Below are 45,690 nucleotides of genomic sequence, written 5' to 3'. Positions count from 1 at the left end.
ACAATGGATAATGACCTCTCCTTAAAAGAAGAGGATTGAAATTAAGGAAAATTTTTTTTAATTTCTTCGTAAACGAAGAGGTCTTAGACCCAATTAATCAATTGTCAATTATCAATTATTAATTATCCATTGATAAAGGGGGTGGCTAACGCGGATTTGGTATTAGATGATTTTTAACGGGTGCATCTAATTTAAAATTTAGATTTTGGATTTTCTAATACGGATTGGGTCAAAATTACTTATACGGGAATAAAACCTCTCGAAACGTAAGCGAAACTCTCCGACTTCTGACTAATTCTTGACCTTGATACTTATCCTTTTTGCGAGGAGGAATGCCATGTTGCCACTGATAGCGGGCAACGCCTTGTAAAATAATTAAACTTCCAGGTAATAAAAGAAAAGGAATCTGGGTTTTTGTTGGCGCATGGGTTAAGTTCATCACACAAATACTCCCCAAACTTAGGGAGATAATGGTATTACCAAAACAGGGAATGCAGTCAACATGAGTGGTAATTCCTTGACCGGGTAAATACTCATTGACAATCAGTTGATCGGGAAGAATGGGGGTTACGCGATCGCGAACCAGTCGTTGTGCCAGTTGATCTGCCCAATCTGGCAATTCTCCTAAGTAGCTGGCTGCTGCTAATGTCCGTTTTTGATATTCATAGCGATACCCATAATGTTGCACTCGGCGTTTTAATTGGGTTGACCATTCCTGTTGGTCGATAATCTCCAGTAATTGATTTTGCTCCTGGGTATTGATATAATCGGGAATGTAGTTTAGTCCAGGTATATCTGGCACAATAGATTCTGAGTTATTGTCTACATCGAAGTTGATAGATTTTGACGATGGTATCATTTTCTATAAAAATTTAGTCTATAATCCGATTAAGTAGCCCATGTAATTTTAACATATCAAAAATATTAACTATAGTTTAACGCTATGCTAGAACATTGGTGTTATCCGTTATGCCCATAAGATGACTTTAATTCTCACCAATGATGATGGAATAGATGCTCCAGGGATTCAAGCACTCCAGCACGCCGTCAAGGGTAAAGGCGTCATCGTCGCGCCTCAAACCCATTTATCCGGTTGTAGTCATCAAGTTACGACGCATAAGCCTATCCATGTCCAACAGCGCTCAGAATTTACCTACGCGGTAGCCGGTACCCCCGTCGATTGCACCCGTCTCGCCCTGAGTCAACTGGTGCAAAATCCCCAATGGGTACTCTCTGGGATTAATGCAGGCGGTAATCTGGGGGTAGATATCCATATTTCCGGTACAGTCGCGGCGGTAAGGGAAGCTGCAATTTTGGGAATTCCGGGAATTGCCATTTCCCACTGGATTAAACGCCCCTTGGTAATTGATTGGCAAGTGGCTAGTCGTTGGACAACCAGGGTGTTAGGGGAGTTATTTCAACATCCCACTCCTCCAGGTACGTTTTGGAATGTCAATTTACCTCACCTAGAACCCGGTTCTCCAGAACCCGATATCGTATTCTGTAAACCGAGTACCCAGCCTTTACCCGTTAACTATGTTGTAGAGGGTGATCGCTATTACTATAAAGGAGAATATGCCAAACGCGATCGCGCCCCTGGTACAGATGTTGATATTTGTTTTAGGGGTAGTATCGCCGTGACTCAACTTTCTCTTTGAATTCCCAATTTTCACGGGGAATCTAGAAACCTGCGTCGGGGCGGGTTTAGTTATATCTGGATGTAACCGAAACGATAGTAGTAAAACCCGCCCCTACACCGTCAATAATGGAGCAGCTTGTAATAGGGTTTGGGTATAAGAATGCTGGGGATTGGTAAACAAAGTTTCCGTTTTTGCCATTTCTACAATCTGACCCCGATTCATCACCGCGATCGCGTCACAGAAAAACCGCGCTACCCAGAGATCATGGGTAATAAATAAATAGGTTAACTCAAATTCTTCTTTTAGCGATCGCATTAATTCTAGTACCTGCGTCTGCACAGTTGCATCCAACATACTCACGGGTTCATCACAGATAATCAAACTGGGGCGAGTAATCAACGCCCGCGCGATCGCAACTCGTTGCTGCTGTCCCCCGGATAAGTCCCTGGGATAGCGGTGGTAATAGTCGGCTGGGGGTGTTAAGCCCACCCGTTCTAGCATTTCCATCACCTGATGTTTCGCTTCTGTAGGTGTCGCCAAGTTGTGGATAAACAAGGGATCAGCAATACTATCACCCACTGTCATTAAAGGATTCAGACAAGCCAACGGATCTTGAAAAATCATTTGGATATGTCGCCGCATCTCCCGTAGAGATTTCCGGTTCAGTTGGGTTAAATTTATGCCTTGAAATTCAACAGTACCAGAGGTGGGCGGAATGAGTTGCAAAATGGTGCGCGATAGTGTACTTTTTCCACAGCCCGATTCTCCCACAAGTCCCAAAACTTGACCCGGATACAGGTCAAAGCTAACCTCATCCACTGCTTTGATAACTTGAGGTTCGCCCGAAAACAATTGGGCAATAAAATTTTGTTCTAAGGTGAAATATTGCTTTAAATTTTGCACTTGGAGAATGGGTGTCGGGAGAATGTTATCCCCCGGTGTAGAGACGTTGCATGCAACGTCTCTACATTGTTCGTGATCATTCACCGTTTGCATAAGCAGCGCGGCTTGCAGGAGCGATCGCGTATACTCATCCTCAGGGTGGTGTAAAATATCCCCAACTGCCCCCATTTCTACCAGTTTGCCCTCATACATCACCGCTACGCGATCGCAATATTCCCCCACCATTGCCAAGTCATGAGAAATTAACAACAGCGCCATATCCCGTTCTTGGCAAAGTCGCGTCAGTTCCTGTAAGATCTGAGCTGAGACGGTGACATCTAGACTTGTGGTTGGCTCATCAGCGACAATCATTTTAGGATTGAGTAGAAGGGCGAGTGCGATCGCGACTCGTTGCCGCATTCCCCCACTAAATTCATGGGGATACTGTGACCAACGGTTAGCGGGTATCTTCACCGCTTCTAGGGTTTCAATTGCCTTTTGCTTACTTTCAGAACGCGATAAGTGAGGTTGATGGGCTTGTAAGGTTTCCAGACAATGATCCCCAATCGTCATCAACGGATCAAGGCGTGTCATCGGATCTTGAAATACCAGCGCCACCACTTCCCCGCGAAACTGGCGCAGTTGAGTTGGGTTCAATTCAAAAACAGACTGTCCTTTAAATCTAATTTGCCCTTCAATTTTTGTTGCTTTTGGTAATAACCGCATCGCGGCGCGTCCCAAAGTGGATTTGCCACACCCCGACTCTCCCACCAATCCCAATCGTTCTCCGGGATTTAGGGTAAATGAGACATCATTCACCGCCCAATAGTCAGGATTACTCGGATAGGCAATGTGTAAATTATCAATACAAAATAAACTCATAAGTCAATTGTAGGAGCGGGTTTAGGCACTCAAAACCTAGCTTTCACGTTCTGCACCGCCAGGGCGTATGATAGCGTCGATCAAATAGCCTATTTCGGATTGTGTCGTTGCCAATTTCCGCCGACGCGCCGCATCAGGTAAGCGACACCAAAATCCCCATTGGGATGTTCCGCTAATTTTTCCCCCAACTCAATCACCTGCGCCGCTAACTCACTCCCTAATTTGTCAACCGTGGCTTGGCGTTCTTTTTGCCAAAGGTGCTGTTCTCGTGCTTTACTCTGCCATTCGTTGGTAAAGAGTTGCTCAATTACGGTATGGAGTCCCAAACTTTCTAGAATGTCCCACTCCCCATAATCGCACCAAATCCCGCGACAGTGAGAACACCGTTCCACATAAAAGGGCGTCTTGAGATTAACTTTAGCGCGAGAGAGATAGCGCTGGCACTCTGGACATAATGCGGCTTTGGTATCGAAAGGTGACTTGACAAAATTCACATTTAATGAATTTGGGGTAAGCTCAGGCATTCTCTGAGCAGACGGTTGATGGGCTTGCCATGCTTCATACTCTTTGGCAGGAATCCAAGTGCCTTTACACTCTTGGCAATACTTCACGGCAAACTGATGCTCTAAATAGCCGTCTAAGAGTGGGACTTTTCTACATTTGGGACATTGCACCGATTTTCTTCCTCAAAGCACCTGTCCTTATTAAAACTCAAAACTCAGACTTAGCATTCTATGTCTCTACAGGGTTGGGGCGGGTTTAATTACATCTGGGTGGCAAGAAACGATAATGGTAAAACCCGCCCCAACACATTCAAAACTCAAAACGCCCCCCTCGACAGGACTGGACGAGAGCGCTACAGTTGAAGCATGACACCACAGTATTGGATCAGGGTGTTCAAGCGATCGCGGATGATAGCCACCCTAGACTGAACAGTTGCAGAATGTCGCGCCGTCCGCAACATTAGTATATCGGTTTCTAGCAGTCGCATTTGTCTATGGATTTCGGTTTGCCTAGACTGCCATGCTGAGACTTGTTCCTCATTGACCTCATCGGGACTGAGCGTGATAATTCGCCCTTGAAAGAGCTGTTTCACCGCCTGGAAACGCTCCTGGATCTCGGTTTTGTCTAACTCTTGACTCTGGGTGCTCTTGTGCAGAGTCTCTATGACTTGTTGAAAGTCCTGATAGGATTGCCGTTGGGAGGGGACTAACATTATGAGACAGGTTGGTCTAGAATAAACGTAAAGAATCTTGTATTTTTGTTTATAAATGCAAGAATTTGCTACCAAGCTGAGGATCAGGTTTGAGTCTGAAAGTCAGCTAGTATTCTCATTGCAGAGCAACCAACGTGAGGAGGAGCCGTAATGGTGGTGTGGTACTGCCAAAAGGGATTTCCTCTAAAACAGTTGCTGTTTGCTACTTGCTGTCTTAGCAACCCGCTATTGACAACCATCCGCAAAAAACCTAGGGTGTTGGCTTCAACCAAGTCCTTTGGTTATTCAAGATTTCCCTGGAGATAAAGTCCGTGACAGAAGCGACGTGTTGCTTCTGTACCGAATCCGAAGGATAGATATTTGGTAGTTCATGTTACTATTTCTCATCTAGGTCTAATTACTATACGGATAGTCTAGGGAATTTTGACCCGTTTCTGGAATTCACAAAAGCCAATAAATATACCACTAAATAGAGATCTTACTGCCATTACCGTTCAACCATCCTTATTATTGATAGATCTATCAGGGAAAAAATTATGAGTGCAACTGTCCTAACCACCACCTATAACCTAGACGTTCCCGACTGGTTGCAGGAATGTTTATCAACAGCCTCTGCCACCTCTGACCCATCAGCGCCGGATGAGGCGGCGTTAGTGGTGCGGGCGTTTGAATTTGCCTATCAACTTCATTCACAACAGTATCGAGCCTCTGGAGAACCCTATATAGCTCATCCTGTGGCGGTTGCTGGCTTATTAAGAGACTTAGGCGGCAACAGTACCATGATAGCGGCGGGCTTACTCCATGATGTGGTCGAAGACACGGATGTCACTCTCGAGGAGATTGAGTCAATATTTGGTGCAGAGGTACGCCATTTAGTCGAAGGAGTCACCAAACTCTCTAAATTTAACTTCTCCAGTAAAACCGAACGCCAAGCCGAGAACTTCCGCCGTATGTTCCTCGCCATGGCGAAGGATATCCGGGTGATAGTGGTGAAGTTGGCAGACCGCTTGCATAATATGCGGACACTAGAACATCTTAAGCCAGAAAAACAGCGTGCGATCGCCCAGGAAACCCGCGAGATTTTCGCCCCCTTAGCCAATCGCTTGGGGATTGGGCGGTTTAAATGGGAGTTAGAAGACTTATCCTTCAAGTATCTTGAACCTCATGCTTATCGCAAAGTACAGGAACTGGTTGCTGAACGGCGTCAAGACCGGGAGGAACGATTAGCCCAAGTTTCGCAGATTTTGCGAGAGCGCCTTACGGAGATGGGCATTCAATGTGTGGACTTGAGTAGTCGTCCTAAGCATCTTTATGGAATTTATCAGAAGATGCAGCGCCGCAACAAGGAGTTTCACGAAATTTATGATTTAGCCGCGATGCGGATCATCGTTAAGAGCAACGAAGAGTGCTATCGCGCATTAGCTGTCGTCCATGATGCCTTTCGACCGATTCCAGGTCGGTTTAAAGATTATATTGGCTTACCGAAACCCAATCGTTATCAGTCCCTACATACAGGGGTAATTGGCTTCCATGGGCGTCCCATCGAAGTGCAAATTCGCACCCTGGAAATGCATCGAATTGCCGAATATGGGATTGCTGCACATTGGAAGTATAAAGAAACCGGGAGTTCTGATCCGACCCAGATTGGTGACGACGATGATAAGTTTACCTGGTTGCGGCAGTTGCTGGAATGGCAGAATGACCTGAAAGACGCCCATGAATATATTGAAAGTGTCAAGGATAATTTATTTGACGATGATGTCTACGTCTTTACCCCCGATGGAGATGTGGTATCCCTGAGTCGGGGCGCAACCCCCATAGACTTTGCCTATCGGATTCACACCGAGATTGGCAATCACTGTGCTGGGGTGAGAATTAATGGTCAGTGGCGAGTCCTGGATACGCCGTTGAAAAATGGGGATATTGTAGAAATTATCACCCAGAAAAATAGTCACCCCAGTTTAGATTGGTTAAACTTTGTCGTCACCCCCAGTGCTAGAAACCGGATTCGCCAATGGTACAAGCGATCGCACCGGGATGAAAATGTGGCGCGAGGTCGAGAATTGCTGGAGAAGGAACTGGGTAAAAATGGATTTGAATCCTTGCTCAAATCTGAACCCATGCAATCCGTCGCCGAACGCTGTAACTATCAGAATTCTGAAGATTTAATGGCGGCGTTGGGGTATGGAGAAGTCACCCTGAATTTAGTGGTCAATCGGTTGCGCGATGCGGTGAAAGCTTCACAACCTCTGGAAATTGAACCCGCAGAAATAGAAAATTTAGTTCCACCGCTACCGACAGCGAAAGCGGCAAGTGATCAGTGGACGGTTAAAGGCGAACCCATTGCGGGCGTCGAGGGATTAATGCATCGGATTGCTGGGTGTTGTAACCCGGTTCCCGGCGAACCCATTATTGGTACAGTCACCCGATTGCGGGGAATTTCGATTCATCGTCAAGGGTGTCCCAATGTCGAAAATATTGAGGGAGATCGATTAGTTCCAGTGAGTTGGAATCCGACGGATCACGAGAGTGGGCGTCCCCAAACCTATCCGATTAATATTCAAATTGAAGTGTTGGATCGAGTCGGAGTTTTGAAGGATATTCTCTCCCGCTTAAGTGACCATCATATCAATGTGCGGAAAGCTCAGGTGAAAACTCAAGACGGTAAACCCGCGCTGATTGATTTGTGTATCGATATTCGGGATTACGGACAATTGCAGCAGAGTTTCGCTCAAATTAAAAAGATGAGCGATATTTTGAATCTGCGGCGGATCAGCGATATTAATGAATGAACAGGTTAAAATTTTAGAGACGCTTCTTGCATTGCGTCCGTAGGGGCGGGTTTTACGACTATCGTTTTTTACCTCACCCACATGCAACTAAAACAGCCCCTACCAATGTGTAGGGGCTCTTTTCACGACTATCGTTTCTGAGTGACATACTCCAGACAGCGATACAAGTATACGCTGCTGGCTTCTCCCACCTACTACATCTATAACGATCTCTATTTCTAGAGCGTAGGATTCGAGCTTTTTATAGTGAGTAAGATGCCCAGACCCACTTTTTAATACTTTTTTCTTAACTGTGAGAACTTGTTTTTAAGCTTTCGTTTTTTGCGTTTCCAGAAAACGTATTCCAGCTATGGGTGTCTACTCTGTGCATTGCCCGAAACAAAGGCGTAGAACGGCCCATCTATTTATTTTACGTTTGCCACGTTTCTAGTATATATTCGACCCATGAAATTTGACAACTCCGCTTCGCGTCATTGTCAGGCTATCCTTCCCGACGCTCTCCCGAAGGGGAGCGCTCTGCTGTCGCCTATAGCTCAGAATTAAAGCTCGACTCGTTAGGACAAAGAGTTGGGATCAATTCCCAACTCTTGCAATTTTGCCATTAACGCCTGATTGCGTTGCCGTTCTTCCTCTAGGTTGTTCGTCATCGCGTCAGCGCGTTGGCGTTCCTGTTCGGCGCGTTGACATTCCTGTTCAGCGCGTTGACGTTCTTGTTCAGCGCGTTGGCGTTCTTGTTCGGCGCGTTGGCGTTCCTGTTCGGCGCGTTGACGTTCCTGTTCGGCTTGTTCCGCACTCCACAGCAACAGGTTCCCAGACTCATCCCACCAGCGTAACCAATGGGTTGTTGAGCCTAATCGAGTGCCATACCAGATACCTAAAAATAGTCCTAATTCAGGAATCCAGTAGCGTCCTTCCGCTGTGGGTTGTTGCAATAGGTATCGATTATCTTGTAACCGACGGACTTCTAGGATTAGTTCTAGGGGATTAAAGATGACATAGGTGGGAACTTGCAGAATTTGCTCATAGAAGTACAACTTCCCATAGGGAAACGTTGGTCGTACTGAGTATTCTCCTGTTTCAGTTTCTGACAAAAACTCCATGACTATCCCAACTGGACTTCCTTCGCGATTGGGGGTATAGCTGCGACGAATTACGCCTTCTGCAACCGGTAATACCTGGGGTACATACAGCCAATCTGGTGCTTTGACCACAATTCTCCGATTTACCGTCGCCACAAGCCCAAAATTAGAAGCGATTAACATTTGCGAATTCAGGCGATTGGCTGCACCTAAGGCGTCTGTCACTGCGGCGGCGAGGGGTGGTTGTTGAATGTTTTCCACGGGATCATCAGGCAGGATAAAATCGTCGGGAAGCTTTTCCCAGGTAACTAGGGGTTCTTGGCGTTTGGCGGAGGTTGGAGTTTGCAGAACCATCTGAGATTGTTTAACCTTGGCGGTTGTTATATCTTCTTGTAGTGCGCTAAAGCGCCGACTACGAACGAACGGAACGGTGCTCGCAGTATTCCTATAAACTGAATCTTACCTCTTGTACACCCGATACAATCAACAATGAATGATGAACCATAGACCATCTAAATTATGTACCCATTTCGGCTTTGTGCGATCGCGCTCTCTCATCTTTCCCGGTTGACTCAGACAATTGTGGGACTTTTGCTCCTTTGTATTACCTTACTCGGCTCTTCTCTACCCGTTCAAGCCGCTAACCCAGTTAGTCCCCAATTTGAAGAACAAGTGTTGCAAGTTATTCGCGAACACCCAGAAGTAATTCTAGAATCCGTTCAGGCGTATCAGCAGCTTGTCCAACAGCAACTCCAACAAGCCCAGCAAGCGTTTGTTAAGGAACTCAAAATGAATCCTCAAGCCGTTATTGGGGAGTCACCCACCACGGGGGCGTCTCAGTCCAAGATTGTCATGGTGGAGTTTTCCGATTTTCAATGTCCCTATTGTGCCAGGGCGCATAACACGGTGCAACGGTTTATGGCAAAGCATCAGGATGAGGTAACGTTGACCTATAAGCATTACCCTTTAGCCTCAATTCATCCCCAAGCTATCTCAGCAGCGAAAGCAGCATGGGCGGCGTTTCAACAGGGGAAGTTTTGGGAGTATCACGATGTGCTGTTTACTCAGCAGGAAAAACTGGGGGAATCATTTTATATTGAAACAGCCAAGGGTTTGAAATTAAATGTAGACCAATTTAACCGCGATCGCAATAGCCAAGGGGCACAAACGGCAATAAATCAGGATATTCAGTTAGCTGAGAGTTTGGGAATTACTGGAACTCCCTTTTTTGTTATGAATGGGGATGTTTTCACCGGAGCAATAGAACTAGAGGAGATGGAGAAACGTTTCACTCGGGTTAAAAAGTCTCTTTGACACTCCCCGCCCATACAGCGATTTCCAGTCTAATGCGGTACATCGATAAGGGCGCAAGCCTTGCGCCCCTACATTCCGGTGTACCTCACCTGCATGAGAACCGCTATAGCTAGGTTATGGACGAGGATACCTTCTTGTGTGACTTACCGTTTAGCCAAATCATACCAAGTTGCATTCAAAGATATAACTTTCTCTCCCCCTGCTTCCCCTGCTTCCCCTGCTTCCCCTGCTTCCCCTGCCTCCCCTGCTTTTCCTATCTACTATGTTTGAGCGCAACTCGGTATCAGTATCCCCATTTTACTCGGCTCTCTTGTGAACCATCGGGGGTGAGAACCTTCTTTCTCCTTCGCCCATTCTCCATCTGCCAGGTGCGTCTCTACCTGATTTTGGGCTTTAAAGAAACTTTGACGAACTTAAGGCGTAACCTCTTGTAGTTGGTTTCCGGGATTAAGTTCTGATGTTTTTTCATTCGTTTCGGTAGAGATGAACGGTTCTGTAGAAAAAGGTTCAGACGATTCTTCTTGCTCCTCTGACGCCCGCTTCGCCAGTTTAACGGTTCTCTCGACTTCTTCCTTAAAATGCTGCTTTTGCGAATATTCAGCCATCTTGATTTGAGCCGTCTCGTAGACAGATGTACCTGGTGGAATCTGCGACAGATAGTTCAACGCGCCTTTAAAATCTCGTTTGGCGGCTTGGTTATAGGCTTGTTGTAAAAGATATTCTGCTTTAATGCGTTGTTTTTCTTCATACTCAGCTAACTTCGGTTGAATTGTAGCCGCCGTTGTTGTCTCTGGGGGAATTTGTTTGAGCAAGTTCAAAGCTTCGGTAAAATCCTTTTTTTGGGCTTTGGCGTAAGCTTGATCTAGTAATTGTTTCGCTTCAGCTTCTAACTCAGGTTTGGCTTGTTCAACCAGTGACTCAACTTTACGCCGCCAGAAGTGCACCCCATCCATTTGGCGAGCGGCTTCCAAAACATCTCGCCATCGCTTCTCCTTGAGAGCTTGTTCAGCGGCTTGGTATTGAGCAGCTGCTGTGTACCATTCCCGCCGCCACCGTTTGAGGCTGGTGATAGAATCCTGGTATAAAGCACTCTCACGAGGAATCGATTTAGCTAGTGAGATCGCCTTTTGAAAATTTCCCGCATCATATTCTGCCCTCGCCCGTTCTAATCGGTCAAGGGCAGGGTTGGATGGAACAGCATTCAACAGAGAATAAAGCCCAAATGAGATCACCACAGTATTACAGGCGGCTAGACTCACTCCCACACCCTTTAACATAGGGGGTAGCTGGAAAAACCAACGGAAATCAAATAGCGTCGATTCGGTTTGGGGTTCTAATACGACTCCATCCGATGGTTTTGTGTTACTCACTGTAGACTGCTGCTCCATACAACCTATCCAAAACACTTATCTTTGTTGCATTTCGGTGTTTACTTCCTGCTGCTTCGGGGACTCCTGATTGCTTACCGGTGATCAAGTCACCCTCATTTTCCATATTTCTATAGATGAACAATTTTTCCGGAATCCCAGGTACTGGAATTAATCGCCGCCAAGATTGACGAACTCGCATTTGGTGCCGTTATCGAAACAGGTGTGGTAACCATGGTGGAAATTTTTCATAAAGTAACCGTCAACTTTAATTCTGTCCGACTAGGTATAACATACTATGGTATTATCAGTTAGCAAAAATCTATAATTCGGTAGCAGATCACCCCTATCACAATCATGGTTGCAGTCGCGATTTTAGCAGCAGGGCGCGGGACACGAATGAAATCCAATTTGCCCAAGGTATGTCACAATTTGGGTTCCTTGTCAATGGTGGAACGAGTTCTCAAGAGTTGTCTTGGTGTCAATCCGTTGCGGTGTCTTGTGATTGTCGGTTATCAAGCAGAACTTGTGAAAAATTCTCTCGCCCAGTTCCAGGATATCGAATTTGTTGAGCAGACTGCACAATTGGGAACCGGTCATGCTGTACAACAACTCCTACCCTACTTAGAGGGATTTACTGAGGATTTGTTAGTCTTGAATGGCGATGTTCCCCTATTGCGCCCCCAAACGCTGCAACAATTATTAGAAGCCCATAAAACCCATCAAAATGCCGCTACCCTCTTAACCGCGCAACTCCCCAATCCTCAAGGATATGGGCGAGTTTTTTGTGATGGTCAAAATCTGGTCACCCAGATTGTGGAAGATCGAGACTGCACCACAGCACAAAAGCAGAACCGTCGGATTAATGGGGGAGTCTATTGTTTCAATTGGCAGAAATTGGCGAAAATACTGCCAAATCTACAAACGAATAATGACCAGCAAGAATATTATTTAACTGATGCGATTCATGAACTAGAACCCGTAATGGCGGTTGATGTGGAGGACTACCAGGAAATTTTAGGGATCAACAACCGCAACCAGTTAGCCCAAGCTTACGAAATTTTACAGGAGCGGGTGAAGGAAGGGTGGATGAGTGCAGGAGTAACGTTAATTAATCCCGATAGTATTACCATTGATGACACGGTAGAATTAGAACCGGATGTAATTATTGAACCCCAAACCCATCTGCGGGGGAAAACAGTGATTGGTTCCGGGAGTCGGATTGGACCCGGAAGTCTGATTGAAAATAGTCGATTAGGGAAAAATGTAACGGCGATGTATTCGGTGGTGAGTGATTCTGTGGTGCAAGAGAATAGCCGAATCGGACCTTATACCCATCTTAGAGGTCATGTAACCCTCGGGGAGTCCTGTCGGGTGGGGAATTTTGTGGAACTGAAAAACACTCAAATTGGCGATCGCACGAATATCGCCCACCTCTCTTATCTGGGGGATGCGACATTGGGGAATCAGGTGAACATCGGTGCGGGAACGATTACCGCCAACTACGATGGGGTACAAAAGCATCGCACCCAAATCGGCGATCGCACGAAGACGGGTTCCAATAGTGTCCTTGTTGCACCCGTAACTTTGGGTCAAGATGTCACAGTAGCGGCGGGTTCAGTCGTAACCGAAAATACACCCGATGATTGTCTGGTGATTTCGCGATCGCGTCAAGTCGTCAAACCCGGTTGGCGTCTCAATGTTCCAACCCCCTAGGGGCGCACGCTCCGTGCATTGGTGTCAACTTAAGCGCTAAAAGCAGGGGGAGCCGGGGGAGCAGGGGGAGCAAGAAACACGATCAGTTTGTGTCGAACTGCTCGAAACAATAATTGGCAAGGGTTGTGGCTTAAGTTGACACGGATGACGGATGGTGCGCCCTAATTATTCCCAGGTTTCCATGAATTCGACTCAAAATCACCCATTTTCGAGTAACCAACTTGATAACTCTTCTAAATTGTTGAAATCAAAAACATCATTGCTTAGACGTTCCAACTGTTCAACCGATAACTTTTGAATCCGCTGACTAATTTCTGGCGGAATTGACCCCAACTGTCGCTCCAGAAAACGGAATATCCATCGGATTCCTTGCTCTAACCCTTCTTGCCGTCCCTCCTGCTTTGCCTTAACAATCGATCCCCGTTGGTCTTCCAGGAACATTTCTTGCTTACGCAATTTTTCCACTTCCTCTACACTCAAATTCGCTTGATTGGCGATATTCATCGCTTTATCTAATTCTGGAAGTTGGCTAAATGTGGGGGGAATCACTTCCAAGCTGGGAGCCTCTTTAATAAAATAAATCCATTTATCCGTTAAACTCTCTAATTCATCCAGTGTTTTCGGGAATTTCGGCAATTCTACAAAAATTAACTCGACTTCTGGATCAGGATAGTCAAATAACTCCTGTTTTTCTTTCAAGCTAAACCGGGTCAGATACCGTTGCGTCTGATTAAACATGGGAAAGTCGGTAATCGTTAAGGCAATGACTGGTTTCAGGTACGAGTATCCTTCACCATATTTTAATTGATTCGCATAAGTTTTGGTCAGGTTATAAATGACTCGCTTCTCAAAGAAGGCTAGGTTGAGGACTTGCATTTCAATTAGCACAGTTGAGCCATTATCCAGTAAGGCTTTGACATCCAGATAGCTATCTTTTAGGTCAACCACATCCCTAGGATTATAGGGGTCAATGATTTCTAAATCCTGAATCACGGGGTTGGCTTCATAAATCAAGGCATTTAAAAAGCTAATTAGGATATCTTTACTATCTTTTGAGCCAAATATTTTTTTAAAAGCAAAGTCAGTTTTCGGGCTGATAAATCTGAGAGTCATAGCTTTTTAATGTTTAAGCCGCGATCGCCAAAATCGTACCAGATTTACTTGTGATTCTGTTCTAATGGCAAAAGTAACCGGATCAAATAGTCATGGACTTGAGTTTGGTAAAAGAGGAGATCGCCCCCCCAACTTCGCAAAATCTGTTGACAAATTTTCATACTTAAGCTAGGCAAGGATTTTTTTGGTGAAGCGGTGAGAGCCTGCTGACACTCCTCCAGAGAACTATTTTCACAAATCAGTAACTCTAATAAAGGATAAGGTGAACTTGAGCGCACAGTGGGCTTGACATCCGCACGCAAGGGACAGCACCACAGATGAATCCAAAGTCCGGCAGGGGAATGTAAGCCAATGGTGAGCAATAACTCTAACAAAATGCATTCTAGCTTAAGGCGATCGCCATAAATGGTAAACTGACTCACATTATGCATATTCAGCACCAGTTGACGCTGATGATAAAATGGTTCAACCTGTCGCAGCGATCGCTTCAACAAGGTTGCCAACTGTATGGGACGTAGGTTAGTCGTGAGTTGCCATTGTTCTTGCTTGAGGATCGGATTCAATCCCGCCAGAACGTCTTCTAACTGATGCAACAGTTGCTGACGACGCATCTTTTGTAAAGCAGAATTAGTAACATACTGCGTCGCCTCAGCCGGATAGGTGTTTTGAGAATCCAATGCCAGTAACCCATTGCTCATCTCTTGCACAGACTGATACAATTTCTCTAAGCATCGGTGTTTGTACCAGTTTAGAGCTTGCAAATCTTCCCGATCTTGGGTTTGCCGAATCAAACGATAGCGATACTCACGCAAGCTAGTAAACTGTTGGCTTAGGGTTTCGAGTACCGATAACATATCCTCAGACCACATCCGTTCCTCGCGATCGGCAATTAGTACCAATCCCGTGGCGGAGGTTTTACCCTGATGCAACGCAATCACCAAGATTTGACCAATATCGGGACTATTAAACCATTGACGGATCGAATCAGGCAGATCCCTCACCAAACAGCAGCAGAAATGCGGCGTAGCTAGAGCCTCTTGAATCAAGGGGTTGGTTGCTACTGGAATCGTTAAATCTGGGGGGAGAGCCAAACTGGGATCAGCAACAACAGCAGTCGTTACCGTTGCCCAAGGAATTTGGGGAGTCCAGGTTAGCAGCGCCACTAGAGGACATTCCAACAGCTTTGCCACATAATTAACCCAAGCCTTTTCAAAGCGCACCGGATCTTTAGAGGCACAGTTGAGCAGGGATAATCCCGACTGGAGGGTTTGGCGAGCCAAAAATGAACGTTTGGCGTTATCCAACTCACCCGAAAGAGTCAGCAGCAGATGGATGAGTTGGGCAATGGTTTTGGCAAAATCCCGTTCATTACGGTTCCATGTCCGGGGACTGTCATGACCAATAATTAACACGAAGCTGGGTGAGTTGGGGGAATGTTCTGGAACAGACAAAAACTCCAGCAGCAGAGAACGCACATTAAGTTCAGTGAAACTGTCCCGCCAGGATATCAGTAGCCCATCTGCCTCTACATCTTCAATCGCCACCATTTTGTTTTGTTCACTCAACCACCCCTGCTCCTCTGGCTCAAGAGGCGGTAGGGGTGATGGGCAAGGACGGCGATTCGACGGTTGTTTGCCAAATACGAGGTTGAACTGACCCGAGGGATCAGGTTGTAGGATTAAAAAGCGATCGGCTCTTAGATGCTGGCAAATCAGCTTTCCACAATCATTGAGGGCAGTTTCAGTCGTGGGGCTAGAAGCGATTGTCTGAGCAATCGTTGCCACCAACTGGCTATCCTTTAGGCTTAACTGAACTTGAGATTCTAGTTCCTCACAACTCACCACCAGCGCCACTAATTGAGCGGTTGCTAGTATAGAGTTCCGTTCTGCCCGCTCCCAAATCCGAGGAGCATCATCTTCTACCGACACAAAACCCAAGAGTTCCCCCTGGCTTTGAATCGGGGCTGCCATCAATGAACGAGTCCGCAGCCGATTTAGGATATGTTTTGTGGTTTCTGGCTGGAGTTGGCTTCTACTGGTTCCAATTGTCACTAACTGACCCCTAGCCAGCGCCTGATAAAAGTCAGTGGCTTCAGCAACAGTAAGACCTGCTGTCGAGCCTCGTGACCCCACCACACTGCGGAGAGATTGGCGATTGCCCACCCGATGCCAGAAATAGCGTTGCTGAGGATTATACCAATAAATACTGGTGCGTGTGGGCGTGATAAAATCTTGGGTCATCGACACCAATTTATCCAGACGCTGAACCACCTTGGGCAATTTGATCAGCTCATCGAGGGCTTGAAAGAGGGGTTTATCGGGGCGTTTAATTGCTGATTGTTGCCAATTTACTTCTATTTCATGTAACGCCGTCGCTAATCCCCCCAAAACCATGGATAAATGGGCTTTGTCTTCAGGTTGGGGAGAGATACCCCACTGATTTGAACCCAACAAGGTTATACCAAAACATCGATCCTTGGCTCGCAAGGGCAACAGCAGTGCTCCCTGAATACCTAAGTTTTCGGCAATTCGGCGCCATTCTCCAGCTCGGCTTTCTTTCTGAATATCTGGAAGGGTAATCGGGCGCTGCTGGATTACTACCTGTTCTAAAAGATCCCCCGGTTGCAGGTTGTATCGCTGCTTCAAAAAATCGGTATCTGCCGTCTGAGCGATACCCCCTTTCCCAAATAAGCGATGCTCTAAGCGATCATAAAGCCCAATCCAGATTAGGTGGTAATCAAACTCCGTTTGCAGGTAATTTAGAGTAGTCTCGATCAACACGCCAGCATTTTCCTCTTCCCGCAATGTCTCCAACACTCGTCCTAGGGCAAGAAATGGATGATCGTTTTGGGGTGGTAGATTTTGCTGACCCATAATCAATTATCAGGGAACAGGGAACAGGGAATAGGGATGAATGACGAGTGACAAAGGACAAATGACAAAGGACAAATGACCAATGACTGATATTTATCAATCTGCCATTCGCCCCATTCTATTTTCGCTCTTTAAAGCAGACCCGGAGTGGGCGCACGAACAAACGATAAACTTATTAGGTTGGCTAGATCGTACTAATGAATCCTCCTCAACTCCTTGGCTTTCCTCTCAATTGCACCAAGCCTTTTGCCTAAGTGATGCTCGCTTAGAACAAACACTGTGGGGCTTGAAATTCCCCAATCCTCTAGGTTTAGCCGCCGGATTTGATAAGGATGGGGTAGCGGCTCGAATTTGGCGGATCTTTGGTTTTGGCTTTGCTGAACTAGGAACCGTTACCTTTGAAGCCCAACCCGGAAATCCACAACCCCGGTTGTTTCGATTGCTCCAAGATAGAGCCGTTCTCAACCGCATGGGGTTTAATAATCGAGGGGCAAAAGCATTGGCTCAACGATTAGGAGCGATCGCGCATCAGCCTTTTGAGCCGATCCCCTTGGGGATCAATCTGGGTAAGTCTAAGGTAACACCTCTAGAAGATGCGGCAACGGACTATTTAGCTAGTTTCCGCCTGCTTAAGCCCTGGGGCGATTATTTTGTGGTTAACGTTAGTTCACCCAATACACCCGGATTGCGATCGCTGCAAGATGCTGAGCAACTGCAAATCATTTTGGAGACGTTGCAACAGGATAATCAGGGGCAAAAGCCGCTTTTAGTCAAGATTGCACCGGATTTGGAGTGGGACGCGATCGCAGATGTTGTTCATTTAGCTCAAACTTACCAGCTTGCGGGGATTGTGGCTACCAATACAACCATTAACCGGGATAGGCTGAAAACTCAACTTATCGCCGCAACAGGTAAACCCGTGACTGAAGAAGCCGGCGGAATTAGTGGTGCGCCTTTGCGGGAGCGTTCGACAGAGGTGATTCGCTTTATTCACCAGCAAACCCAGGGGAAACTACCGATTATCGGTGTTGGTGGGATTTTTACCGCCGAGGATGCTTGGGAAAAACTCACCGCCGGTGCCAGTTTGATTCAAGTGTACACAGGGCTAGTCTATGAGGGACCCTGGATGGTGCGGCGAATCATGCAGGGATTGTTAAGAAAGTTGGAACAAAAAGGATTGAGTTCGATTAGTGAGGTGGTGGAGCAGCCACCATCCTCTACGGAGTGAAGCTTAGTCCTCGTAAAGTTTTGCCTAGGGCGGATAACACGGCACGAATCATCAGGTTATCCCCATCCACATATTTTTTTTGATACTACTATACTATATAATGTACACCACTCTAGAGATATATGTTTGGGATGTCATCCTGTGATGGTCAACAGACGGCAGCTAATTTAGTACGTAAGTATTAGTTATGCTGATACAGATAAACTTTATCAGTTAACGTCAATCGGACAAAGCAATTTAAACTCCTAAAAGTTAGCATAAAGAGTAGCTTAGTCTTCTGTTGGTGTGAAAGTGCTTTAGGGAAGGACATCCTATCTGCAGTGGTGGGAAAGAAGATACAGCTTAGGTTTGGTGAGTTTCCTTTATTGAGGAGTCACTCATCAGCAAATTGATTGTCAAGCTATTGAGGTTTTGTATGTGGGAAACAGTTTTTATCGGATTAGTCGCATTTTACCTGGTCATGCTACCGCTCTTATTCAGCCGATGGTTAGATTTCATGCAACATGATGACAGCTTATCCTCAAAGGATAAGTTTTTATCTTGGGTGATTTTGGTCATTGCTACCATTATGTGGCCCATAGTGGTGCCAATCTCTTATCTAGAACTGTTGGACACCCGAAGAACGTTTAATCATTACTAGAGCATAAGTTCCAGAGTTAAGAAGGCGGTAGAGATTGAGTCGGTAATAGAGACAACTCACCTCTTCTGTCAAGAGATAAAGACTTGACAAAACGACGACTAAATTTCACTGACTACCATTGGCTAATCGGTTTTTCCTTAGCCGCCCTTTTCCTGGGAGGTATGTCTGTCGGGAATGTACCGCTACGAGATTGGGATGAGGGGACTCGCGCCCTAATTGCCAGAGAGATTTATCGTACAGGGAATTGGCTTCATCCGACGCTTGGGGGGGAACCCTATCTGCTCAAACCCCCGTTAATGGATTGGTTAATTGCTCTGTCGTATAAATTATGGGGGATTGGAGAATTCACCACCCGCCTACCGGGAGCGTTTTTGTCCGCTTGTGGGGTTCCGCTACTGTATTTGTTGGGGCGAGAACTTTTTGCCCAACGTCTACCTGCTGTATTGGCGGCTAGCGTTTACTTAACGTTGCTACCTGTGGTGCGTCATGGGCGTCTGGCGATGCTGGATGGTACGGTGGTGTTGTTTTTTGTGCTATTGCTATTGTGCTTGCTGAAAGCGCGTCACGATAAGCGTTGGGCAATAGGGATTGGGATTAGCCTGGGATTGATTACGTTAACTAAAGGGATTTTGGTGATCCTGTTGGGTGCGATCGCGTTTGGGTTTCTCTTAGCCGATAGACAATTAGCGCAATTGAAACATCCCTATTTTTGGCTGGGTATTCTCTTGGGGAGTACGCCTGCGATCGCGTGGTATATTGCACAGTGGCAGTATTATGGCGAAACCTTTTTGCAGGTGCATTTTCAGGCGCAGGGGTTGAACCGCATTTCGGAATCGGTGGAGGGAAACCAAGGTGCGCCTTGGTATTATTTGCTCGAATTACTCAAATACAGTTTTCCCTGGCTACTGTTTTGGTTTGGCGGATTGGGCTTAGCTTGGCATCATCGTCAAAGGAGTTGGGGCAAACTGGTACTGATTGGTACGATTGGCTATCTGGGGACGATTTCCCTAATGGGAACCAAGTTACCTTGGTACATTATGCCGTTATACCCTTTTTTTGCTCTAGCTGTCGGCGTATTTTTAGCACATTTATGGCAAAAAAGCAAGCATTATCCCCAAGTTTTAGTCTGGCTTTTAGGGTTGATGGCAGTTGCTGGGGTGGGGGGATGTGTTTATTTTATCCTGGCAGATCCGCAGCCTGTGTTAATTATTATGGGCGTGGTTGTGGCGTTAACAATGGGTTTAGCGGCTTGGCACGTTTACCAGGATAATCGCCAATTTATCCCGATTTTATTGGGTGGAACTTACGTGGCGTTGTTGTTATTAATGATGTCTACATCCTGGGTTTGGGAATTAAATGAAGCCTTTGCAGTGAAACCAGTTGCCGAGTTGATTCAGGAAAATACTCCCCCAGAAACTGTAGTTTATACGTCGTTTGGTTATCGGCGTCCCAGTTTAGATTTTTATAGCGATCGCCAAGTGATTCCGGCGGATACAACTAGGTTGAAACAGTTGGCGTCAACGTCGGCGTATTTACTGGTGGATGAGTCAACTTTGGCAGTATTACCGATTCGCGATCGCGTCATTCTTGGTAGTAGCGAAGGCTTCACCCTAATTGCACCACCTTAAAGATGAATGACACTGAAAATTTGCATTGTTGGAGCGCCGCAACCCTTGATATAGCGTAGGGTGGGCAATGCCCACCAGCATGGTAAGTCAATTCTAGCCGCCAGTCTCAAATCACCATAAGAAGCGGCGGGGGCTTTAATCGCTGGGGCGGATCATCTGACGCTACCGTTAGAGATGTTGAATGCGATGGCAACTCACAATTTATCCGAGCAAACCATTGATGAATTTGCCCAAAAAGGGCGGGGATTGATGTAGCAGGGGTGCTCTTGAAGCTGAGGGAGCTCTTGATGCTGGGAAAAGTTATGACAGTTGTAGGGGCGGGTTTTACTACTATCTTTTCTGAGCTCACCATGATGTGCCTAAACCCGCCCTGACTCATCGCTCTATCAAAGGTTTTGGCGATCTCACAAGGCAAATTTTCAGTGCCATTCGTCCTAACATCCTTGGCGGTTGCTATAAAGGGGAAAAAGAATAACAGAATTCCTTTCCCCTTTTTCCCTTAGGAAGGCTTATTGTAACCTTTTGTGTCTCGGACGGAGAATGTTGGCTTGTCGATTTCAGGTAATTCAGGTGTTTCTGGCTTAACGTCAATCGGTTTCACTTCTGTTTCTGCGACGTTCTTGTCCACAACAGTGACAGGTTTTGCCGCGATTACCGTTGAAGTTGGTTCAACAATAATCCGTTCTTGTTCTTCGACTACCTCACCATCTAGATTTCTCGATGGCTTAGCCTTCTCGGCTTGATCTTGAACTTTATCGGCTGCACCAATTGCAGCACTTTTCGCTTTATCAGCTTGACTTTCAATAGAAGGTTTAGCCTTCTCGGCTGCATCTTGAATCTTGTCGGCTGTCTTGACAGCAGCACTTTTAGCTTGGTTCGCGGCGTTTTCAATAGCTGGCTTAGCTTGTTCAGCCGCATCTTGCACTTTATTGGCTGCCTGTTCAGCAGCTCTTTTGAGTTTATCAGGTGCATCCTCAGGAGTGGCTTTAGCGGTCAAACCACCAGCTACGGCGCCTGTGACAGCACCCACTACAGCACCTCGTTTGCCAGCAACTTGACCACCGACTACAGCACCAATCACTGCACCAACTACCCCAGCGCCGACTACACCCTTACCTTCATCGTTAGAAGATTCATCGGGTTTATTGGCAGTGGGTTCAAGAGGTTGATTATCTTTATCCAAAAATTGCTTATTACTATCCATGTAGAGTTGTTCTCCTTTACTGATATTGAATGTTCCCTTAAGAGATTTAAGGCTCTTTTCTATCTTTTATCACCTTAACAATCAACCGTTATCGCTGACGCCAAGCTAAAGGAGGATATTACGGCAGGTTGAGTCAGTCGATAGATATATTTCTAGTTTGACCAAGCTTGAGCTAATTTTTCAATCTATTCAAAAACTTGCTCTAACAGAAACTGAGTAAGAGGATCTCATTTTTAACCTCAGTTAGTGGTCAAAAAAAGGGAATCAGCGTCTCCAGAGTTTTATGGGTTGCAGGATTTTGGCAATCCAACGGAGGGTTCCGGGTTCGGTTAAAATTCCCTGGGTGGGACTGAATAGAAATGCCAGAATAAAGAAACTAAAGACAACCAGGACAATCGCCGAACCCGATGGTAAATCTAGGTAATAGCTTAAATACATGCCACTGACACCAGCAATTACACCGATTATTGCCCCCAATCCCATCATCTGATGCAATTCTTTGACCAAAAGATAGGCAGTAATGGCAGGACCGACGAGGAGGGAAATAACCAGAAGCACTCCAACGGTTTGCATACTGGCGACAATCGTTAAGGTAATGGCACAAATGAAGCCGAAATACATAGTGGTAACGGGTAAACCACTGGCTTGAGCGCCGAGGGGATCAAAGGTGTAGAAAAGGAGTTCTTTGTAAAAAAGTTTGGTCAACAGTAAAATGACGACTGTAATCATTAGCGTGTGCCAGACATCGCTGGTTCTGACGCCTAAAATATCGCCAAAGAGAATAGAACTGAGGTCGAATTGATTGGTTTCTAACAGGGAAATCAAGATAACTCCCAAGCCCAAAAAACTGGTTAACGTTAACGCCATTGCCGCATCCACCTTGACTCGCGATCGCTGATGAATGCCAGCCACCACTAACGCGCTCAATGTCCCAGCTATAAACGCCCCCAGAGACAGAAATTGCTCCTCCACAAAAAAGGCAATGGATAGTCCAGGTAAAACAGCATGGGCGATCACATGACCAATCATGACCATCTGTTGCACAATCAAATAACTACCCACAACCGCCCCTAAAATTCCCAGCAGCACCGCAATGGCTATAGCTTCACGCATATATCCCCACTGGAGAGGTTCAATTAACCCATGCCACATCACATCCACCTCACTTATTCTTGGTTTCCTGTTTGCTATTAATATCCCATTAAAACCCGTGATTAAATCGGGATGAACATTATGCAACAATAAGACTCATGATTTTTCCATAGGCTTTTTTGATATTTTCAGTTGTCAATACTTCTGACCTTGAACCCACAGCAATTAATTCTTTATTTAACAGCAACATTTGGTCATATTGCTCTAATGTTTCTCCCAAGTCATGACTTATAACTAATAAAATTTTATTTTGAAATTTTAATTCTTGAAAAATCTCAAAAATAATCTCTTCAGTCTTTTGATCAATACCAGCAAACGGCTCATCAAAAAAAAACAACTCCGCCTGTTGCGCCAGCGCCCTTGCCAAAAATACTCGTTGTTGTTGTCCACCAGAGAGTTCGCCAATTTGACGATGACGATACTCAAATAAGCCCACCCGTTGCAGTGCATCCTGAACAATCTCGTGAGATTGACGAGACGGCTCTCTAAACCAGCCTGTGTGAACCGTGCGTCCCATCATCACTACATTCCATACTGTAACCGGATAATTCCAATCAATTTGGGTGCGCTGCGGTACATAGGCTAATCGTTTCCGTTGGCTTTTCAGGGGTTTGGCGTGAAAGGTTGCTTCTCCTCTGGTGAGGGGAATGAGTCCCAGAATTGCCTTAATAATCGTACTTTTGCCAGCACCGTTAGGTCCCAAAAGCACCGTTAACTGTCCGGGTTGGATAGAAAAAGAAATACCGGAGATTGCCCAGGTATTTCGGTAGTTGACCGCCAAATCATGAACTTCGAGCATTATGACCTGTCTGTGAGAATGACTACCATTAACAAGTTCTGCTTTTAGCTTATCGGATAATGATTCCCGTGATTTCACACCAAGCGCATTGGGTAGGGATAGGGAAGTAGGGGCGAAGCATTCGCGCCCAGATCTATCGGTTTTCTACTCAAATTCCAACGCGAATGCTTCGCCCAATCCTAGGGGGTGGAGGTGATCCAAGAGTATTAGAATGATTATCATTATAATGATCTCTCGGTTAAAGGAGCTTGACTATGCTAAAGTGTCTATCGAGCAAAACCCTTAACGGCTGGAATAGTACAGTTCTGGTATTCGCGATCGCACTGACAGGGTGTGTTCAAACCAACCAGACAGCCGTTTCGCCAACGCCAACAGGTGAAGGGACGGTATCAGGTGATAAACCCAGTGTGGTAGCGTCTCATCGCGTTCTTTGCGATTTAACCAAAGAAATTGCCCAGGACACCATTCAACTCAATTGTTTATTAGACCCGAACCAAGATCCTCATACCTACCGAGCAACCCCATCCCACCGCAAAGCCGTTGAAACCGCACAACTGATCCTTTATGGTGGCTATGATGCAGAAGCCGGTGTTGAGGGATTAATTGAAGCCAGCAATACATCCGCCCCTATCGTTGCTGTCTTTGAGGAAGCTGTCCCCAATCCCCTAACGGGAGAAGCACATCACCATGATCATGGGGAAAAGGAACAAGGTGAACACTCAGATCATGAAGAAAACCATGCCGCCGATAAGGGGGAAAAGGTTCCTGACCCCCATGTTTGGCATGATGTGCAAAACGGTATGGCGATGGTTGATGTGATTCGCAACCAACTGACACAGATTAATCCAGATCAGGCTGAACTTTATGCGGAAAATGCCCAACAGTTAACCAGCCAACTTGACCAGTTAGATACCTGGGTAAACGCGCAAGTGGCAACGATTCCCCCAGGAAAACGCACAATTGTCACCACTCATGACGCCTTGGCTTATTATGTCAACGCTTATGGATTTGAAGCGGCGGAATCGCTGCAAGGACTCAGTACCGAAGAAACACCCTCAGCCGCACGGGTAAAGGAATTGGTGGAAACCATTGAACAAGCCAATGTTCCTACAATTTTTGTGGAAACGACAACCAATTCCACCGCGATTGAGACTGTTGCGAGGGAAGCAGATGTCAAGGTTTCTGAACAAAAATTGATTGTTGGTAGTCTGGGTGCCCAAAATAGTGACACAGGAACCTATATAGGAATGATCACCCATAATACCTGCGCGATCGCGAAAGGTTTGGGCGGAACCTGTACTCCTTTCAAAATGATGACAGGTGATAATCAGCCTTAAGAGGAAGGGTAAAGCGTCGGTTTGGTTAAGGCGGGTACGATGCGATCGCTCGCCATTTTACCACCGTAAAGGTTCCGTGCCACAGGTCCTATCTGTAGGGCGGCTAAACCTCCCATCACAAATAACTCACAACCCGACCAACGCAAATGCTCGTCTAAAACAGGCAGACCCTTGACAAGAGGTACAGGATATGCATCAATAACATCCTTAAGTAACGGGTCAACGGTGGCATCAAAGCCAGTTCCAGTCGCATACCAAATACGTTGACATTTATAAACTTGACCCTGATCACAGTCAACCTGCCACTGGTTATCCTGCCACCGAGCCTCAACCACCTGGCATTCTGGATAAAACCTCAGCATACCTTGCCTTTCCAGGCGGCGTAACTGAAACATCATTTTCGGCGTCATTGATCCCCCATTTCGCGCCCCCTGAATCATCTCCCACCGCTTCTGCCAATCCGGTTCAGCCCAAAAGTCCTTGAGATACTTGGGTCCCAACCAACCCGGTTCAGCATCAAACCATTTTTCCTGGAGTCGGCGCCGTGACATTAACATCACCTTCGCTCCCCGTGCTGCTGCACCCACGGCTAAATGTCCACTCGTCAACCCACCCCCAATAATTAACACCTGCTCACCGGCTATCTGCACGTTCCCTAAATCGACGCTTTGAGCATGGCATAATCGGTAAGTTGGATAAGCCGATACAATTTTATCTACCCAATCGGGTACAATCTTTCTCCCCGCACCCGTCGCCAGAACCACCCGACGAGCGATGACTGATTGCCCATTTGATAACTCTAGGCGAAATCGAGGGCGTTTGAAAACCGTGGTTGGTTTAAGACTACTCACATCAGCCCTAACCAGCTTATCCGGCAATCCCCACTGATGGATAACATCCTGACAAAACTCCTGAAATAGCTGCGTTCCGGGAAGATCATAAGGCGGGAAAAATTCCGACTCCCGGTTTTCGGCAAAAGAGCGCAGCGCATAAGGGTTGGGGTGGGGATGGTGTACCGCAGGGGATCTCAGATGAGGGATTTCTAAGGCAGCAAATTGATGGAACCACCGATTCATCCATCTACCACTGCCATCAAAAACCCAAAACCTATCCTTCATTGTCTTACGTTTTTGTAGCAGGTGAGTGACTAGGGTTAGAGCCTGGGGACCTGCGCCAATAACGGCAATGTCAATGTTCGCGGGTAAGGATGCCGAATGGTAAGTCATGGAAAATCAGACCCTGGATTTACAATAACGATAATCGTTCTTATGATAATGATTATCATAATTTTGACACCGAGTCACCGATAGGTGATCGGGCAAGACCTTGAACTGAATAGGGTGTGAGGAGTTACTATGGCAAAAACATGGTGGAATACTTTAATCGTTAACCCAGTGGTATTGGGTACTTGGGCAGTCTGTGCAGCCCCAAATGCTTTGGCACAGATTGAGGGGTACAACCCCATCAGTCAGGCGAACGCTCTTGAGCAAGTCACCAGTGTCTCTCAGTTACGAGATGTTTCCCCTGGCGATTGGGCGTATGAAGCCCTACGCAGTTTGGTGGAACGCTATGGCTGTATCGCTGGCTATCCCGATGGCACCTATCGCGGGAATCGAGCCTTAACCCGATTTGAGTTTGCCGCCGGTTTGAATGCGTGCTTGCAGCAAATTGAGCGTTTACTCCCTAATGGCGAACTGGAGGGGAGTGATTTGGCAACCTTACGACGGTTGGTGCAAGAATTTGAGGCGGAATTGGCGACTCTAGGAGCGCGAGTAGATAATTTGGAAGGTCGAGTCGCCTTTTTAGAAGATAATCAGTTTTCCACAACGACCAAACTTCGCGGAGAAGTCAGCTTTGCCCTGAGTAGTGTGTTTGGGGATGAAAAGGCAGATGGTAGTGGAGAAGATTTGGAAGATGAAGTCGTTTTCGATAACCGAGTGCGTCTATTTTTAGAGACGAGTTTTACAGGGGAGGACTTGTTACTAACTCGCTTGGATGCACTGAATACGGTTCCTTTTGGTCCGGGTGAAGGAGATAATCCTAATATTACCGGAACCAGTATGACCCGTCTCGCTTTTGATGAAGGCAATGATAATGATGTAGCTATTGGCAAGTTATTTTATCGCTTCTCTCTGGGAGAAATGGCAGCGTCACATAATCAGGAAGAAGAGGAACATGGGCATGGACATGGTGCTGTCAAAGGTGCGAAACTTTCCTTTATTATTGATGCCGTTGGTGGTGAGTTTAATGAGAACTTTGCCAACTATAACGAGTTTTTCTCGGAAGAACTTACGGGGGCAATTTCTCGTTTTGGGCGTTTTAATCCGATTTATTATCAGGGACTTGAAGGTACAGGTGCTAGTATGACCTATAACTTCAATTCGGCACTTAATTTATCCGTGGGTTATCTGGCTCCCAATGCTAATGATCCGAGTCAGAAAAACGGTTTGTTTAATGGTAGCTATGCTGCCATCGCCCAACTGGGGATTGAACCGAGCGAAGGTTTGCGTTTGGGTCTGACTTATGTGCGTTCCTATTATCCTGGGGGACAGGTGGTGGTTTCTGGGGAAACGGGGAGTGAATTGGCAAATGTGCCATTTGGGGAAGATACTGCAACGTCAGCGGATCAGTTTGGGCTTTCTGCCAGTTTACGTCTCAGTCCCGCTTTTACGCTTTCGGGTTGGGGGGGTTTGACCCTGGCTCATGCTCAAGATAATGGTTTTAACAATGGTGTCTTGGTGGATGAGGGCGATGACGCTACTATTTTTAACTGGGCAGTTACCCTGGCATTGCCTGATTTTGGCTCAGAGGGGAGTCTGCTGGGGTTTGTTGTCGGACAACCGCCGAAGGTGACGGATAATGATGGCGGTTTTGAGGATGATGATACGTCTTGGCATCTGGAAGCTCAGTATCGTTATCAACTCACGGATAATATCGCGATTAATCCGGGGGTGTTCGTGATTCTTAACCCAGAACACGATGATAACAATGACACGATTTGGGTGGGGACGCTTCGCACTATCTTTGAATTCTAGAGACGTGCCATCTGTAGAGACGTAGCATGGCACGTCTCTTAAAAATTGGGTGAAAGGGATTGTCGCCTAGGGGAAAAACGTTTATCATTTGAGAATGATAATCATTTTAACTAGCGTATGGTAACAGTTCAAGCCTCCAGTACCATTCCGGTTACTGTTCTCACCGGCTATCTCGGCGCAGGGAAAACCACCCTACTCAACCACATCCTTACTTATGAACATGGCAAGAAAGTCGCCGTCATCGTCAACGAGTTTGGAGAAGTTGGTATTGATAACCAATTAGTGATTGATACCGATGAAGAAATCTTTGAGATGAACAACGGGTGCATTTGCTGTACCGTCCGAGGGGATTTGATGCGGATTATCGGTAATCTAATTAAGCGGCGTAATAAGTTTGACCATCTGGTGATAGAAACCACGGGACTGGCTGACCCCGCCCCTGTGATTCAAACCTTTTTTATTGATGAAGATATGCGGCAACAACTGCTTTTAGATGCCGTGGTAACAGTGGTGGATGCCAAGCATATTTGGCAGCATTGGCAGGCGGATGAGGCGCAAGAACAGATTGCTTTTGCTGACGTAATTTTGCTTAACAAGACAGATTTAGTTTCCCCGGATGAGTTAGATGAGTTGGAGAAGCGGATACGGGGGATGAATGCTCTAGCAAAAATTTACCGCACCCAAAACTCTGAGTTAGGCATGGAGGCGTTACTGGGTGTGAAAGCCTTTGACCTCAACCGTGCTTTGGAGATTGATCCTAACTTCCTCAGCGAAGATGCTCATGAACATGATGAGTCGGTTCATTCCTTTGCTTTGGTTGAATCAAAACCTGTGGATGGGGAAAAACTGAATAATTGGCTCTCGCAATTGTTACAAACCAAGGGTCCTGATATTTTCCGAATGAAGGGAATTATCAACATGGCTGGAGAAGACCAACGGTTTGTCTTTCAAGGGGTACATATGTTGTTTGATGGTCGAGGCGATCGCGCCTGGAAGCCTGGAGAACGCCGGAAAAGCGAACTGGTGTTTATTGGTCGCAATTTAGAGGAAGCGAAGCTGAGAGAGGACTTTAGAGCGTGTCTGGTTTAGGGATTACCCAAAAAAATCTATTAGAACAACAGTGGCGTGGGCAACTCTCGGAGTATGTCACGGCTGTGGCTTGGTCAGTTGATGGGTGTTTAGCGGTGAGTTCAGCGGCGGGGGAGGTTCGGCTGTGGGATGGCGGGAATGGTGACTCACGCTTAATTCTCGGTTCAGAAGACACAGGTGAACAGTCGATTGATTGTCTGGACTTTTCCGCCGATGGGCAATTTTTGGCAGCGGGAGGACAAGATGGTGGGGTGAGAATTTGGCAGGTGAAGCCCCAACTTCAACTGATCACGACTCTCAATAATGCCCCCAAATGGGTGGATCACCTGCGTTGGAGTCCCACGGGGAACCAATTAGCATTTAGTTTGGGGCGTTATGTCCAAGTCTGGGATGCGGTTGAGAAAGAAACGATTGTTACATTATCTTTTGACTCGTCCTCGGTATTGGGAATGACTTGGCATCCTCAAGGACAGCATTTAGCGATCGCGGGTGATCAGGGTGCTAAGGTTTGGGATAGCCGGAATTGGGATGATGACCCTTATCTTATCAATATGCCGGCGGCGAGTGTGGCGATTGCTTGGTCACCGGATGGCAAGTATCTCGCTTCTGGTAATCTCGATTTAACGATCACGGTAGTGCAGTGGGGTCATCCTCATCCTTGGGTGATGCGGGGATTTCCCGGCAAAATTCGTAACTTGAGATGGTCAAAATTCCTGTCAAATACTGCACCATTGTTAGCTGCTTCCAGTGGTGAGGGGATTGTCATCTGGAAAAAACAAACGGATGATCGTCAGGGTTGGGATGCACGGGTTTTAGATCTGCATACTGAAATCGTCCAGGATATCGCCTTTCAACCCCAGAGTTTACTATTAGCTTCAGCGAGTAATGATGGCTGGATTTGTCTGTGGCAAAAAGCCAAACAAATTGCCCAAATTTTAAACGGTGCGCCCCAGGGTTTTTCTTGTCTGGCTTGGCATCCTGGGGGAATTCAATTGGCGGCTGGCGGTCAAAATGGGGAGGTTTTAGTTTGGTCACAATCCCATCGGGGTAAAGGATTTGGTTAATGAAAGTTTGCTGAATAAGAAACATGTATATGTAGAGACGTAGCATGCTACGTCTCTACATCTGGCGAAGAGAATGAACAATCAATAACTGACAATAGTCATGGATTTATTTTCTCGTACTGATCAACAAACCAATCCCGAAAAAATCCAGCAAATTAAACAGTGGATTTATGATGTTTTAGAGATTAATGAAAAAATTTCAGTGTCTCTGAGTCAATTGCGCTGTACTGAACCGGGATGTCCACCCATTGAAACCGTTATTGCTATCTTGGATAAACCCCAGCGACAGTATAAAATCCACAAACCTATTGCAGAACTAGAACAGATTGACATTCAAAACTTGCTAGAGAAATCGTAGATATTGAGAATATCCATGAAAATAAAACAACTTATTTCTCTAGGTTTAATCACTGCCACAAGTGTAACTGTAACCATTTTAGCCGCACGCCCCGCTCAAGCGATGCACATTATGGAAGGGTTTTTACCCGTAACCTGGGCAATTTTTTGTATGAAAGTTAGCGGCGGTGATTGTCATTTGTTATTTGTTCTAAAAATGCGATGGCATAATTTTAAAGATTACTGGGGTTGGAAAATTTGAACTGTTGTCTATTTAGGGTTTGCCGTACAAGCCATAAAACATTAGCGATCAATGCTTTGAAACGAGACTATGACTCTACCCATTGATACCCTTTCTTATAAGAATAACCTGAGAACCCTACCCCCAGAGCAAAAATTACTGTTTGCTTTAGTCGTTTTAGGAATTGCTCTCATCGCTTCCCCTCTAACTCAAGTTTTGATTATTATATGGCTGGCAATTTGGACAATCGGTTATGCCAAAATTCCTATCCAATCTTATTTTAAGCTTCTGGGCGTGAGTAGTCTATTTTTGGGGATGAGTTTGCCTGCATTAGTGATTAACATTATAGTGGCGAACCAAATTGATTTAGTTGCCAGTGATCAACTCGGAGGTATTCAGTTAGGGGGGTTATATTTCTATCTCAGTCACAGTGGTTGGCAAGAAGCGGGTAAAATTTTTATCCGATCCTTGGCTTGTATCTCATGCTTACTTTTTATGCTGCTAACTATTCCATTTGTCGAAATTGTGCAAACCCTACGTCGTTGTAAACTCCCTGAAACGATCAGTGATTTGCTTATGTTAATGTACCGCTTTGTTTTTATGCTGATCAACACCGTGATTGAGTTACGATTAGCACAACAAGCGAGAGGAGGATATCGCACTTGGAAATTAGCGGTTAAGAGTACAAGTTTGCTCGTTAGTCAATTGTTGCAACGGACAATAATTCGCTACCAGCAATTTTGTGTAGGGTTAGCCGCTAGAGGATTTACCGATAGATTCTATTGGTTTAATGAACAACATCGGAAATATTCCCAGCGCTATGCCTTAGAAGGAATTATTGGGTGTTTAAGTTTGTCAGGATTAGATCTTTACCTTAGAGTTAGTTAAAGTAACTGTATTACCACATCCATGACCAATACCTTGCTCCATTTTCAAGAGATAATCTATACATATCCTGGTCAAGATAATCCTATTTTTGTGGGATTAAACCTATCTATTGTTAAAAATAAGAAAACTGCGATTATTGGTCAAAACGGATCAGGCAAATCCACCCTATTTCTACTGGCAGATGGGTTACATAAAGTTCAGAAATGAAAAATTTACTGGAAAAACGAGGAATTAAAATACAACCGCAAATTTCTCAATCGATGGCGACAACGAATTGGGTTAGCCTTTCAAGATCCTGAACAACAATTAGTCGCCGGAACAGTTATAGAGGATATCGCTTATGGTTTAGCTAATTTGCAATTACCCAAAGCCGAATTTGAACAGAGACTTGATGACGCGATCGCGGACTTTGCTTTGCAGGAATTAGTCAACCTTCCCCTGCACCATCTCAGCTTAGGACAAAAGCGGCGCGTTGCCTTAGCGGGTGTGATGGCATTGAAGCCAGAATTACTTCTTTTAGACGAACCTACGGCTTATTTAGATAGGAGGCAAACCCAGAATCTTATGCAGGAATTAGATCGTATTCATGAGTCAGGAACCACGGTTGTTTTGGCAACCCATGACTTAGATCTTGCCTATCAATGGGCAGATTGGTTCTTGGTTCTACATCAAGGACAATTGGTTATGGAAGGTGAGGCAGAAACTGTTTTTTCGCAACGGGAATTAATTGAATATTTACAACTCGGTTTGCCAACAGTATGGCAAGTCTGGCAAGCTTTACCCAAGCACCTTCGTCTTTCAGAAAATATATCTGTTCCCCGAACAGTGAGTGAACTAAAAGATAAATTGTCAGGAACTCTGATGCAACATCTATCTCAATGCAAAGGCTAATTTAACAAATAAATTATAACGATGACTCAAATTCTTGATGCTTTGCCCCCAGATTTTCCCTCGAAAATCTTATGTGGCTATTTCAATCAGACGAGACAAGTTCAAATTGTGCGGATTGTCAATATTCCCAATTGGTACTTTGAGCGAGTCGTATTTCCTCGGCAACATCTCTTATTTGAAGCCTGTTCTGAGGCTCAACTGGAAATTTATACAAGGGCAATGAGCCAGGGAATTCTTCTAGATACAATTGGCTGCGATCGGTTATGCATTCAACAGGAATTCATCCGAGTATCCAACAAAGACTTAAAAAAACTCCCAGTTTTTAACCAATCTAGATATTATTCAGCAGGTTTGTAACGCGACTCAACTCCCCGTGGCGGCTTACAATGTCAGCGGTGAATATGCCATGATTAAAGCCGCAAGTCAAAGGGGTTGGATTGACGAAAAATCCATGATTTTAGACTAAAATACAACTATGGTACAGACAACAAAACAAACTGAATCGGAAATAGTAAACCTTCCCAAACGAGGGATGCCTGTCACGATTATTACCGGATTTCTGGGGAGTGGCAAAACTACCTTAGTCAATCAAATTCTCGAAAATAAGCAGAATTTGAAAGTCGCTGTTTTAGTCAATGAATTTGGAGATATCAATATCTAGATGAAATCAAAACGATACTGGACAACTGTCTGGCTGAATCGGTAAAATTATAGTCAATTAATTATCAATTTTGGCGGCACTGAATCAACTCGTTTTCATTGGACGAAATTTAAATGCCGAATGGATTCGACAAGAATTAGCTAAGTGCATGGCAAGTTAAGATCCGAAAGAGAAGATTCATCCTGTTGATAATTATTGCCGATGAGGGCTGCCAAAATGCTATTTAGAAGGAATGGCAGGCTGATTAAGGCTGGTGGGCAATGCCCACCCTACGCTAGATCAAGGTTTTGATGCTTTTAAAATGCAAATTTTCAGTACCATTGTACTGAGAATGTTCACCAGTGGTGAGGATGAGATTTCGACGCGATCGCACAATCCTCCCTTCCTGTTCCAAACGATTGATCAGGCGTGTAACAGTTACCCGAGTAAGCCCAATCGTCTCGGAAATATCCTGATGAGTCAGGTGAAAGTTAAGCAATTTACCCTGAGGAACTGTTTGCCCAAATTGCCAGGATAGCCATTCTAAGAAATGCAGCAGGCGGGCATAGGCAGAGTGCTGATGTAGAATATTCAATAGTTCTTCGCTTTTGCAAGAATGAATCAGTAACGCCTGTTGTAAAGAGTAACTCTCTACGGGGATTTGACTCGCCGTTACTGGGGTCAAACAAACCACCTGGTAAGGCTTGATCCGAGATAACCTTCGTCCAACTACATCTCCGGGACCCCAAAAGCCAAGGGTAACCAGTTGACCCTCTTCATTCCAAGTTAGCGATCGCACGATACCTTGTTCAATTTCCCAAATATAGTCTGAAATCAGAGGTAGCAAATCTTTGCGATTAAACGCTTTTTGGGGATACACAACATGCAGACGGGTGGAAAATGTAGAGGGGATTGGCGTAAATGAAGACATTGGCTTATTGATGGTTAATGGGCAAATTAGTGATTAATACAGAAACTTCACTAAGCATCATTACCTCGCGGAAACTGTTTAATTCCAATAGAGTTAGACTGTTCAGATGGATGAATTTCTAATGGACAAGGAGTTGAAGAGGATAAACCCAGAGATGTCCAGAAATTTACAATTTGCTCACTCACGGGTTGCGGATGAAAGTAATGGAAGAAGTAGCGTCCATTGGCACATTGCCAGAGGCGATCATTCTGTTTTAACCAGGGATACCATCCCAGGAGTAAATCCGAGTCAATGACGACATCATCACGGCTACCACAAACTAACAAGGGAACCGGGGATTCCGCCGCTGGAATACTCAGGCGCTGATATAAGGAATGAGGGGATAATGAACTGATTAAATCCTGCTTGAGAACAGGTATGAGTCTTCGTACCATCAGGGGACAGTGACAGCCAAACAGGTTGTAAACCATCTGGGTTAAGACAACGTCGCGGGGTAGGAGCAGCATTTGGCGTTGCATATAATAGTGTGCTTGCCAATCTACCGCCGGATGAACGCCGACAGATAGAAGTGTTAGCGATCGCACAGGTTCAGGATAGCGATGGGCATACAATAGCCCTAACAATCCGCCTGTGCCATGTCCGAGAAGATGCAGGGGGCGATCGCTAAACTTGAGATAGTCATGGAGTAATACTAAGGCGGCGTCTAGAGATGTCGGTTCGTCCAGTGTTTGGTGATAGTGCCACCGAGCGATCGCGCCATACTCCGAAAGATGACTCAGTAAGGGACGATCAAATCGTGCTAAAGCTGGACTGACATGGAGCCAAAGTGCATCGGGAAATTTAGACATTTCAACAACCTAAGAAAAACGCTATGGATGAACCTTGATCCCTCAAGCTGTTTTCTGACAAGACTGTTTTGGCTTGGCTGGGATCGCTAATCGAGATTTACAACTGAATGTTGCGGAATAATGTTCTGGCAAGAATGAGCGACACTGATCGGACAAAATTGGCATAGATTATTGCAAAAGATATTCAATAAGATAGCGCTAGTTTAGAGAAATTATCAATAAGCTAGTATTAAGTTTTATGACAAAACGGATGAATGGCTCTTGAGTGGCAAAATGTCTGCGCTGAACAACTGGCTACTGTGGGTCAACACGACAATTGCCATGGCAGATAATGCGATCGCGCCACGATCAGGTTCACTTGACAGCTCAGGTAAAAATGGGGTTAACTTATATTTAATTAGGAATTAATTGCAATAGTTGGGGGGCGGTAGCCATGAAGCAATCCAAACACAACTTTCTGTATCCCCGTGCCCGTTATCGCGGAGCCGTTAAGCCGGAGCATCTGGTGCTGAATGCCAATCTGCAAGAGTTTGCCCAGCGAGTCAGCTATATTTGCAACCTGCAAACGGCGGGTAAACTGTCTCCTGATCAGGCGTTCGAGCAGATCGAGTCTCTTTGGCATCAGTTGCAACAATGTCAAGCCTAGTTGAGTACAAACGAGCTGGAGAATCTTCAAGGGCATGGTTTGTAGGGGCGGGTTTAGGGACAAAATTAATCAAGCTACCAATCACCTTTGGACAAAACCCGCCCTGCCCCAACCTTTCACCTAACTAATTCCCTAAAGTCCCAATTTCGACATTTTTTTTGTACGATCGCGGTTGAGAATAAGGTGTTGAATAATCATACTCGCGATCGCACCAGGATAGACAGCACCCAGATGATCAGGGCTGAGTGCTAACCCTCTACTGCTTCTGCAAATAACAATGGCAATTGGGCTTTTCAATCAAAGATTCAACTAAACTATTCAGGGCGACGGCGGCTAATAATCCACCGCCAGTCGTCCCCAGAGTAGTAATATACTCCACACCCGAACCCATTAATCGGCGTTTAGCGGCTGGGGCGTGGCTGAAGCCAATCGGCATTCCTACAATTAAGGAGACTTGCAGTTGTCCTTGTTCGATTCGTTTCAAGGCGGATATCAATACTGATGGGGCATAGCCGATCACTAAGATACAACCAGGCGTGAGGTGTTGCAATCGTTCCTGCCATTTCCCTTGTTGGTAAAACCTTTGTTCGGCTTCATCAGCGCTGTGGATGTGGGGTTCATCAAGTAGAGTCTTGACAGTAAGCCCTAAATGTGCAATCCGCGTCTGATCAAGAGCCGCGACAACTGGAGAAACATCAGCCACAATTTCACAGTGAGTCTTGAGGGCATTTCTAGCTGAAGCGATCGCCCCTGGACTCAAACGCACAAAATCGACTAAACTGACATCACCACTAGCGAGTACCAGTTTGGTCAGTAAATCTCGTTCAATTTCATTCTTTTGGGATAAATCGGGTAACAGTCGCTGCGGTGAGTTGTTTGATAGTTAGGTATTGGTTTGTCATTTTGCTAGTTTAGCACTTGACCTTGACATTAATGTCAAGGTTTAGGATGAGGCAGTCGGGGACTTATCAATCATGACATGAAAAAAATCATCGCAGAACATCCGGATACTTGGGCGGCGGTAGCCTGTGCTTTCTTAGTCTGTTTGGGTTGGCTTTTTCTCCAACTTGGCTGGTTAGGATTAGCGTTATTGCTCCTCCCAGCCGCCTATGTGATTGGAGGTTACGAGAGTGCGAAAGAGGGACTAACGACTCTGTTTGTCGAAAAAGAACTCGATGTTGATTTATTGATGATCATAGCTGCATTGGGGGCGGCATTTTTAGGGGTTTGGCAGCGGGACTATTTTTTGATTGTTGATGGCGCGGTATTAATTCTTATCTTTGCCATCAGTGGTGCATTAGAAGATTACGCCATGAAACGAACCAGCCGTGCGATTAGCGGCTTGATGGGATTGACACCCGATACAGCACGGGTTATCCTCCAGGGTCAAAACTGTCAGATTCCGATTCAAGACTTAAAAATCGATGACAAAATTTTAGTCAAGCCCGGAGAATTAATCCCCACCGACGCCTTGATTATTGAAGGTGCAAGTAGTCTCAATGAAGCCTCTATCACTGGGGAGTCGCTACCCAGAGAAAAAGCGGTGGGAGATGAAGTTTTTGCTGGCACAATTAATGGGGCTGGGGCGTTAATCCTGCGAGTGCATCAACCCCCTGAAAGTAGCTTGATTCAACGGGTTATTCGTTTGGTCAAGCAAGCTCAAACGGAAGCGCCGCCATCTCAACTATTCATTGAACGCTTAGAACGCGGTTATGCGAAAGTAATTATAGTTTGTGGTATCCTGCTGGCGATTCTCCCCCCTTTTGTTTTCAATTGGGATTGGCAAAGGACGATTTATCAGGCTTTGGTTTTTTTGGTCGTCGCGTCTCCCTGTGCTTTAATGGCGGCAATTATGCCGACGCTGCTATCGGGAATGACGAATGGGGCGCGACAGGGTATTTTGTTTAAAAGTGGCGCTCAGTTAGAGGTAATCGGCAAAATACGAGCGATTGCCTTTGATAAAACGGGAACCCTGACGACTGGAGAACCAAAAGTTATTCAAATTATCAGTGTTGACCGCAATAATGAAGATAAGGTTTTGTTAAAAGCGGCGGCTGTGGAAGCCTATTCAGAACACCCTATTGCCAAGGCAATTGTACAAGCCGCTATGGATAAATCATGGACGTTAGGGTTAGCTACTAATGTATTGTCTCACACAGGTTTTGGGATCAGTGGTGATGTTGACGGGGAAGCAATAAAAGTTGGTACAGCTAAATTTATTCAATCCGAAATTGCTCACTTCCCCACAACTCTAATCGCAGAAAGCGAACGCCTGAAACAAGACGGTAAAACCATCGTTTGGGTGGCGACGGCGGGTAAACTATTGGGAATTATTGCCGTTGCCGATACAGTACGTCCGGCGGCTGCAACTGTAATAAAAGAGTTGAAAAAATTGGGCATCGAACAGGTGATTATGCTGAGTGGTGATAGCCAAAGCACGGCGGGTTACATCGCCCAGCAGCTAGGAATTGATCATGTTTATGCCGAACTTTTACCAGAAGATAAAGTTAAGGTGATTAAAAGGTTGAAAAAATACCATGAAACCGTAGCCATGGTTGGTGATGGTATTAATGACGCCCCAGCTTTGGCAACCGCATCTGTGGGAATTGCCATGGGAACTGCTGGGAGTGATGTGGCTTTGGAAACTGCCGATGTTGTATTAATGGCAGATCGTTTAGAAAAGTTAACGGCTGCGATTCGTTTAGGTCGTCGTGTGACTCAGGTTGTTACCCAAAATATTGGGTTTGCTTTGTGTAGTATTGGTTTGTTATTAGTGGCTAATTTTACGATTGGCATTAGTCTTCCCCTCGGTGTTATTGGACATGAAGGTTCTACCATATTGGTGATTTTGAGTGGTTTACGGTTGCTCAGAAATAATACCAACTGAAGTTTAGACTACGATGCGCGACAGAGGGGGTTTCACCAAAATAAGGGGAGTGTGAGGGGTGAAATGGATGTCCTCGACAAAGAACACCTTTTTATCCAGGTTCACCAGTAAATTGGCTGACTCATATCAACTTGTCAAGTTCTGATAATTTAAACGATTCTTTCCCCCAGAAAGGTTTGAATTTTCAAATCAGATTCCCGTATTAACAAAACGTCATAATTGCTCGTTTTTTACCTCGTTTTGGGAAAAAGCTACGAATTTTCAGTGGTTGCAGCGATTGTGAGATACTTGTGCGATTTTCAGGTATACTATCTATGGTGGGCTTTTTATGGGTAAAAACAATTTTGTTCCAGCTAAACCCATTGAATCGTCGTAATACTTTGTATAATTTATGGTTTTCGTCTCACGGCTAACTTCCCCCTTGGACGCATGTATTTTGTTGAACTTATGATAAAAATCATTACTAAGTCTTGACAACAACACAGATGACACAGAGGGAATGGCACTTTCTCGAACACTGAAGAGTGAGGGACACAGATGACACAGATTGCAGTTGGAAACTTCCCAGGAGATAGAAAATAGAGCATTGGGAAAATAATCGGTATGGGAGCTATTGACAAGTTCGCTGGTTCTATGAGAGACTTACTTCATAATGGGAAAATGTGCCCGCCTATAGGGTCGTCTTTTCGCCCGATGGAACAGAAATCCCCGATTAATCCCTAGGACAGCGCTTATCCCTTCCTTCACCCCGAAAATATTCCTAAATAGAAGCCAAATATCCCCATCAGTTAAATAAGTCCGCACCAGCATTAGAAGTAGAAGCGATCGCGTAATAGTACCAAATGCAGATAACCTCCAATGCAGGGGACTTCCAGTTGAAAACGTCTCACTCAGATAGAAAATAAAGCCTTTGGCAAAAATAATCGAGAGTTGAGGTATTGACAAGTTCGCTGGTTCTATGAGAGACTTACTTCATAATGGAAAAATGTGCCTGCCTATAGGGTCGCATTTTCGTCCAATGGAACAGAAATCCTCACTTAATCTCCGGTTGGTCACTATTCCTTCCCTAACCCCGAAAATGCGATACATCCTTTGAGGAGATCGGGGAATGGAGTCAATAGCCATCCCCCTCTCATCCTTTACCACTGGGGTAAATTAATCATTAACTGTTCTGCAGCTTGCCGATTTAATGGTTTAGAGAAAAAGTATCCCTGACCATATTCACATTGCCGCCCTCGCAGTTGGGCTAACTGCATATTCGTTTCTATCCCTTCAGCCACAACATCCATGCCTAAATTGTGAGCTAAGGTCACAATCGCTTGTACAATCTCCCCATTTTCTCCCGCATCCCCCATGCGACTGACAAAGGAACGGTCAATTTTTAAGGCATCAATAGGAAACTGATGTAAGCGACTTAACGAGGAATACCCTGTGCCAAAATCATCAATGTATAACTGAATATTTAATGCCTTAAGTCGCTCCAATAAAGCCGACGCCGAATCGGAATGTTCCATAATGCCGCTTTCGGTAATTTCTAACTTGAGAGTGCTGGGATTAACCTCTGTCTCTTGAATAATTTGGGCAATTTGCTCAATTAAATTGGCTTGGGAAAACTGTTTTCCCGACAAATTAACACTCATGGTTAACGGGGGATAGTGGCGAAACTGTCGTTGCCATTGGCGTAGCTGATGGCAGGATGTTCGCAACACCCACTGACCAATGGGAATAATTAAACCCGTTTCCTCGGCTAAGGGAATAAAGGCGCCTGGTGAAATCATTCCCTGTTCTGGATGCTGCCAACGCACCAATGCCTCAAACCCGGTAATCTTACCTGTCGCCAGGGAAATAATCGGTTGGTAATAAACCTCAAGTTCTTGGCGTTCAATTGCCCATCGCAGTTCAGTTTCCAAGCGTAACTGGGCAAGGGCGCGACCGGACATGGCGGTATCAAACATAACATAACAAGCGGTTCCCTGAAGCTTTGCCCGATGCATGGCGGTATCGGCATCTCGTAGTAAGTCTTCCGCCCGGTTATACCCCATACCACTCAGGGCAATCCCGATACTGGCTGTGGCAAACACCTCATATCCATCTAAATTAAATGAGGATGCCAAAGTTTGGTGAATCGATTTGGCGATATCCGTGGCTGCCCCCGTATTGGGGATATCATCCAGTAGAATCGTAAATTCGTCCCCCCCTAACCGGGCTAAGGTATCACTAGGGCGTAAGCACCCTTCTAATCGGTGGGCAATCGCACTCAGCAGTCGATCGCCAACCAGATGCCCTAAACTATCATTGATGACCTTGAAACGGTCTAAATCCAAGACAATCACCGCACATAAATAATCCCAGCGTTGCCTTGCCCGTCGCAAAGCATACTCCAGCCTATCCATGAATAATGCCCGATTCGGTAATCCGGTCAATACATCGTGGAAAGCATCGTGGAGTAACTGTTCCTCCATGCGTTTGCGATCGCTAATATCGACCACCTGACTAATGTAGTGTAGGGGTTGACCTTGAGCGTCTCTGACCAACACAACCTTCAAAATGGCATTGACAATCCTGCCAGATTTTGATATGAATCGCCGTTCAGTTTGCAGATGGGAGAGTTCCCCCTGCAACAAGGATTGGTGTTGGGTAAAGTCGAGTGCCAGTTCAGTCGGGTGGCTAATTTCTGTAAACGTGAGGGCAAGCAGTTCCTGAGCCGTATAACCCAAAGCTTCACACAATGCCTGATTAACCTTGAGGAATTTACCATCAAGGGACGTCATTGCCATGCCAATGGGAGCCAGTTCAAAGGTGAGGCGAAATTGCTCCTCACTTTTGAGTAAAGCCGCCTCTGCCTGCTTGCGTTTAGTAATATCGGTAGCAATTCCATCCATACGAATGGCAGTACCCCTTTGGTCATAAATCAGGCGGGCGCGATCGCGCAGCCAACGCACTTCGCCATCCGGTCGTACAACCCTATATTCTAGATCTTTACTCCCCTTATGCATCATCGTTTGAGATGCCATCTCTACCCGTTGGCGATCATCAGCATGAACGACGAACTGCCACAGACTCGGATGAGCGAAGAAGTCGGATACAGGACGACCATAAACCCGTTCTGTCGCCGGATTCAGGTAAATGAACTGTTGATTCTCCAGGGAAGCCGACCAAACCACATCGTCTAGGGAACTGAGAATACTCTCTAGCTTTTCCTCACTCTGTCGTAGGGCTTCCTCTGCCTGTTTCCGTTGAGTAATATCGGTTTGAATCCCGACAAAATGGGTTAAATAACCGTCCCCATCAAAGACGGGCGAAACATAGAGTTCATTCCAGAAAAGGCTGCCATCTTTGCGATAGTTCTGTAAAATGACATGGCATTCTCGTTGCTCTTGAATCGCTGTCGCTAACTTGGTCACCCCAACTTGATTATAATCAGGTTCTTGCCAGAAGCGGCAGTTGCGTCCAATCACTTCCTCTTTGGTATAACCGGTCATTGACTCGAAGGCGGGGTTGACGTAAATAACCGGGTTATCCGGTTGATTGGGGTCAGTAATAATCACCCCATTATTACTCGCCGCGATCGCTCGCTGCATCAGATACAGATTCGCCTCTGACTGCTTATGTCCAATCGCCAAGGCTAAAACATTGGCAATCGCCTGGAGAAAGTTAATGTCATCTTCACTAAAGCGGCGCTTGCTGGTAGTATGTGTCCCTAAAACCCCAAACGGTTGCTCTTGACCCGGAATTACCACACTCACACCACTGACAACGCGATGATTGTAGAGTAAAGGAGGTCCACTAAAGCGAGTTTCAACCCGTAGATCTTCGACCACGACAGGTTCTTGGGATACCAGAGTATAACCGGCTTGGGAATTCCTGTGGGCACCGACTAAGGCATACCCAACCAATCCCGGCGACCAACCCACACCCGCTTTGAGTAAAAACACATTACCATTGGGCAGCAGTTCTAAGATTTTACAATACTCAACCTCTAAGGTTCGAGCAATTGTACTCACCGCTTCGTTCATTAGGGTATTCAAATCAAGTCCCGAAAGCGCCCGTTGGCTCAATTTGGCGACAGCTGCTTGTTGACGCGCTCGTACTCTCAGTTCTCGGTCTGGCTGTTCTTTCGGGGTCAGATCTCGAATAACCAGTTGGGTTGCCCCTTGACCTTGATAAATGGCAGGTAAACGGGCAATCTCAACATCAATAATCTGACCGTCTAACTGCACGAGTTGTTCATCCACTGGAGAGATAAAATCTGACCAAGGTTTACCGATAAGTTGGTTTTGACTAACGGCTCCCAATAGTTTGACACCTGCGGGATTGATATAAACCAGTTTTCCCTGACTGTCGAGGGCAATGGCATTAGGAGACTGTTCGACCAAAGTCCGATAGCAGGCTTCACTATCGATGATAGCGGTTTTTGTTTGCTGGAATTGGCTAATTTGCTGATAGGTATCGCTGATATCATTGAATATACTCAGAATTGCTTTTTCTTGATTTAAGGTCAAAACCTGCATCGATACAGTTACCCACAAAGGGGTACCATTGATTTTATGGATACGAATTTGAGCATTTTGTACAGAGCCATTTTTTGCTAACGTTGCTAACAGGGTTTGCCAGTCAGTAGGGTTTTCATAAAAATCGGGCATTGAGCAACTGAGAAACTCTGAGGTGGCGACACCAAACATTAAGCTAGCGTGGGAATTGCCGTAAACAATTTTGCCATCGGAAATTCGTGCGATCGCGACAGGTACAGGAAGGGCTTGCACAATCGCCCGAAACTGTTCTTGGCTCTGTTGCAGTTCGGCTTGAGTTTGTAGACACTTAGCTATATCTTGCTTCAGTTCATTCGACTGGGCGATCGTACTGACTTGATCGTACAGTTTGCAGGTATGCTCGTCATTCCAGTTATTGTATTGATGAGAAACAACGTCTAGCTTCTTGAGTTTGGCAACAAACGGTAACCATTGGCACAAGCCGATAAACAGCAGTCCAAATCCAACTAGGTAGACTAGCGTCACTGGAATGAGTGTATCGATTGGATTTGGGTTTATTGTGGTCAAACCAATAGTACGGTTGACTAAATCCATGAACCCATCCAGACAAATTAAGGCATAGCCCGCCAGCATATAGAACCAGCCCGGTTGCCTTTCAATCTGTGATTTTGAACCGATCCACCACAAATAACCAAGAATAGGCATCATTAGGGACACCCTGAGGCTCCCAATTACAATTTCCCTCATAATTCATTTAGGGCAAGCGTGAGTCATCAACAAAAGGAACAGTCTATTTTGGAAGATCCAAAAGTTTGCCAAATATTTTCTTAAAAACGAAATAACACCAAACATCCATCTGAAGCCGGATAAGGGTAGCACTCCCTGTTGTAAGATTAAGTTTGTCTGATGCATCTGCCCTGATATTTCTTCGCCAGAGTGGCATGTTCAGCAATTTTTCCGCAACATCTGCTTATTGACACCAACTTGGGGATAAGAAGGAACAGTTGATTGGTGACGACAATTACGTCGCCATCTGTTTGTATCTTAGAACAGTAACCCCATCTTAGGAATTGACAAATTAGCCATCATCTGCATCGACGAAAAAGCTACTGTTCTATTGTTAGTTTTCCCGATCCAACACCAGCGAAAGAGGATGACTCGACTGACTCTAGCCCTGTAGTCTGTTGTCCCTTCAAAGACGCTCAGCCAATCTCAACTTGGCAGAACGAGCGCGAGGATTTTCATCCCGTTCCGTGGATTGTGGAGTTATAGGTTTTTTGGTAAGCACCCGCAAAATTGGAGAATCCCGCAAGTGGTGTTTAACCAGGCGGTCTTCCAAGCTGTGAAAACTAATAATACCAATTCTGGCTCCTGGCTTTAACCAAGTTGGCGCACAATTGAGAAATTTTTCGAGAGCGGATAATTCTTGGTTAACGGCAATGCGGAGAGCTTGAAACGTGCGAGTGGCGGGGTGAATTCTACCATAGCGGTATTTTTTGGGAACGACCCGCGCGATCGCATCGGCTAATTGGGTGGTTGTCTCAAAGGGACGACGTTCCACAATTGCCCGGGCAATCCGCCGGGATAAGCGCTCTTCACCATACTCATAAATAATGTTTGCCAGTTGGGTTTCATCCCAATGATTGACAACCTGTGCGGCTGTTAGTGACTGGCTCTGATCCATCCGCATATCTAGATGAGCCGGATGGCGAAAACTAAAGCCGCGCGAGGGAACATCCAGTTGAGCCGAACTGACGCCTAAATCGGCAATAATGCCATCAAATAAAGAGTCCGGCGGTTGATAGTAAGCAAAATTACCCTGCCAAAATTGGATGCTTTCGCCATAGGGAGCTAACTTCGCTTCAGCCGCCGCGATCGCGATCGCATCTTGATCTATGGCTGTGACACGGACATCAGGAGCAGCTAATAGGATTAACTCGCTGTGTCCACCCCCACCCACAGTCGCGTCTAAATAATGCCCACCCGGACGAATCGTCAATTCGGCAATTAACTCCTGACTTAACACCGAGCGATGAAAAAACTGCCCCGTTTGCGCCTCAGACTCCATCTGACATTCTCCCCCACTACAAAGATTGCCGAAAAACCTGTGGTTTGGACTGTAGGGGCGACCTGCGTGGTCTAATCAACAACACCACTCCACTCAATTTAATCGGGTCGCCCTCTACTTAATTGGGGTGAACTAAATCTGTGCAAATCTATGCAGACAAGCTAGAAGTGTCTCATATTGCTGGTTTCATCCGTTGATGGTTGTCGTTAGGGACGTTGGTGAAGCAAGGCACTTCTCCCACCCACCGGAGCTTAACCGTACCTAGCACCCCGCTAGGTGATACTCCGCTTCAAGTCGTAACGCTTGTGCTCTAAACTTAAGGTTGAGCCAACCCAAATCTAAAGCTTCAGTTACAGACTTTCCCATCGAAGCTAAGTATCGAACCGTCCGCATCAGTAAAATGGTGCGGACTTCTGCATATTTCAGAAACAGAGTAATCTCACGATCACCGCCGCGATGCAGAATGTTCATTGCGGCATTTTTGTCTGCTTGAATTACGTCCCCTGTGTAACAGATAAAACGATCCCCATCCCGTTGACCCAATAACGTCCCGGTACGAGAACACATTTGCGACGTATAAGCTGGATTCACCACAGACACTGTTGATCCACTCTCCAATGCGATCTTCAAGGGTTGAAGCTTGTAGTTCACCTTTCATCCATTGGTTTAGCAAGCGATTAATTTGCTTCGCTTGCTGTTTCCCAATGATGGGCGAGGTGAGGTCTTCTGCAAAGATGCGAGTCGGTGAGGTGAGCAGGAGTCTTAAATCTTTGC

At 45.7% G+C, this 45,690-nt stretch carries 35 protein-coding genes and 5 pseudogenes; 22 read left to right on the top strand and 18 right to left on the bottom strand.

Features of this window, described 5'->3' with window-relative positions:
• Positions 1 to 235: 235 nt before the first annotated feature.
• Complete coding sequence (locus RLO19_RS11865; protein ID WP_446356597.1) at positions 236 to 859, bottom strand: alpha-ketoglutarate-dependent dioxygenase AlkB; 624 nt, start codon at positions 857 to 859, stop codon at positions 236 to 238.
• Positions 860 to 980: 121 nt separating this feature from the next.
• On the opposite strand from RLO19_RS11865, the gene surE reads away from it, so the two are divergent.
• The gene (gene surE, locus RLO19_RS11860; protein ID WP_446356595.1) at positions 981 to 1,658 is read left to right on the top strand and encodes a 5'/3'-nucleotidase SurE; all 678 of its coding nucleotides are present in this window, start codon (positions 981 to 983) and stop codon (positions 1,656 to 1,658) included.
• 93 nt (positions 1,659 to 1,751) lie between these two features.
• On the opposite strand, the gene RLO19_RS11855 is transcribed toward surE, so the two are convergent.
• From RLO19_RS11855 to patD, 3 genes are all read right to left on the bottom strand, one after another.
• Positions 1,752 to 3,404, bottom strand: coding sequence for an ABC transporter ATP-binding protein (locus RLO19_RS11855; RefSeq protein WP_446356594.1), 1,653 nt, complete (start codon positions 3,402 to 3,404; stop codon positions 1,752 to 1,754).
• An 89-nt stretch (positions 3,405 to 3,493) separates the two neighbouring features.
• Positions 3,494 to 4,078, bottom strand: a complete 585-nt coding sequence (locus RLO19_RS11850) for a zf-TFIIB domain-containing protein (protein WP_446356592.1) — start codon at positions 4,076 to 4,078, stop codon at positions 3,494 to 3,496.
• Positions 4,079 to 4,260: 182 nt separating this feature from the next.
• A complete protein-coding gene (gene patD, locus RLO19_RS11845) occupies positions 4,261 to 4,620 on the bottom strand; it encodes a heterocyst frequency control protein PatD (protein WP_446356590.1) in 360 nt (119 codons plus the stop codon).
• 536 nt (positions 4,621 to 5,156) lie between these two features.
• Here patD and RLO19_RS11840 point away from each other — a divergent pair.
• On the top strand, positions 5,157 to 7,412 hold the full coding sequence (locus RLO19_RS11840; RefSeq protein ID WP_446356588.1) for a RelA/SpoT family protein: 2,256 nt from the start codon (positions 5,157 to 5,159) through the stop codon (positions 7,410 to 7,412).
• Between the two features lie 554 nt (positions 7,413 to 7,966).
• Here the strand turns inward: RLO19_RS11840 and RLO19_RS11835 are convergent.
• On the bottom strand, positions 7,967 to 8,845 hold the full coding sequence (locus tag RLO19_RS11835; protein ID WP_446356586.1) for a Uma2 family endonuclease: 879 nt from the start codon (positions 8,843 to 8,845) through the stop codon (positions 7,967 to 7,969).
• Between the two features lie 165 nt (positions 8,846 to 9,010).
• Between RLO19_RS11835 and RLO19_RS11830 the strand changes: the two genes are divergently transcribed.
• Positions 9,011 to 9,805 carry a DsbA family protein gene (locus RLO19_RS11830; RefSeq protein ID WP_446356584.1) on the top strand — a complete coding sequence of 265 codons (795 nt, stop codon included), beginning with the start codon at positions 9,011 to 9,013 and terminating at the stop codon, positions 9,803 to 9,805.
• Between the two features lie 413 nt (positions 9,806 to 10,218).
• Here the strand turns inward: RLO19_RS11830 and RLO19_RS11825 are convergent, their stop codons facing one another.
• Positions 10,219 to 11,193 (bottom strand): hypothetical protein, encoded by a 975-nt coding sequence (locus tag RLO19_RS11825; RefSeq protein ID WP_446356583.1) that lies wholly within the window; start codon positions 11,191 to 11,193, stop codon positions 10,219 to 10,221.
• A gap of 336 nt (positions 11,194 to 11,529) precedes the next feature.
• On the opposite strand from RLO19_RS11825, the gene glmU reads away from it, so the two are divergent.
• Positions 11,530 to 12,888 carry a bifunctional UDP-N-acetylglucosamine diphosphorylase/glucosamine-1-phosphate N-acetyltransferase GlmU gene (gene glmU / locus RLO19_RS11820; protein WP_446356581.1) on the top strand — a complete coding sequence of 453 codons (1,359 nt, stop codon included), beginning with the start codon at positions 11,530 to 11,532 and terminating at the stop codon, positions 12,886 to 12,888.
• A 198-nt stretch (positions 12,889 to 13,086) separates the two neighbouring features.
• On the opposite strand, the gene RLO19_RS11815 is transcribed toward glmU, so the two are convergent.
• Together RLO19_RS11815 and RLO19_RS11810 are read right to left on the bottom strand one after the other, a co-directional pair.
• Positions 13,087 to 14,001: an Rpn family recombination-promoting nuclease/putative transposase gene (locus RLO19_RS11815; protein WP_446356579.1), complete on the bottom strand. Its 915-nt coding sequence runs from the start codon at positions 13,999 to 14,001 to the stop codon at positions 13,087 to 13,089.
• Between the two features lie 44 nt (positions 14,002 to 14,045).
• Positions 14,046 to 16,874 (bottom strand): GAF domain-containing protein, encoded by a 2,829-nt coding sequence (locus RLO19_RS11810; RefSeq protein WP_446356578.1) that lies wholly within the window; start codon positions 16,872 to 16,874, stop codon positions 14,046 to 14,048.
• An 82-nt stretch (positions 16,875 to 16,956) separates the two neighbouring features.
• Here RLO19_RS11810 and RLO19_RS11805 point away from each other — a divergent pair, with 82 nt between their 5' ends.
• The 4 genes and pseudogenes from RLO19_RS11805 to RLO19_RS11790 all read left to right on the top strand — a co-directional run.
• On the top strand, positions 16,957 to 18,102 hold the full coding sequence (locus RLO19_RS11805; protein ID WP_446356576.1) for a quinone-dependent dihydroorotate dehydrogenase: 1,146 nt from the start codon (positions 16,957 to 16,959) through the stop codon (positions 18,100 to 18,102).
• A 415-nt stretch (positions 18,103 to 18,517) separates the two neighbouring features.
• Positions 18,518 to 18,742 (top strand): hypothetical protein, encoded by a 225-nt coding sequence (locus tag RLO19_RS11800; protein ID WP_446356574.1) that lies wholly within the window; start codon positions 18,518 to 18,520, stop codon positions 18,740 to 18,742.
• An 83-nt stretch (positions 18,743 to 18,825) separates the two neighbouring features.
• Complete coding sequence (locus RLO19_RS11795; protein ID WP_446356573.1) at positions 18,826 to 20,370, top strand: ArnT family glycosyltransferase; 1,545 nt, start codon at positions 18,826 to 18,828, stop codon at positions 20,368 to 20,370.
• Positions 20,371 to 20,460: 90 nt separating this feature from the next.
• Positions 20,461 to 20,625 (top strand): annotated as a pseudogene (locus tag RLO19_RS11790) (transaldolase family protein); the annotation flags it as partial.
• A gap of 244 nt (positions 20,626 to 20,869) precedes the next feature.
• On the opposite strand, the gene RLO19_RS11785 reads toward RLO19_RS11790, so the two are convergent.
• The 3 genes from RLO19_RS11785 to RLO19_RS11775 form a co-directional block, all read right to left on the bottom strand.
• Entirely contained in the window at positions 20,870 to 21,574 is a 705-nt protein-coding gene (locus RLO19_RS11785; protein WP_446356572.1) for a YtxH domain-containing protein, read from the bottom strand.
• Between the two features lie 264 nt (positions 21,575 to 21,838).
• The gene (locus RLO19_RS11780) at positions 21,839 to 22,726 is read right to left on the bottom strand and encodes a metal ABC transporter permease (protein WP_446356599.1); all 888 of its coding nucleotides are present in this window, start codon (positions 22,724 to 22,726) and stop codon (positions 21,839 to 21,841) included.
• Positions 22,727 to 22,805: 79 nt separating this feature from the next.
• On the bottom strand, positions 22,806 to 23,525 hold the full coding sequence (locus RLO19_RS11775; RefSeq protein WP_446356570.1) for a metal ABC transporter ATP-binding protein: 720 nt from the start codon (positions 23,523 to 23,525) through the stop codon (positions 22,806 to 22,808).
• Between the two features lie 254 nt (positions 23,526 to 23,779).
• Here RLO19_RS11775 and RLO19_RS11770 point away from each other — a divergent pair, with 254 nt between their 5' ends.
• Entirely contained in the window at positions 23,780 to 24,862 is a 1,083-nt protein-coding gene (locus RLO19_RS11770) for a metal ABC transporter solute-binding protein, Zn/Mn family (RefSeq protein WP_446356568.1), read from the top strand.
• Here RLO19_RS11770 and RLO19_RS11765 read toward each other — a convergent pair.
• The gene (locus tag RLO19_RS11765; protein WP_446356566.1) at positions 24,859 to 26,088 is read right to left on the bottom strand and encodes an FAD-dependent oxidoreductase; all 1,230 of its coding nucleotides are present in this window, start codon (positions 26,086 to 26,088) and stop codon (positions 24,859 to 24,861) included. The genes RLO19_RS11770 and RLO19_RS11765 overlap by 4 nt on opposite strands.
• Positions 26,089 to 26,217: 129 nt before the next feature.
• On the opposite strand from RLO19_RS11765, the gene RLO19_RS11760 reads away from it, so the two are divergent.
• The 11 genes and pseudogenes from RLO19_RS11760 (at position 26,218) to RLO19_RS11710 (ending at position 33,227) form a co-directional block, all read left to right on the top strand.
• Positions 26,218 to 27,897, top strand: coding sequence for an iron uptake porin (locus RLO19_RS11760; protein ID WP_446356564.1), 1,680 nt, complete (start codon positions 26,218 to 26,220; stop codon positions 27,895 to 27,897).
• A gap of 117 nt (positions 27,898 to 28,014) precedes the next feature.
• On the top strand, positions 28,015 to 28,986 hold the full coding sequence (locus RLO19_RS11755; RefSeq protein ID WP_446356562.1) for a CobW family GTP-binding protein: 972 nt from the start codon (positions 28,015 to 28,017) through the stop codon (positions 28,984 to 28,986).
• Positions 28,974 to 30,050 (top strand): WD40 repeat domain-containing protein, encoded by a 1,077-nt coding sequence (locus RLO19_RS11750; protein WP_446356560.1) that lies wholly within the window; start codon positions 28,974 to 28,976, stop codon positions 30,048 to 30,050. Before RLO19_RS11755 ends, RLO19_RS11750 begins: the two co-directional genes overlap by 13 nt.
• Positions 30,051 to 30,150: 100 nt before the next feature.
• On the top strand, positions 30,151 to 30,408 hold the full coding sequence (locus RLO19_RS11745) for a hypothetical protein (protein WP_446356558.1): 258 nt from the start codon (positions 30,151 to 30,153) through the stop codon (positions 30,406 to 30,408).
• Positions 30,409 to 30,423: 15 nt separating this feature from the next.
• Positions 30,424 to 30,648, top strand: coding sequence for a hypothetical protein (locus RLO19_RS11740; protein ID WP_446356556.1), 225 nt, complete (start codon positions 30,424 to 30,426; stop codon positions 30,646 to 30,648).
• Between the two features lie 69 nt (positions 30,649 to 30,717).
• Positions 30,718 to 31,515, top strand: coding sequence for a cobalt ECF transporter T component CbiQ (cbiQ, locus tag RLO19_RS11735; RefSeq protein ID WP_446356554.1), 798 nt, complete (start codon positions 30,718 to 30,720; stop codon positions 31,513 to 31,515).
• A gap of 21 nt (positions 31,516 to 31,536) precedes the next feature.
• Positions 31,537 to 32,406: pseudogene (locus RLO19_RS11730) on the top strand (energy-coupling factor ABC transporter ATP-binding protein).
• 21 nt (positions 32,407 to 32,427) lie between these two features.
• On the top strand, positions 32,428 to 32,763 hold the full coding sequence (locus RLO19_RS11725) for a DUF1830 domain-containing protein (RefSeq protein ID WP_446356552.1): 336 nt from the start codon (positions 32,428 to 32,430) through the stop codon (positions 32,761 to 32,763).
• Positions 32,729 to 32,869, top strand: a pseudogene (locus RLO19_RS11720) (porphobilinogen synthase); the annotation flags it as partial. The gene RLO19_RS11725 and the pseudogene RLO19_RS11720, both read left to right, overlap by 35 nt.
• 12 nt (positions 32,870 to 32,881) lie before the next feature.
• Positions 32,882 to 33,064, top strand: a pseudogene (locus tag RLO19_RS11715) (GTP-binding protein); the annotation flags it as partial.
• A 73-nt stretch (positions 33,065 to 33,137) separates the two neighbouring features.
• Positions 33,138 to 33,227, top strand: coding sequence for a GTP-binding protein (locus tag RLO19_RS11710; RefSeq protein ID WP_446356550.1), 90 nt, complete (start codon positions 33,138 to 33,140; stop codon positions 33,225 to 33,227).
• A gap of 114 nt (positions 33,228 to 33,341) precedes the next feature.
• Here the strand turns inward: RLO19_RS11710 and RLO19_RS11705 are convergent, their stop codons facing one another.
• Both RLO19_RS11705 and RLO19_RS11700 read right to left on the bottom strand, forming a co-directional pair.
• On the bottom strand, positions 33,342 to 33,977 hold the full coding sequence (locus RLO19_RS11705) for a Crp/Fnr family transcriptional regulator (protein ID WP_446356548.1): 636 nt from the start codon (positions 33,975 to 33,977) through the stop codon (positions 33,342 to 33,344).
• Positions 33,978 to 34,027: 50 nt separating this feature from the next.
• Complete coding sequence (locus RLO19_RS11700; RefSeq protein WP_446356546.1) at positions 34,028 to 34,825, bottom strand: alpha/beta fold hydrolase; 798 nt, start codon at positions 34,823 to 34,825, stop codon at positions 34,028 to 34,030.
• 433 nt (positions 34,826 to 35,258) lie between these two features.
• On the opposite strand from RLO19_RS11700, the gene RLO19_RS11695 reads away from it, so the two are divergent.
• The gene (locus RLO19_RS11695; RefSeq protein ID WP_446356545.1) at positions 35,259 to 35,471 is read left to right on the top strand and encodes a DUF7219 family protein; all 213 of its coding nucleotides are present in this window, start codon (positions 35,259 to 35,261) and stop codon (positions 35,469 to 35,471) included.
• Positions 35,472 to 35,727: 256 nt separating this feature from the next.
• On the opposite strand, the pseudogene RLO19_RS11690 reads toward RLO19_RS11695, so the two are convergent.
• Positions 35,728 to 36,342: pseudogene (locus RLO19_RS11690) on the bottom strand (precorrin-8X methylmutase); the annotation flags it as partial.
• Positions 36,343 to 36,450: 108 nt separating this feature from the next.
• On the opposite strand from RLO19_RS11690, the gene RLO19_RS11685 reads away from it, so the two are divergent.
• On the top strand, positions 36,451 to 38,358 hold the full coding sequence (locus RLO19_RS11685) for a heavy metal translocating P-type ATPase (RefSeq protein WP_446356543.1): 1,908 nt from the start codon (positions 36,451 to 36,453) through the stop codon (positions 38,356 to 38,358).
• Positions 38,359 to 39,497: 1,139 nt separating this feature from the next.
• On the opposite strand, the gene RLO19_RS11680 is transcribed toward RLO19_RS11685, so the two are convergent.
• The 3 genes from RLO19_RS11680 to RLO19_RS11670 all read right to left on the bottom strand — a co-directional run bounded on the left by RLO19_RS11680 (position 39,498) and on the right by RLO19_RS11670 (position 45,567).
• A complete protein-coding gene (locus tag RLO19_RS11680) occupies positions 39,498 to 43,556 on the bottom strand; it encodes a PAS domain S-box protein (protein ID WP_446356541.1) in 4,059 nt (1,352 codons plus the stop codon).
• Between the two features lie 484 nt (positions 43,557 to 44,040).
• Positions 44,041 to 44,916 (bottom strand): 16S rRNA (cytosine(1402)-N(4))-methyltransferase RsmH, encoded by an 876-nt coding sequence (gene rsmH / locus RLO19_RS11675; RefSeq protein WP_446356539.1) that lies wholly within the window; start codon positions 44,914 to 44,916, stop codon positions 44,041 to 44,043.
• A gap of 261 nt (positions 44,917 to 45,177) precedes the next feature.
• The gene (locus RLO19_RS11670) at positions 45,178 to 45,567 is read right to left on the bottom strand and encodes a zinc ribbon domain-containing protein (protein ID WP_446356537.1); all 390 of its coding nucleotides are present in this window, start codon (positions 45,565 to 45,567) and stop codon (positions 45,178 to 45,180) included.
• Positions 45,568 to 45,690 lie beyond the last annotated feature (123 nt).

It is taken from the genome of Coleofasciculus sp. G2-EDA-02 (assembly GCF_040226375.1).
Classification (GTDB): Bacteria; Cyanobacteriota; Cyanobacteriia; order Cyanobacteriales; family Coleofasciculaceae; genus Coleofasciculus.
Note: the sequence above shows the minus strand (reverse complement) of the source record. Positions and strands in the feature narration are given on the sequence as shown.

Coding starts and splice junctions, on each gene's coding strand:
- rsmH (WP_446356539.1), bottom strand. CDS start 44,916: ATGGAGTCTGAGGCGCAAACGGGGCAGTTTTTTCATCGCTCGGTGTTA.
- RLO19_RS11840 (WP_446356588.1), top strand. CDS start 5,157: ATGAGTGCAACTGTCCTAACCACCACCTATAACCTAGACGTTCCCGAC.
- RLO19_RS11700 (WP_446356546.1), bottom strand. CDS start 34,825: ATGTCTAAATTTCCCGATGCACTTTGGCTCCATGTCAGTCCAGCTTTA.
- cbiQ (WP_446356554.1), top strand. CDS start 30,718: ATGACTCTACCCATTGATACCCTTTCTTATAAGAATAACCTGAGAACC.
- RLO19_RS11810 (WP_446356578.1), bottom strand. CDS start 16,874: ATGGGTCAGCAAAATCTACCACCCCAAAACGATCATCCATTTCTTGCC.
- RLO19_RS11830 (WP_446356584.1), top strand. CDS start 9,011: ATGTACCCATTTCGGCTTTGTGCGATCGCGCTCTCTCATCTTTCCCGG.
- RLO19_RS11765 (WP_446356566.1), bottom strand. CDS start 26,088: ATGACTTACCATTCGGCATCCTTACCCGCGAACATTGACATTGCCGTT.
- glmU (WP_446356581.1), top strand. CDS start 11,530: ATGGTTGCAGTCGCGATTTTAGCAGCAGGGCGCGGGACACGAATGAAA.
- RLO19_RS11695 (WP_446356545.1), top strand. CDS start 35,259: ATGAAGCAATCCAAACACAACTTTCTGTATCCCCGTGCCCGTTATCGC.
- RLO19_RS11780 (WP_446356599.1), bottom strand. CDS start 22,726: ATGTGGCATGGGTTAATTGAACCTCTCCAGTGGGGATATATGCGTGAA.
- RLO19_RS11755 (WP_446356562.1), top strand. CDS start 28,015: ATGGTAACAGTTCAAGCCTCCAGTACCATTCCGGTTACTGTTCTCACC.
- RLO19_RS11775 (WP_446356570.1), bottom strand. CDS start 23,525: ATGCTCGAAGTTCATGATTTGGCGGTCAACTACCGAAATACCTGGGCA.
- RLO19_RS11825 (WP_446356583.1), bottom strand. CDS start 11,193: ATGGAGCAGCAGTCTACAGTGAGTAACACAAAACCATCGGATGGAGTC.
- RLO19_RS11725 (WP_446356552.1), top strand. CDS start 32,428: ATGACTCAAATTCTTGATGCTTTGCCCCCAGATTTTCCCTCGAAAATC.
- RLO19_RS11800 (WP_446356574.1), top strand. CDS start 18,518: ATGTGGGAAACAGTTTTTATCGGATTAGTCGCATTTTACCTGGTCATG.
- RLO19_RS11685 (WP_446356543.1), top strand. CDS start 36,451: ATGAAAAAAATCATCGCAGAACATCCGGATACTTGGGCGGCGGTAGCC.
- RLO19_RS11815 (WP_446356579.1), bottom strand. CDS start 14,001: ATGACTCTCAGATTTATCAGCCCGAAAACTGACTTTGCTTTTAAAAAA.
- RLO19_RS11745 (WP_446356558.1), top strand. CDS start 30,151: ATGGATTTATTTTCTCGTACTGATCAACAAACCAATCCCGAAAAAATC.
- RLO19_RS11770 (WP_446356568.1), top strand. CDS start 23,780: ATGCTAAAGTGTCTATCGAGCAAAACCCTTAACGGCTGGAATAGTACA.
- RLO19_RS11705 (WP_446356548.1), bottom strand. CDS start 33,977: ATGTCTTCATTTACGCCAATCCCCTCTACATTTTCCACCCGTCTGCAT.
- RLO19_RS11865 (WP_446356597.1), bottom strand. CDS start 859: ATGATACCATCGTCAAAATCTATCAACTTCGATGTAGACAATAACTCA.
- patD (WP_446356590.1), bottom strand. CDS start 4,620: ATGTTAGTCCCCTCCCAACGGCAATCCTATCAGGACTTTCAACAAGTC.
- RLO19_RS11855 (WP_446356594.1), bottom strand. CDS start 3,404: ATGAGTTTATTTTGTATTGATAATTTACACATTGCCTATCCGAGTAAT.
- RLO19_RS11805 (WP_446356576.1), top strand. CDS start 16,957: ATGACTGATATTTATCAATCTGCCATTCGCCCCATTCTATTTTCGCTC.
- RLO19_RS11760 (WP_446356564.1), top strand. CDS start 26,218: ATGGCAAAAACATGGTGGAATACTTTAATCGTTAACCCAGTGGTATTG.
- RLO19_RS11680 (WP_446356541.1), bottom strand. CDS start 43,556: ATGATGCCTATTCTTGGTTATTTGTGGTGGATCGGTTCAAAATCACAG.
- RLO19_RS11785 (WP_446356572.1), bottom strand. CDS start 21,574: ATGGATAGTAATAAGCAATTTTTGGATAAAGATAATCAACCTCTTGAA.
- surE (WP_446356595.1), top strand. CDS start 981: ATGACTTTAATTCTCACCAATGATGATGGAATAGATGCTCCAGGGATT.
- RLO19_RS11835 (WP_446356586.1), bottom strand. CDS start 8,845: ATGGTTCTGCAAACTCCAACCTCCGCCAAACGCCAAGAACCCCTAGTT.
- RLO19_RS11740 (WP_446356556.1), top strand. CDS start 30,424: ATGAAAATAAAACAACTTATTTCTCTAGGTTTAATCACTGCCACAAGT.